A 56706-nucleotide genomic window follows, 5' to 3' on the forward strand; every position below is an offset into this window, starting at 1 on the left:
AGCGTAGCGCGAGGCGTTGTGCATCGTCCAAATGCTCATATTCGATGAATCGAAGGCATATCGGATGTTGACGGGGTCATAGAGAAGCAGGGCGCCGCAGTCCCATTCGCGCATCTTCCGGCGCAGGCGCTCCAGACGATAGCGGCGAGCCCGATTGAGCGTCGTGGCCGGCACAGGACTGATAAGAGGCCGGTCGGCTCCTTCAGGATTGAGGTATGCCTGCTTTCGCTCATCCTTGAAGACCGTCGAGCCGGTCAGCTCGGCGGAATCGCTTTCCTCTCGCAGCATCTCAGTCAGTCCCTGTTGTCGGTGAGTGACGGATGTTCAGCGCTCGATGACCAGATCGCTGAGCGGCTTGGAGCAGCAGGGCAGGAAGAAGCCGGCGTCGATTTCCCGCTGACGAATTCCGCCATTGTGGTTCATGTCGACCATGCCTGACGTAAGCTTCGACTTGCAGGTGCCGCAGACGCCATTTGCGCAGGACGACGGGATCCTGACGCCTGACTTTTTCGCACAAGAGAGCACGCTCTGGTCGCCGGAGACGTCGATGCTGCGCGCCTGCTTCGAGAAGGTGACCTGAAAGACCCTCGCCGCTGCCTCCTGAACCGCAGGAATTTCGGGTTCGTCGATGACCGCTGCGTCGAAGCTTTCCTCCAGGTAGTTCGAGCCGGGCACGCCGAGTTCGGCGGCAATGCCGCGCGCGGCGGCCATGAACGGGGCGGGGCCGCAGCACATCACGGTTCGCTCGGCGATATCGGGAACCGCAAGCCGCATATAGTCTTTCGAAATGCGACCGGTCAGACCGGGCCAGGACGGCTCGCCGGCCGCGGTCTCCGGGAGGAAATGCAGGCGAAGGCCTTTCAGCCTGCGGGCGATGCAGGCCAGTTCGTCGCGAAAGATCAGATCCTGCGGCGTCCGTCCCGCGTGCATGAAGACGACATCGGCAGGTTCGCAACTGTCGGCGAGTTCCCGCAGAATGGACATGACGGGGGTAATGCCGGAGCCGCCCGACAGCAGCAGAAGCTTGCGTCCCGACCTCTCGGGCCTGACGAAGTGGCCGAGCGGCCCATTCGCCTTGACGGTCGTGCCGGGAACCAGGGTGTCGTGAAGCCAGTTGGAGATCTTTCCACCGGGGACGCGCTTCACCGTCACGGAGAAGGCGTTCGTCCGATGCGGCGAAGAGGAGATGCTGTAGCACCTGTTTTCAGCCTCTCCATTGTGCTCCAGGTCGAACAGAAAATACTGCCCGGCCTTGAACGCAAACCGCTTGCCCTGATGGGAGGCGAAGGTGAATGTCTTGACGTCGTGGGTCTCCTGCTGGACGTCGAGGCAGACGAGCGCGTCGTCTTCTTCCGGGTTCCAGACGTCGTGAAGGGCGGCCCTGGCTACGGGCATCTGCGGGCTCCTAGTATCCATGAGCGCGCATCCGATCGATGTACCAGCTGGCGAACTTGTCGAGGTTCGTCTCGGAAAAGCGGGAGTAGGGGCCTGGCTGATATGCCGGGTCGAGAGTGCCTGCATGGGAGCGCGCGACGAGATCGGCGTCCTGGTCCGTCGTCGCGACCCAGACATCCGTCAGCTTGTCGAGATCGTAATCCACGCCTTCGACGGCGTCCTTGTGGACCAGCCACTTGGTTCTGACCAGCGTCTTGCCCGCCGAGAGCGGGATGACGGTTGCCACTACGGCATGGTCGCCCATGAAGTGGTTCCAGCTGTTGTGGCCCCAAAGATGCGTGTCGCCGAGATCCTTGCGGGTCATATGCCCAAGAAGCTTGGAGGATGCGGCGGTGGCGTCGTGGGTCTGGGATTCGCCGGCACCCGCGATGATCAGCCTCTGGGTGCGGAAGTTGGTGGCGCAGTCGGCGAGCTGCTCGACCGCAGCCGAGGGAAAGCCGTCAGACTCCCACGCCTTCGTCTGCTCTTCATACAGCCTGAAATGTTCCTCGGCCTGTTCGCGATCCTCCGGGCTCAGCGTCTCGGGGTCGAAGCCGAAGTCGAGATCGACGAAGGAGACGCAGAGCTCCGGGTGGTTCGCGGAGCAATGGTAGCATTCACGATTGTTTTCCATCGTGAGCTTCCAGTTGCCATCCTCGATGACATCGGTTTGGAAGGCAACCTTTGCGTTTCGGATGTCGTAGGGGGCGAGGCGCTCGGTCATGGCCTGTTCGAGGATAGCAATGTCCTCGGGCGGATTGTCGGAGAGACAGACATAAATCAGTCCGCCGATCGACTTGAAAGTGACGGGCTTGAGGCTCCGACACTCCTTGTCGAAGTCCTTGCCCATGTGAGGCGCGTAGCTGAGCTCACCCGTCAGTTCGTATGTCCAGGTGTGGTAGGGACAGACGAGCTTTGAAACGATCGTCTTGCCCGGATCGAGAAGGCGGGAGCCGCGATGGCGGCAGACATTGTGCAGGACGCGAATTTCTCCGTCGTCGTCACGCAGAAGGATCAGGCTCGTCTTGCCGATATCGATGACCGTGGCGTCACCGGGTTCGGGAACATCGCAATCGAGACCGACACAGATCCAGTGATTGTGGAAGAAGACGTCGATGTCTGCTTCGAACACATCTTGCCTGACGTAAAGGCCGGACGGCAGAGAGTGACCGTTGGCACGAGCGTCGAGAAGGGCGGAAATGGAAGATGGGAGCTTGTTTAGCATCAGAACCTCTTATGCGAGAGTTTCCCCAGATTGCCCTTGCAGTTCCGTTGTTTCAACGGCATAAAAAATTAAGTTCGCATAAGTTTTTATCATGCGATGAGGGTTCTGTGATGCACTTTAGAAGACGGATCCCGTCGCTGACGGCACTGGTGACCCTGGAGGCGGTGCTCAGAAAGAGGAGCTTCACCACGGCTGCGATCGAATTGGGTGTCACCCAGGCGGCGGTCAGCAGGCAGATTGCATTGCTGGAGGAGGAATTCGATCAGCCTCTATTCGTGCGCAAGCATCGAGCGATCGAGCCGACGGCGGCATGCATCAACCTCGGAGCAACACTGGCCAAGAGCTTTGCCGATATTGCCGAGAGCGTGGAAGCGCTCCAGTCGCGCAGCCAAGACGTGTTGACGATAGGGGCGACCGTTGCATTCTCCTCTTTCTGGCTGCTGCCGCGGCTGGCCGAGTTTCGCCGTGCGAACCCAGGCATCCTGGTGCGGGTGATATCCCAGGATAGCCCGATCGCTCTCGACGACGGAGAAGTCGATGTGGCAATTCGATATGGTGTGCCTCCCTTCAGCGACAGCACCGTCATCGCCTCGCACGGCGACGTCATCTGCCCGGTCTGCTCTCCCGACTATCTCAAGCGTCGCGGCGATGGCGCGCTCGGCTCCGCCGACGAATTCATCGAAACGGATGTTCTCGATCGGTCCTGGTACAGCTGGGAACAGTGGTTTTCGCTGACCGGCGCCAACCTCGAGGTAAAGCCGTCACTTCGGTTCAACCACTATACCGAAACCATCGCAGCCGCGCGCGCAGGCCAAGGGATTGCCTTGGGATGGCGTATGCTGGTGGGCACCTTTCTCGACGATGGAACCCTGGTGCAGGTCGACGGCGGTGAGCTCGGGGCGGAAGATCGTTACAACGTGATCGTGCCCGTCAAAGCCAAGCGAAGCAACGCGCGGGACCTTGCCGCCGCCTGGCTGACGGCATCACTGCACGGGTGATCGAAGCGTAGTCACAAACCCAGCCCCACGGCTGCAGTCCGATGAACGCCTTTCGGGACGAATGCGAAGCGATCTGCCAGGCCCAGAAAATCGGCCGCCAGGTGAATGACGGAAAGCCACATTTCCGTTCCCTGCAGGCTCGGTTCATCACCGTCGGCAAACGGGAATCCCTCGCCATCTCGCCATCTCTCCAGTGCCCTCGATATGACTTTGCGGGCGATCGCCTCGCTGTCGGCCCGCCTGTAGTCTGTCTGCCGGGCAATCAGCAGCAGAGGATGAATCGTATCGAGCAGGTTGCACGCATTGTATTTTGCGGCAATGAAGCCCTTGTGGTTGCGATAGTTGAGGTGAACCGTCTCGAGCGAGGCGTGCGGGTGGGGAAGGGCCACGCCGAACTGGGCGTAGGTGCCGCGCGTCAGGCGATAAAAGCCGTTCACCGGTTGCAGCCATCCTTCCGCCGCGGTCGGTTCACCCCACAGCCCCGAAACGCTGTTGGCATTACGGCCCAGCCACTCGAAAAGCGCCTGCCGTGAATGCCTGATGCCGAAATACTTCGCATTGAAGTACATGGCAGTTCCGATCGCATCGACCACGCTTCCGGAGTGCCATGCCCGAGTCGACCAAGGCAGGGCGCTCAGCCATTCATCCAGCTCCCCGGCGCCGAGCTCGACCGCATGGACCGGTTGGCGTGGACCGGAACCGAGCAGTTCAAGCGCATAACCAACCGCAAGGACGTTATAGAGCGCCTTTGAATCATCCCTGAGGGCCTTGCCATGCATTCGCGAATGCTCTTCCGGGAAAAGGCCGGTCTCTCGGTCCTGAAGACTTTGGAGACGCTCGATGGTCTCCGCCGCATCGAGGTCGGGCGGCAGGTGGCCGAACCCGGCTGCGATCTCGACTGCATCGCAGAGATGCCGGATCGCTGGTCGCCGGATGCCGTCTGCCTCCAGTGATTCATAGGCTCCGTCCGTTTTCCAGCGCGCAAGAATATCAGGCCATTGGCCCTTCGCCTTCTGACCGAGCCTGGCCAATTGATCTTCGATGTCGCCAGTCTCGGATTTTTTGGGCGCCGAGCCTCGGCTCCGCAGCACCCGGGCGGGCACGCCACCGGCAATCGCCATGGCGGGAATGTCGCCTGTGACCACCGCTCCGGCGGCGATCACAGCGCCGTTTCCAATCGTGGCGCCATCGAGGATCACGCAATTGGCGCCGATCCAGACATCGTCACCGATCGTGATGCCGACGCTGACGACACCCTGGCGGTGTATAGGAATGGTCGCATCGTCGAAGCCATGATTGAAGCCGACGATCGAGGCATGCGAAGCAATCCGCACGCCATGACCGCACGTCACCGTGCCGGAAACACAGGCATAGGGATTGATGGTGCAATCGTCGCCGAGGATCACATGGCCACGGACGAGCGCGTGCCCGGCGATCCACGACCGCTCGCCCATCGTCAGGCTTTCGGTGAAGATTGCGGCATTCTCGGCGATGTAGGACGTCTCGGCCAGCTCCGCACTGCATGATCGCCTGAGTTCCGCCTTGCGGGCGAGGTGAGCCGGATGACCGAGGTCAGACGCAATGTGTTCCCACGTCAGATATTGAAGCCTGAGCGCTTCGCTCTCTTCGCTTGCCGATGTTTGCTGGCTGTTGGCCTGATCCATCCTGCCCCTCATTTTCAGGTTCAACCGCCGAATATTCACCTGATTCAGCGATCCGTTGTCTCGCTGCATCAGACGGCCGGATCCGTCCAAAAGCAAGACTTCCGGCAATGGCGGCCTTCTTCAAGGTTGGCCGGCGTGATCACAAGCTGATCTTTCGTGACATGGAATTTCCGCTCCATCTTGCGCGGCCGATGTGGCCTCCGAATTCGTGATTTGCAGAGACGTCATGCGCCAACGCACCGATCATCGGCAACGTGCTCAGCCATCTGGAAACCTTGAGCTCGAGCTATGCCGCGTTCAGAAGTTCAGCGCTAACCGGCATTCCCATGTGAAAGCCCTGGACGCGGTCGATGCGAAGATCCTTGAGAAGGGAAAACTGTGCTGCCGTTTCGACGCCTTCCACCAGAATCGTATTCCCGCGATTGCGGATGAGAGCAATCATGTCCTGAAGCATCGTCAGACCGCGTGGGTTCGAGCAGTCGTGCAGGAAGGTTCTATCGACCTTGACCGTCTGAAACTCGATTGCCCTCAGCCAAGAGAGGCCCGCGAAGCCGCAGCCGAAGTCGTCGAGCCAGATTTCGACGCCGAGTGCCCGCAGATCGGCAATGCATTTCAGCACCTCCGCCTGCATATCCATGTCCAGGCCTTCGGTGACTTCCAAGGCTAGTCGCGAGCCGCAGACCCCGCAGCGATCAAGGATTTCAGCGACACTGGCAGCAAAGCCGGGGGAACGCAGTTGTATCGGCGACACGTTGACGCTGACGGTCGCCATGCGATCGGTCATCAGTATATCCCGGCAGGCCGTCTCGATCGCCCACCTGCCCAATTCGAGGATAGCGCCACTTCGTTCTGCAACTGGAATGAATGTCTTCGGGGAAACCGCGGTGCCATCCGGCATTCTGAGGCGCATCAAAGCCTCGACAGCTCTTGCTTTCCCGTTGGTCACGTCGAAGATCGGTTGGTACACGAGCGAGACCAGTTTGCGATCGATGGCGGCCGCCAGCAGCGGGACGAGTTTGCCAGCGTGGTCATCGGGACGGGGTAAAAACGGATCAAAACTGCGAATGCAGTTTCGGCCACTTGCTTTGGCATTGTAGAGAGCAAGGTCGGCTTCACGGACTATTCGTTCGACTTTCTCGCCAACTTTCTCGCGGGTGAAGGCGACGCCGATGCTGACGGTTACGGTCGACATATCATCTGGTCGCTCTTCGTGAGCAATCGCAAGTGACTCGACCTCCATTCTGATCTTGTTGGCGAGGGCCATCGCAACCTTGGGAAGGGCAGCCGGCATGACCACGATAAACTCCTCGCCACCATACCTGCCGATCATGCCATCGGACGATTCTACAACCGCCTTCAGTGCATTGGCGATGACAGTCAGGCATCGGTCTCCTTCCTGATGTCCGTAGCGATCATTGAAGCGTTTGAAAAAGTCGACGTCGATGAGGAACACGGAGAAGTCCCGGCGCTCATCTTTCCAGGCGGCCCAGCATTCGTCGAGCCGCCGATCCAGCGCGCGTCTGTTGCTTATACCCGTCAGGTAGTCGGTATGCGAAAGCTCGAGCAGTGACCTTCCACGTTCGGACGCTTCCCAGTGCTGGTGGCGAGCCTCCGCCGCGTTCAGCAACACGTTTCGACGCTCCACGTTCAATCGCCAATTGACGAACGATGTGAAGGCAAAGCACGAAATATAGAACAACCCGAAGGCAAGTTTATAGGTTTGGCTTGAAGGGAAGAATTCCTCGATCGCGATGAAAAATGCGCATAGAACGAGGCCCGAAGTGATCACCGAAAGCCGAAATGGGAAACTGAAAAAGAGGTTGGCGCCCATCATGAAGATGGCACCGAATATCATGTAGTATGACATGGCGGTGACGTCGCGGGTGGCAATCGCCGGGTAAAGCCAGCCTACATAGCCCACAAGCAGAGCAGCGGCGCAGGTGATGTCAAGCCAGACGGTTTTCGCATTTGCCAGTCGCAAGATTTCGAACGCCAGCAGTGCGATCGTTGCAACGACGAATCGCGCGGCGATCGTCATGGGGGCAACATCGGGGATCAGCCATCGGTCGGGAAGTGCGAAGGCCACATATACGGCAACTGCCATCCAAAGACCATGCCGTGAGCTCCGCCTTCGGACAGCATCATTTTCAGTTTTCAGAGACTTGAGGGCCTCGGCGAATGAAAAGCTGGCGGTTAATTGGTCGTTCTGGACATTAGCGCAAGCCGCGATCATGCAATAACACCGGCCTGACAACCATCTAAAGTATGTTGAAAAGTAAGCCATACTTCGGCGCCCTCCAAAATCGCGTTCGGCAATCTGCAACCGGTTTGTCTTATTGCTGAGCTTTGTTAGAGGGGTAGCATCGGACCCGCAAGAGTAGAATTACCCTTATCCCGTGTAGATTCTAGTCGCATCCTATTTCGAGGTTGATTATGCTTAACGCTATGTCAAGAGGATCTCGAAATGGAACAAAGCCTGGTCTTGGACGGTGAGAGTCTTGTTGCGCCCGGCGAGATTCGTCGGGTAGCAAGGAGGGTTGCTGCTCCAGATCCCGGCCACCTGATCGTTGCCCGGGCCGAGCTTGCCCTCAGCCTTGAGGTGTCGACCCGTCAGTTCAAATCCGGAGTCGAGCCTAGTGCGATCATCGAGCGACTTACCGACGCCTTGCATCAGATACGGCGGCGCTTTCATCCGGAGGTGTGGGACGTCCTCGTTCCGATCGCGCAATCCCATTCCGTTGCTCACTATCTCCATCAAGATCCGTTGACCCGCTGGTCGTTCGAAAAGCCGCGCGGCTATTCTGGCGACGCACGCCTTCTCGACTTCATCTACGGCAGACCTGAGATTGAGGACGATGTCGCATCAGCGAGCGACTTGGGACGTTCGATCTACGCCTACACTCGAATTGCTTCGTCATCCGTCGCGGTAAGGGAGCGTCGAGACATTCTAGCTCGCCGCGTTGACGAAATCGCTTCGGCCCGGCCTGGTTCGACCGAAGTCCTCGCCATCGCCGCCGGGCATCTCCGTGAGGGACCTTTATCGCGCGCGCTCAGCGCCGGCGCGATCAAACGCTGGGTGGCTTTGGATCAAGACCCGATGAGCGTTGGAACCGTCGCCCGCGATTTCGCCGGCACGTCCGTCGAGGCGGTGAACGGGTCGGTCAAATCCCTGCTCGGTGGAAGGCATGCGCTGGGAATGTTCGATTTCGTTTATGCCGCGGGCCTCTATGACTATTTGCCGGACGCGGTAGCCGTAAGGCTGACCAGAAAGTGCATCAGCATGCTGAAGCCTGGCGGTACATTCCTATTCGCAAACTTCTCCCCGGAAACGAACGTCGATGGCTATATGGAGACATTCATGAACTGGGCGCTGCTGTTGCGATCAGAACGAGAGATGGGCTTGATCGCCAGTGAAAGCGTGACCGGGGCGGATGTAAAGGTGTCTGTTTGGCCCGGCTCAAACCGCAACATTGTCTACTGTGAAATTCAAAAGCCGCAGTAGGCCGCACGCTGGCCGACATATAATGGCGTTTGAGCCAGTACCTGGGCGCTGCCGTCCGTTCCGGTAGTCTTCGGGGCAATTCCTCAGTTCAAATCCTGGGTCGACCCTATCAGAGGCTGCATGAGAAAGGTCGTGGCTGCTCTCCTCCACGGCCTTTAAGCTGTTTATCGGCCGGCGCTAATCAGGCGGCTTATGGCTGTGTCCAGCGTGGTCGTGCCCTTCACCGGGTCGCCGTCGAACCGGATCCAGCCGTCGTTGAAACCATCGATCATGCGCATCCGCGGGAGGGGGTTTTGCATGCCTTGGTCGGTGAAAATCTGCTCCCAGGTGTCGCGGGCGACCGGCTCTGCCCGGACGGGTTTTCCGAGGATGGACGAGAGGACAGCGGCGATTTCGTTGGGCGTGACGCCCTCTGGCCCCGTCAACTCGATGACCTGCTTGCCCACCCAGTCGTGCTGCAGCAATTCTGCCGCCTTGGCTCCGACGTCGAAGACAGAAACCATCGGATAGGGCTGATCGAGCGGCTGGAGGAAACTTGAGAGGACACATGTCTCGCGCGCCGGCGCGATATCCCAAGCCGTGTTTTCCATGAACCAGCCGGCACGCAGAAAGGCGATCGGCATTGGCAAGGCAGATAACTTCTGTTCAACGAGACCGAGCTGGCTCAAGAGGTTAGGTTCTCTGGCCTGCGCGCCGATGGTCGAGAGGCAAACGACCTTGGCGGGATCAGCAGAAAGAAGCGCGGTCTCCAGCGCCGCAATGACCGCGCGCACTTCCGTAAAGCCGGGGGTTGGATCGGAGGTGGGCGGGATCAGCAGAAAGACGCCGTCGGCGCCGGCGAAAGCCTTGGTGAGCGCATCGGCGTCGGTCATCTCGGCCAAGGCTAGGTCCGCGCCTTTGTCCTTCCATTCTGCTGCTTTCTCCGCATTGCGCGCGACGGCGCGTATCGGCACCCCCGCCTCCAGCAGACGCGCGGCGACGATGCCTCCGACTTGGCCAGTTACTCCGGTGATCACAAACATGGCTAGACTCCTTTGCTGCTCCGCCGCCAGCAGGTTGGCGGTTTGTTATGCCGATCATGTCCTTCGGAAGCCTTTGACTGAAGCGCGCTTCTGTCACATGATTGGTGACTAAAAATCACGGATACGCGATGTTTGACGGACGATTATTGAATGGCGTGAGCGTATTGGCCGCCGTTATCGAGAGCGGAAGCTTTGCGCGGGCAGCGGAGCTAATGGGATTATCGGCGTCGGGTGTCAGCCGCGCCATTTCGCGGCTGGAGGGGCGGATCGGTCTGCGGCTGCTCGATCGGACAACACGCACGATGCGGCTGACCGATGACGGCGCGCGATTCTACGAACAGGTGGCCCCACTCTTGAGCGGCATCGAAGAGGCTGCGCAGACTGCTGTTGGCGCCAGACAGGCGGTGCGTGGGCGACTGCGAGTCAATGTCGACCCATATTTTTCACGCCTTGTGCTCGGCCCGCGGCTCGGCGCCTTCCTCGATCGTTACCCGGATATTCAGATCGAGATCTTCACCCGCAACGAGATCGGTGATCTTGTTGCTGATGGCATGGACGTCGCGGTGCGCTTTGGCGAGCCTGCACAGAGGTCGCTTATTTCGCGCCTGTTGATGCAGACGCCCGTGATCACGATTGCGGCTCCCGCTTATATCGAGCGGCATGGTTGGCCGAGCCGTCCACAGGATTTGAGCGAGCATACCTGTATCCAGTTCCAGGATCCGCTGACCGCAAGGCCTTTCGAATGGGAGCTTCGGTCGGGTGACGAGGTCGTCTCGATCGAGACCCGCAGCCGCATTTTAGTCAACGATGCCGGCACGACCTTGGCGACCTGCCTTGCGGGGATCGGCATCGCGCAAGTCTTCACACTCGGGATGGCGGATTATCTGAACAATGGGCAGCTCGTGAACCTCTTTCCCGACTGGTCGGACGAGACATTCCCGCTCTACGCCTTCTATCCCTCGCGTCAGCATGTTCCGGCTAAGGTCAGGGCCTTTATAGATTTCTGCGTCGAGATCATCGAATAGACGGAGGCACCCCGTCGAGCGCCTCTGCTGGCTTGAGCCGGCCGCGGCTTTCTAGTTTCCGGAAGTTTATCGTCTGTTGGGTTCTTTCATGCTTGGGAGGAAGGCGTTCACATCTCCGGCCATAAAGCACCGTGTCAGATGCGTTCTATGCGGACCGGATACTCGCCGCGCACCAGCAACGGCTCGAAGCCATTGTCGAAGCGGCCGAGCCGGATCAGCCCGTCCCAGCAGCGGTAATCCGCGTAGAACAGGGCCAGGTTACCCCACGGTTTGAAGTAACAAAGGTCGCCCGGTTGCTCGTTTCCGAAAGCACCGCTGCCTTCTTCGGTCAGCTTGCGCGGCAGATGGACGATCTTTTCGTTCCTGCCGTAGTCTTCGATCTTGAGGTTCAGGGGCAGCATGGAAATGAGATCGCGCGCCGTCGGATTGTCGAAGAGTGTCGCGGTCAGGATCAGATTGTTGAAGCCAATCCTGATCCTGAGGTCTGTCGCCCCGTGACCCGTCGAGTTGTGCTCGTCCTGCCCGTGCGCCACAAGAGGGAGAGCGGCGGCGGCCAAGGTTCCGCCCAGCACCGCGCGACGGCTCATGAACTTGGATGTCATCGACATAGCGCGCCTCGCGTCAGACAGGTTGAGCCGTGGGCCGGAACAGGATTTCGTTGATGTCGACATCGTCCGGCTCGTTCACCGCGAAGGCGACCGTTCGGGCGAACGTGTCCGCGCCGATGGCGATGTTGCTGACGAACTCCTTGGTGCCTGCCTGGATGTCCTTCTCACTGATGTGCTCGAGCAGTTCGGTGCTCACCGCGCCGGGTGAAATGATCGTGGTGCGGATGTTGTACGGCTTCACTTCCTTCCGCAGCCCTTCGGAGAGGGCGCGCACGGCGAATTTCGTCGCGCAGTAGACGGTGGCACCCGGATCGACAACATGACCGTAGACGGAGGACACGTTGATGATGTGCCCCGACTTCTGCGCTTTCATGTGCGGAAGCGCTGCTGCGATGCCGTAGAGCACCCCTTTGATATTCACGTCGATCATGCGATCCCACTCGTCAACTTTGAGCCGTTCGAGCGGCGCAAGTGGCATCAGGCCGGCATTGTTCAGCATCACGTCGATGCGACCGAACGCGTTGACGGCCGTGTCGACGAGCTTCTTGACTTGATGTTGATCCGTGACGTCGGTTTGGACTGCTTTGGCCTTGTAGCCCCTGGCGCAAAGCTCCTCGGCCAGCTTGGCGATGCGGTCGCTACGCCGCGCGCCGAGGACGACGGAAGCGCCGCGCTCAGCAAGGTGACGCGCGGTGGCTTCGCCAAGCCCGCTGCTTGCTCCGGTGATGACGACCACTTTGTTTTGGATTCCTTGGGACATGATGATTTCCTGTTTTGAGGTTTCTAAAGGTTCAGGAACGGCGGCCGGCGAGCGCGGCGAGGACAGCCGAACCGGCGAGAAGGCAGGCGGCCAGAAGGAAGGTGCTCCACCATCCCGCGGTGTCGAACAGCATGCCGCCAGCGAAAGCGCCGCCTGCAATGGCGAGTTGGATCAGCGCCACCTGCAGTCCACCTGCCGCTTCCAATTCACCGGGAACGATAGCGGCCATCCAGGTATTCCAGGCGACCGGAATCGGCGTCGAGAAAAATCCCCACATGACGAGCAGGAATGCCGTAACCGCCGCGAACGGCCCGAGAGCGATCAGCAGCAGGGCTAGGAATGCAAGAGCGGCCGGCAGGCCTACGAGAACGCGGAGGAGGTGGCGTCGGGCGACGAAGCCGATCACGGAGGTTCCAGCTAGCCCGCCGACGCCGAGGCCGAGAAGCACCATGGACAGGACATTCAATTCCAGCCCCGTGACGCCTTCGAGGAACGGGCGAAGATAAATAGACAGTGCGTTCTGGCCAATGAAGGCCAAGCCGGTCGCCGCCATTCCTATCGCGAATGTGCGATTGCGTAGCAGCCCGAATATTCTGGCCACCGAGACGGTTGATGTCGCCGGCATCCTCGGCAGAACGACCAGTTGCCAGACGAGTGCGGCAATTCCGATCGGCACGGTAATGAAGAAGGTTCCGCGCCATCCGATCAACCCGCCAAGAAAACTGCCGAGCGGTGCGGCAAGGACGAGGGCGAATGCGGTGCCACCTTGAAGAAGCGCAATGGCCTTGGGCAGGTCGCGATCCGAAGTCAGGCGTGCCAGAATAGCCGTCGACAGCGACCAGAAGCCGCCGATCGAAACGCCGACCAGGGATCGTCCGAAGAGAAAGACAAGGAAGTTGGGTGCGAGGGCAACCGCCAAGCTCGATGCGACAAGGACCGCCGTATAGAGCAGGACGACAGACTTCCGGTCGATCTTCGCCAGGAAGGCATTGCCGAAAAGGCTGGTGATAACCGCAAAGACACCCGACACGGTGATCGCCAATCCGGCTTGCCCCTCTGAAATAGAGAGGTCCCTGGCGATTGGGGTCAGAAGGCTCACAGGGAGAAATTCCAGACCCACCAGAAGGAAAGTGAGAAGTGAGAGACAGGTCACAGCAGACCATGAGGTCGCCGTGTCGTCCGTCAGTGAGGTCTCATTCAATGTCAACTCGACGGTCATTCACGTTCTCCTGTCCGTTGCCAGATAGATAGCCGCACTGGTTTTGCGCGACTAGAAGCTATAATCTGAACGTCGTGATGAAGGAGATTCAACAATGCGGCGCGACGAGTTCACGGAAATGCGTGCGTTTCTGGAGGTGGCTCAGGAGCGGAGCTTCACGCGCGCTGCATCAAAGCTGGGAGTCACGCGCTCGGCGCTGAGCCATACGATCAGCGCGCTCGAAGCCCGGCTCGGCGTCCGGCTTCTCTCCCGCACGACGCGTGACGTCGCCCCGACGGCGGCCGGTACGCGCCTCGTGGAAACTATCCAGCCGCATTTCGAGAGCATCGCCGCCGGGATCAGTGCCCTCGGCGCGTTGCGCGACAAGCCTTCGGGCACAGTCCGCCTCGTATGTCCCGATGATGCCGTGGAGCTGGTCTTCCGTTCGAGGCTGCCGGCATTTTTACGGGATTACCCCGATATCACCGTGGAACTCATCGTCGACAATGGTTTCACAAATATCGTGGAGCGCCAATTCGATGCCGGCGTGCGGCTCGGCGAAGCGATTGCGCGCGACATGGTGGCCGTTCGCATCGGGCCCGATATCTCTTACGCCGTGGTTGGATCACCCGAATATTTTGCTGTCCACACTGTGCCTTCGACCCCGCATGGCTTGACGGACCACAATTGCGTCAACCTGCGTCTTCCGACGTCAGGCGCTCTCTATGCCTGGGAGTTTGAAAAGGATGGCCGCGAGTTCAGCGTTCGTGTGGAAGGCCAGCTCGTGATGAGCAACATAGGGCCGGCGATCAATGCCGCTCTCGATGGGGCGGGGCTGTCTTATGTGCCGAGGGACCTCATCAGGCAATATTGTGACAGCGGTCAACTGCACGAAGTGCTCGCGGACTGGGCGCCTACATTCCAGGGGTATCATCTCTATTACCCCAGCCGGCGCCATCCATCCCCTGCTTTCTCCGCTTTCGTTGAAGCCTTCCGCTACCGGTATCGGTAACCAACACTCATGTCGAGAGGCTCTGCCGGACAACGGGGCGCAACACGTTGCGGCCCTTGCTCATCGACGATTGCCGAGGGCTTTACCGGGCGCTGTCAATGATTGCGCCGCCGGCGTGGTGGAAAGAGTACGGCAAAAGCGTGCCGGTGAAACCGAACGCATGCGGTCGGAAAGCGAAAGCATGATGTCGAAAGGTGTGCGCAGCTGCTTTGGGCCGATCGCCGACAACAAGTTCACGAAAAACTCGAACCGGACTTGTCCCAGCCTTCCTTGACGGTTTCCATCGCGACATTCGTCGATGTGCTGGCAACGTGAGGCAGTGTCGAAATACGCTCGCCGAGAACGCGACGGTAGCGGCCGATATCGCGGGTGCGGATCTTCAGGAGATAGTCGAACCTGCCGGCGATCATATGGCACTCTTCGACTTCGCTGATCTTCTTGATGGCATCGTTGAAGCTCTTCAGCGCATGCTCCCGGGTATCGGAAAGCTTCACCTCGACGAAAGCAATATGGTCGAGTTGCATTTTCGACGGATTGAGGATGGCCTTGAAGCCTTCGATATATCCTTCGCTGATCAGCCTTTTGAAGCGGATCTGGCACGGCGTCTTCGACAATCCGACACGCGCCGCCAGATCGGTGATCGACAGCCTGCCGTCCTGGGCGAGTGCCGTGAGGATCTTTCTGTCGAACTGGTCCAATTCACTAAAGATGTCGGTTTCAGTAGCCATTTGAACTCTCGTGGGCGGATTAATAAGTTCATACAGCCTGGAAACTGTTGAAATCAAGTGAGATTGCGATTTGCGGATATGATAGATTATCTGCCGGGCAGAAGAGCGCTGAAATCGGTATCGGCGCCGCGCTCAACACGGGGATCATACATGCATAACAAAGAAGCGGATGACGATCGGACGCCGGACCTGCTCGCTCACTACCGGCCGCTGGCGATCAGGGCAGTGGCCGCGGCGCTCAGCCTCAAGCGCGACAGACCGGAAGCGCGCCCGCTGCGAGAGACGGAATATTCCGGCCCCGCCTTCACGGAGGATGCACAGTGGGACGACGAGCCCGGCATCTCATTCATCCGTTAAACCAGACATCGATTGATAGGTACTTTCATGTTGAACGCAGCGATCGACACCACGCCACCCAATGACCCTAGCAATGGCGCTCCGTTTTCCGGCTTTGCGCCGCCGATCCGACCGCAATCCGAACTTCGCCAGGCCATCACGGCAGCCTATCGCCGGCCGGAAACCGAATGCTTGCCGCCGCTCGTTGCAGCCGCGCGTGTCTCCGAGGCAAAACGCTATGACATTCGCAGCACGGCCCGCAGCCTGATCGAGGCGTTGCGCGCCAAGCACAAGGGGACCGGAGTCGAAGGGCTGGTGCAGGAATATTCGCTTTCCAGCCAGGAAGGCGTGGCGCTGATGTGCCTCGCCGAAGCGCTGCTGCGCATTCCCGACACCGAAACCCGGGACGCGCTGATCCGCGACAAGATCGCCGAGGGCAACTGGACCTCCCATATCGGCGGCGGAAAATCCATGTTCGTCAACGCCGCCACCTGGGGCCTCGTCGTCACTGGTAAGCTGACGTCGACGGTCAACGACCGGAGCCTGTCGGCAGCGCTGACGCGGCTGATCGCGCGCGCCGGCGAGCCTGTCATTCGTCGCGGCGTCGATATGGCGATGCGGATGATGGGTGAGCAGTTCGTCACCGGCGAAACGATTGCGGAGGCGCTGAAACGCGCCCGGCCGCTGGAAGCACGCGGCTTCCGCTATTCCTACGACATGCTGGGCGAGGCCGCGACGACGGGCGCCGACGCCGAGCGTTATTACCGGGATTACGAAAAGGCGATCCACGCCATCGGCAAGGCGTCGGACGGGCGCGGCATCTACGACGGCCCGGGCATTTCGATCAAGCTTTCGGCCCTGCATCCCCGTTACGTGAGGTCGCAGGCCGGCCGCGTGATGAGCGAGCTGCTGCCGAAGGTCAAGGCGCTGGCCGTTCTCGCCAAGACTTATGATATCGGCCTCAATATCGACGCCGAGGAGGCCGATCGGCTGGAGCTTTCGCTCGACCTCCTCGAGGAGCTTTGCTTTGCCCCTGATCTCGCCGGATGGAGCGGGCTGGGCTTCGTCGTGCAGGCCTATGGCAAGCGCTGCCCATTCGTCCTCGACTATATCATCGATCTCGCACGCCGCTCCGGGCGCCGGGTCATGGTCCGTCTCGTCAAGGGCGCCTATTGGGATGCGGAGATCAAGCGTGCCCAGTTGGACGGGCTCGACGACTATCCGGTCTATACCCGCAAGATCTACACGGATGTCGCCTACGTCGCCTGCGCGCGCAAGCTGCTCGATGCTCCGGATGCGGTCTTCCCGCAATTTGCCACCCATAATGCGCAGACGCTCGCCACGATCTATCGTCTGGCGGGTGCTGATTTCATCGTCGGCAAATATGAGTTCCAATGCCTGCACGGCATGGGCGAACCGCTCTACGACGAGGTCGTCGGAAAGGAAAAACTCGACCGGCCCTGCCGCATTTATGCGCCTGTGGGAACGCATGAGACGCTGCTCGCCTATCTGGTTCGACGCCTTCTGGAAAACGGCGCCAATTCCTCCTTCGTGCACCGCATCTCCGATCCGAATGTCTCGGTCGAGGCGCTGATCGCCGATCCCGCCGAAATCGTCGCGGCCATGCCCGTTATGGGCGCGCCCCACACGCAGATCGCCTCACCAAAGGCTCTTTACGGCAACGCCCGGGCCAATTCCGAAGGTCTCGATCTCTCGAACGAGGCCACCCTTTCGGATTTGGCTGAGGCGCTCATCTCCACGGCTGCTGCCCCGTGGCATGCGCTTCCCCTCCTTGCCGACGGCTCTACGGAGGGGGTGACGCGCGATGTTCTCAATCCTGCCGATCACCGGGATGTCGTCGGCACAGTGACCGAGGTGAAGGTCGAGGAGGCTGCGCGCATCGTTCGCATGGCGGCCGAGCATGCGCCGCAATGGGCCGCCGTGCCGCCGGCCGAGCGTGCCGCCTGCCTGGAGCGGGCCGCCGACATCATGCAGGCCCGCATCAAGGTGCTGATGGGCATCGTCATGCGCGAGGCCGGCAAATCCGCGGCCAATGCCGTCGGCGAGGTGCGTGAGGCGATCGATTTCCTGCGCTACTATGCCGAACAGGCTCGCAAGACGCTCGGCCCCTCGCATGCGCCCCTCGGCCCGATCGTCTGCATCAGCCCGTGGAATTTTCCGCTGGCGATTTTCACCGGGCAGGTCGCCGCAGCCTTGGTGGCAGGCAATCCCGTGCTTGCCAAACCGGCCGGCGTCACGCCGATCATCGCTTCGGAGAGTGTGAAGATCCTTCACGAGGCGGGCGTGCCTGTCGGTGCCCTGCAGTTCGTGCCCGGCAGCGGCCGTCTCGGCGCCGGCATGGTCGGGGCTGAGGAGACGGCAGGCGTCATGTTTACCGGGTCGACCGAAGTTGCGCGGATGATCCAGGCACAGCTGGCGGAACGGTTGTCGGCGAGCGGCAGGCCGATTCCGCTGATTGCCGAAACCGGCGGCCAGAACGGCATGATCGTCGACTCCTCGGCTTTGGCCGAGCAGGTGGTGGCCGACGTCATTGCGTCTGCCTTCGACAGCGCCGGTCAGCGCTGCTCGGCGCTCCGGGTTCTCTGCCTCCAGGACGATGTCGCCGACAGGACCCTCGCCATGCTGAAGGGCGCCTTCCGCGAGCTGACGATCGGCCGTACCGATCGGCTGAGCATCGATGTCGGCCCTGTCATCAACGACAGCGCAAAGACGGAGATCGACCAGCATATCGAGCATATGCGCGGCTTAGGCCGCAAGGTGGATCAACTGCCGCTGCCCGAAGGCGCTGCGGCGGGGACCTTCGTTCCGCCGACGATCATTGAGATCAAATCCCTGGCAGACCTGACGAGGGAGATCTTCGGCCCGGTCCTGCACGTCATCCGCTTCAAGCGAAACGGGCTCGACCGTTTGATCGACGACATCAACGCATCGGGTTATGGTCTGACATTCGGGCTTCACACCCGGCTTGACGAAACGATCGCGCATGTGACCAGCCGCATCAAGGCCGGAAACCTCTATGTCAACCGGAACATCATCGGCGCCGTCGTCGGCGTGCAGCCTTTCGGCGGCCGTGGCCTGTCGGGAACCGGTCCGAAGGCCGGCGGTCCACTTTATATCGGCCGGCTGGTGCAGCGTGCGCCCGTGCCGCCGCAGCAGGATTCCGTTCATACGGACCTTGCCCTTCGTGACTACATCGTCTGGCTCGACAAGCAGGGCTTATCGGGCGAGGGCGAAGCGGCGCGTGGATATGCCAGCCGCTCGGCGCTCGGTCTCGAACGCGAACTCACCGGTCCGGTCGGGGAGCTCAATCTCTACGCGCTCCATCCCCGCGGCCGTATTCTCGTCGTGCCGCAGACGGAAGGCGGGCTTCATCGCCAGGTCGCCGCAGCCCTTTCAACCGGCAACCACATCGTCGTGGACGCGGGTTCCCTATCGAAATCAGTCCTGGCGGATCTTCCGGCGGCTGTCGCCGGCCGGATTTCCTGGACCTCGGATTGGGAGAAGGACGGGCCGTTCTCAGGCGCGCTCGTCGAAGGGGATCGCGACAGGGTTCTGGCCGTCAATCGGAAGATCGCTCACCTGCCCGGTCCGCTTCTGCTGGTCCAGGCCGCGACGGTCGAGGATTTGGCGAGCGATCCCGAAGCCTATTGCCTGAATTGGTTGCTGGAGGAAGTGTCGACCTCGATCAACACCGCGGCTGCCGGCGGCAACGCAAGCCTGATGGCCATCGGCTGAGTGACAAGACGAGGGCGCAGAAAAACGCCTTCGTCTGAAGAAGCCCGTTCCAAGGATGTTCATAGGGCAAAGGCGTGTTCCGGCGTGCGGTGCGCGTAAAAGCCGCTTGACAAAACGCGTCTGCCGCGACTATTGGGTAATCGATAACCCAAGGAGGATGGTGCGGATCGTGACAGTATCTCTTTCTGACATCGCGGAACGTGCGGGGGTCTCGGTAAAGACGGTTTCCGGCGCATTGCACGGCGGCTCGGCCCGCATGTCGGACGATACGCGCCAGAAGGTCAAGGCCATTGCGGAAGAGCTCGGCTACGTGACCAACCTTGCGGCGCGTGGCGTGCGACAGGGCTGGCTGCCGCTGGTCGGCGTCGTCTCCGACGGCCTCATCACGTCGCCCTTCGCTACCGAGATCGTACGTGGCCTCGATGGGGCAGCCCGCAGCGCCGGCATGGCGGTCTTTGCGGTCAACCACCGCAGCGGCCAGTCTATAGGCTCGGTGCTCGACGAGGTGCAGCAGTTCCGGCCGCGCGCCGTTGCTTATGCCGCCATGTACCACAAGGATGTCGCCCTGCCGGACAGGTTGGCGGGAGCCGTCGGCGTGATGATCAACTGCCGAGAGGCTGCCGGCCGCGTCACCGCGTTGGTCCCGGACGAAGAGGGCGGTGCGCGGGAGATCGTGCATTATCTCCTCGTCGCCGGCCGCCGGCGCATCGCCTTCATCAATCTGCCGGGCATTCTCGCCGGCACGCTACGCGAGATGGGGTTTCGTGCGGCGCTTGAGGAGGCGGGCATCGACCCCGTCGGCGTGTTGCCGGCGGTGCGCCGCAGCGTCTACAGCGACCGCGCGCCCAGCCTTGTTGCCTCTCATGTGGAGGCGCTTCTGAAATCCGGTCAACGGCCTGACGCCATCTTGTGCGGCAATGACCGCGTGGCGATGGAAGTCTATGCGGCGCTTGCCCGCGCCGGCCTTCGCATTCCGGATGATATCGCGGTGGCAAGCTTCGACAACCAGGTCGAGATTGCCTCGCGGCTGGACCCGCCATTGACGACGATGGCCCTGCCGCACCGCGCCATGGGCCGCCTTGCCATGGAGATCCTCCTGGCCGAGCAGCCCGAACCGCCGCATCTGCATAAACTGCCGTTCCATCTGGTCGAACGGGCATCCGTCTGAACATCGAGTGTCTAACAGGAGGAGAATATCAATGAGCACTTCAATGGGTAATCGTTTACTTTCCGCAATCCTAGCGTCCGCCGCGCTGGTCGCGACCGCCGGTTTCGCCGAGGCGAAGACCGTCATCCACGTCATGCACCAGGGCGATCCTGGCTGGGTGAAGGCCTATGGCGACGTTGCCGCCCGCTTTGAGGCCGCCAATCCCAATGTCGACATCGAGATGATCTACGCGCCGCACGATGCCTATAACGAAAAGTTCAGCGCCGCCGTCATGGCCAAGCAACTGCCCGATATCATGGAACTCGATGCTCCGTTCCTCGCCAATTATGTCTGGTCCGGCTATCTGCAGCCCGTCAAGCCGCTCATTGACAAGGACCTGCTCGATGACATGACGGATTCGAATATCGCCCAGGGCACCTATCCGATCGACAAGGACCTCTATGCGATCGGCCTCACCGACTCCTCGGTCGTGCTCTACGGCAACAAGAAGTATCTTGAAGCCATTGGCGCCCGCATTCCGAAATCGGTCGACGATGCCTGGACCCGCGAGGAATTCGAAGGCTATCTCGAAAAGCTTTCCAAGCTCGAAGGCGTGAAGTGGCCGATCGACACCTTCCGAGGTTACGGCATCAAGACCGAGTGGATCACCTATGCCTACGGCCCCCTGCTCGAAAGCGCCGGCTGCGACCTGATTGACCGCAAGACTTGGAAGGCCAGCGGCACGCTCGATGGCGAGGCCTGCGTCAAGGCGCTGACGATGATGCAGGACTGGGTGAAGAAGGGCTGGGTCGTACCGACTTCGTCGGGCACCAACCAGTTCTACGCCGAGGGACAGCCGGCCGCGCTCGCCATGGGCGGCCACTGGTTCTACGCGGAGGCATCGGCAGCGATGAAGGACAATATCGTCGTCATGCCACTGCCGAAGATCGGCGACAAGGGCGTGAGCCCGAACGGAACCTGGATCTGGGGCGTTTCCGCGACCTCGGAGAACCCTGAGATCGCCGGCAAGTTCCTGAGCTTCCTGCTGAAGGACAAGGAGTATCGGGAGTACGCCAAGACCCAGTCCGCCTATCCGGGCCTGAAGAGCTTCGCCGCCGGTTCCCCGCTCTATGCGGAAGGCGGTCCGCTCGCCGTCGCCTTTGAGCAGGCTTCCAAGACCGCGATCGCCCGTCCGCCGCACCCGGCATATCCGACGATCACTTCGGCCTTCATGCAAGCCGTCGACAAGATCTTCAACAGTGGTGACGCGCAGGAAGCGCTGACGGCCGCTGCCAAGAAGATCGACGAGGATATCGAGGACAACGCCGGCTACCCGCCCTTCGACGAGCAGCAGTAAGGGGTTTTGACGGGGCCGGTTCGTCCTGCCGGCCCTGGACCATCTCGGGAAGGACGACCGATGAGGAGGAAACAATGACTTTGCAACAGACCTCCACGCCCGCTTTGCGGCGTCCGGCAAAACGCCGCGACAGGCAGCGCCTGTGGCAGGAAATGGCGATGATCGCGCCTGCCTTTCTGCTTCTGGCGATATTTCTGATCACGCCGTTCCTCTTGTCCTTCTGGACGGCGATGACCAACCAGCCGCTCGTGCCGCGCCCGACGCCGGTGCGCTTCGTCGGTCTGCTGAATTTCGAGCGCGTCTTCACCGATCCGCTGTTCTGGACCTCGCTGTGGAACGTCACGCGCTTCACCGTCTGGGTGCTGCCGCTGCAGTGCGGCCTCGCCTTCCTGACCGCGCTACTCCTGCATCAGAAGCTGCCGATGCAAAACCTGCTGCGCGGCCTGTTCTTCCTGCCGGCGATCACCTCCATGGTGGTGGTCTGCGTCATCTGGGGCACGCTGTTCCAGTATCCGAACGGCCCGCTCAACCAGATCGTCGGTTTCCTTTCCGGCGGCACGATCCAGCCGATCGACTGGCTCGGCGACCCCAACTGGGCGATGTTTTCCATCGTGTTGCTTTCAGCCTGGCAGGCCTATGGCTTTCAGATGATCATCTATCTCGCCGGCCTGCAGGGCATTCCCGAAGAACTATACGATGCCGCCCGCATCGACGGGGCAAGTGCGCTGCGCCGCTTCTGGCACGTCACCATGCCCGGCCTTCGCCCGACCCATGTCTTCGTGCTTGTTATCACGACCATCCAGGCCTTCAAGCTTTATACGCAGGTGGCGATCCTCACCCAGGGCGGCCCGAACGAAAGCACCGAAACCGTTGTCCACTACATGGTGCGCGCCGGCTTCGAGGAGCAGAAACTCGGCTACGCATCGGCCGTTTCCGTCATCCTCTTCGTCATCGTTCTTCTGATCGCGCTCCTGCAACGCAAACTCCTGAGGCGCTTCGATGTCTGATCTCGCTTTGAGCCAGCCCGTCCCGCTGGCAATCGCAAGGGGCAACGGCAAGAGAAACCTGCGCATCGTGCAGAGCCTCTGCATCCTGGTCATCGCGCTGGTGATGATCTCGCCGCTGTTCATGCTGCTGATCGCCAGCCTGAAGGACGACCGCTTCCGCATCCTCGCCGACATGGGCAGCTTCCGCGCCTTCTGGGTCAGCGACCCGACTCTGTCGAATTACAAGGAGATCGCCCATTTCTCCGGCGAGCTGGCATACGGCCGATATCTCTTCAATTCGCTGGTGATCCTCGCCGCCACAGTCGTCTCGGGTCTGGTCGTCAACTCTATGGCGGGCTTCGTTCTCGCCTGGGGTTCGCTGCGCGGCAAGGCGGCGCTCTTGGCGCTGGTCGTCGCGCTCTATGTCATCCCGCAGGAAAGCATCATCATGCCGCTCGTCGTCATGATGTCGCGGGCGGGGCTGACGGATACATTCGCGGTGCAGATCCTGCCCTGGGTGGCAAGCCCGCTTTATGTCTTCCTCTTCTACCAGTTCTTCGCGCAGCTGCCGAAAGAACTCTATGAAGCGGCGGAAATGGACGGCGCATCGGCCTTCCGCATCTACCGGTCGATCTACATGCCGCTCAGCCTGCCGGCGCTCGCCACGGTCTCGATCCTCATGGGCATCGAAAGCTGGAACCAGTATCTCTGGCCGACGCTGGTCACCCAGACCGACTATGCTCGGCCGATTGCCGTCGCCATCGCCACCTTCTTCGGACAGGACAGCATCTACTGGGACCGCGCCATGGCCGCCTCGGTGCTGATGATGATCCCCGTCCTCATTCTCTATCTGGCTTTCCAGCGCTGGTTCGTCAGTTCATTCGTCGGCTCCGCCGTGAAAGGTTGATCATGTCTCTGCAGGCAAAATCCGAAACGTCAGCACCTGAAACCATTGAAGCGGAACTGCCCGAAGGCACGGTGCTGCATCTCTGGCTGAAGGCGCGCCATGCCGGCGGCGAGGCGAAGCTCTTCGTCGCCGTTGATGGCAACGACATCGGCGAGCCCTCGACCCGCCGCACGGGGGAATTTGAGTTCTTCGCTGTGACACTCGCGAAGGGCGGTCGTGCCACGCTGTCTTATGATGCGACAACCACCGCGCTCTCCGTCGTTTATGCCTTCCGACCAGAAGCCGTAATGAAGGAGGGCATCCGCGTGCTGCACAGCGATGCCCGCACCGCCGCCCCCGACGTGCCCAACAGCTACCACTTCCGCCCGCCCTTCGGCTGGATGAACGATCCGAACGGTTTTGGACGGTTCGGCGGAAACGTTCACCTCTTCTACCAGCATTATCCTCATGAGCCGCGCTGGAACACGATGCACTGGGGCCATGCCGTCTCGAGGGATTTCGTCCGCTGGAGGCATCTGCCTATGTTCCTCTTTCCGGCGGCGCATCTATCGGAAAAGGACGATGGCCGCGGCGGCGCCTTCTCCGGCTCGGCGATCCCCGGTGCCGACCCAGAGGAAATCCGCGTCTTTTACACCGAGCATGTGCGTGACCGGCAACCGGAAGAGCAAATCCAGCTTTCCGCCGTCAGCCGCGACGGCATCGTCGCCGACCCTTCGGAAATCGTGATGCCGCTGCGCCCGGAAGACTTGAACCTCACAACCGATTTCCGCGACCCCTATGTGTTCAAAGGCCCGGACGGCCGCTGGAAGATGCTGCTCGGCAGCCGCGACAGGCAGGGCGGCGTCGTACTGCTCTATGAAACCGCAGACGCGCTAGGCGCCGATGGCTGGACCTTCCTCGGCATCATCCATCGCGAGGACGGTTTCGGCATGACAGCGGCGGAATGCCCCTGCATGGTGCCGCTTTCCGGCAAAAACGCGGAAACCCGCTGGGCGCTGATCTTCGGTCTGCTCACCAGCCGCGACCCGGCCACCGGCCGCCGCAACCTCACCTCCGTCACCGTCGGCGGTTTCGATGGCCGCACCTTCACTGCGGAGTTCGAGCAGGAGTTGGATTTCGGTTCGGATGCCTATGCCTTTCAGGCCTTCGTTGATGGCGACGAGCCGGTCGGCATCGCCTGGCTCGCCAACTGGACGGATTTTTCCAAGAAGGACGATTTGCCGACGGCCATGACCCTTCCGCGCCGGATGCTCCTCGCTGGCAACACCGTGCTGACCCCGCCGGTCGCAGCCGTCGAAAGCCTGCGCCATCAGTTGCTGGACGACACCGCGCTTGCCGCCGGCAAGACCGTGCCGCTCGGCACCGGCGCCGTCGAGATCGTACTTGATCTCACCGAGCCGGGCGCCGCCTTCGATCTCACCTTCGATCATCCGGACGTCGATCTAGGAGTGAAAGTCGATGCCGATGGTCTGGCGATTGTCTTCGACGCCCGCACCGGTATGACGCCGCCACGTTACGTCGCCACCGGCGCGAAACCGTCGAGCCTGCGCATCTTCCTCGATGCCGGCTCCATCGAGGTCTTCGCTGACAACGGCCGCTGGACGGGATCCAAACGGATTCCGGGCTTTGCCGCCGCACGTTCGGCAACGCTCACCGGCGCCGTCGCCGGGGCCGGCGTCTGGCAACTGAAACTGTGAGGAGGGACAGATAATGGCATCAGTAGTAATCGACCGGGTTCTGAAGCAATACGGCGCGGCCTCCGTTATCCACGGGGTTTCCGCGGATATCGAGGACGGTGAGTTCGTCACGCTCGTCGGTCCGTCCGGCTGCGGCAAGTCCACGCTTCTGCGCATGCTGGCGGGGCTAGAGGATATCAGCGGCGGTGAAATACGCATCGACGGTCGCGTCATGAACGACGTCGCGCCGAAGGAGCGCGATATCGCCATGGTGTTCCAGTCCTACGCGCTCTATCCGCACATGACGGTGCGCGAAAATATGGGCTTTGCCTTGAAGCTGCAGGGGCGCGATAAGGCGACAATCAACAAGCTGGTGAGCGAAGCCGCCGCCATCCTCGCACTTGAACCGCTGCTGGAGCGCCTGCCGAAACAGCTTTCCGGCGGCCAGCGCCAGCGCGTCGCCATGGGCCGCGCCATCGTACGCCATCCGAAAGTGTTCCTCTTTGACGAACCGCTGTCCAACCTCGACGCCAAGCTGCGGGTGACAATGCGCAGTGAAATCAAGGAGCTGCATCAGCGCCTTGGCACGACCATCGTTTACGTCACCCATGACCAGATCGAGGCGATGACCATGGCCGACAAGATCGTCGTCATGCGCGCCGGCCGCATCGAGCAGATCGGCAAGCCGCTCGATCTCTACGACCGCCCGGATAACACCTTCGTTGCCGCCTTCATCGGCTCGCCGTCGATGAACCTCTTCGAGGGTGGCGTCAGCGACGGCGGCTTCCGTATTGAAGGCGGTGTTTCCCTGCCGCTTCCGCCGCAATTGAGCCACTGCGCGGCACGCACCTACGGCATCCGCCCGGAAGACCTCGACATTGCGGAGACGGGCATTCCGGCCACCGTACTGACTGTCGAGCCGACCGGTGCGGAGACCCATCTTTCGGTGCGCGTCGGCACGCAGACGGCAACCATCGTGCTGCACCGACGGGTGGATTTAAAACCTGACCAGCAAATCCACCTCGCGCCCAAATCCGAGAAAATCCACCTCTTCTCCGCCGAAGGCAATCGGCTAGGCTGATCCCCCGGCGCCTCCCGCTGAGCCGCGTCCGTCATTTGACGCGCGTGGTTCGGTGCCGGTGCCATCCAGCCTTGCGACATCTTAGTTTTGGGTGTTCGGCCCTTCAGTTGATCGAATTAGCCAATTGCGCGGCGATCTGTTGCCACGCGCCTGCCAAACGTGCTCCGCGGGCGGTGCAGGCAGCAGCGACCGGACCGTCCCGCCCATCACCAGACGTTCAAGAACCGTCCGCTTTTCGTGGATACTCATTTCCGTGTCGTCCACCTCGACGCCGTCGGTCACAAAGAAGGATTACGGCTCGATGGAGGTGGAGATCGCCTGGATATTACCTCTTACGATTTGTTGACTTACCTGCGGTTGAACAATAACTTGCTAATTTTGTCATTAGGCTTGTCCTCACATGACGGACCAATCTATTCAGCGTCGCCTTGCCGCCATCGTCGTTGCCGATGTGGTGGGTTATACACGCCTGATGGAGGCTGATGAAGTCGCAACGCTGGCGAACCTCAGGGAACTCCGTTCTGGCGTTATCGAGCCGGCTGTAAAGCGCCACAAGGGTCGCATCTTCAAGGTCATGGGCGACGGATTCTTAATCGAATTTGGTAGCGCGGTCGACGCGGTCGCAGCAGCATTGGAAATGCAACGGGCCACCACTGCTGTTGAGGCTTCCGGAGAACGGCGCCTGCTTTTGCGTATAGGCGTCAATCTGGGAGATGTCATTGACGACGGTTCAGACATCCTCGGCGACGGCGTCAATGTCGCGGCGCGACTGGAGACGCAGGCCGCACCGGGAGGTATATGCATTTCAGCCAAAGTTCACGGCGAGATCGTCGGCAAGATCGGCGACCGGTTCTTTGATGCAGGCGAACGCTACCTAAAGAACCTGACTCGCCCGGTCCGCGTGTGGCATTGGCCGGATGCGCTGCAGAGCACATTGCCGCTGCCCGAATGTCCCTCGATCGCTGTATTGCCGTTCACGAATATGAGTGGGGATGAAGCGGACGCGCCTTTCGTCGACGGCTTGACCGAAGACCTGATCACCGACCTTTCCCGTACGGCTGGCCTGTTCGTCATCGCGCGCAATTCCGTGTATTGCTACAAGGGCAAGCCGGTCGACGTGCGGCTGGTCGCCCAGGAACTCGGCGTCCGCTACGTCCTAGAGGGGAGCGCCAGACGCACAATGGGCCGTGTCCGCATCAATGCCCAATTGATCGACGCGCTTGGCGGCCAGCACTTGTGGGCCGACCGGTTTGACAGGACGGTGGAAGATGTTTTCGAATTACAGGATGAAGTTAACGCCAAGATTGTTGAAGCCCTCGTCGGCCGGTTGACCATCCCGAAGCAGCGCAATCGGCCGAAGAACCTTGAGGCGTACGATCTGTGTGTGCGCGCGCGCCTCCTGACGGAAGAGTCGCCGCAAACTGAACGTGAGGCCTATATGCTGCTCCAACGCGCGGTCAAGCTCGAGCCATCATATGCCGAGGCGCTCGGTCTGCTCGCCTATAACCGTTGGCTTGCCTGGACTCATTTCGGCGAGCCCGAAGATCCTAACCGTCGGATGGCGGTGACGTTCGCGCAGAAGGCGGTCGACCTAGATCCCAACGATGCCGGCTGCCGTTACGTTCTGGGGACCATTTTGGCTTATGAGCGGCGATGGGAGGAATCGGAGGCCGCCTTCGCCAAGGCCCTGGAGCTGGACCCCAACCACGCCGACACCTGGGCCGCCATGTCGGACATGTCCGTGCTGGACGGCAGGGTTGCCGACGGACTAGCGCAAATCGAAAAAGCTCTGCGGCTCAATCCCCATCCAACCTGCTGGTATCTTTGTCATCTTGGGCAGGCGCAGTACGCCGCGCGTGACTATGAGGCGGCAGCCGCGACACTCCGCAGGGAAGACACGTATCGTACCAACTCACGCAAATTCCTGGCTGCTACGCTTGCGCAGTTGGGCCACCTTGAGGAGGCGCGGCGAGAAGCAGAATTGTTCCTGATCGCCCACCCTCATTTCACGATCGGCCACTGGCTCAGCTCCCAGCCGCTGCGCGATGCATCTGTACGAGATCACTTTGTCGACGGCTTTCGAAAGGCCGGCCTGCCGGAGATGTGACAGCGGGTGGGAACAATCGCGACGCGTTCGAGGACTTTATCAACGGATATGCGCTGCGCGAGAACGGTGGTCTGGATCGCAGTGCCAAGCTTCGTCAGACGCTCCACAAAACGCGTCAACCAGCCCGAGTCTCGCATGATTTTTCCGCTGGACCGCTTGCATCATGGTGGCGACGAGCCCGTAGCCGCGAATTCATCATACCGTAAGGTTGTCGTTACCATCGAGGGCCTCAGGCCTACTGAGCGAATCCGAGGCTCGCGATCCCAATTCCCCCCACCAGGATCAGGCTCGCGGCCCACACGATATCGAGATTGAACCAGCTTTGTGAGATGAACTTGGGTCCGAGCCATCGATAGACGGCAATGGCGATAACGCCGCCACTTACAATCATAGCGGCCGCGTGGACCACGGAGACGGCGGTGGCGGTGATCAGATTACCGGTCATGAGCGTGGCAGCCGCTCGGTGTCCGACATCCGGTTGCGCGGCCAAGCATAGGCCTAGATAAATCGGCACCAGCATCAGCCCGGCGCCATGCGCGGTGGCAGCCGCGAAGGACCACAACGCCAGTTGCGCCGGCGGGATACGGGCAAGAACACGCGGGTGGCGCCGGTTGATCAAGAGATAGATTCCGGCTGCGATCACGATCAACCCGGCTGCGATGCGGATCTGTCGTTCCCAGACAATTAGCGTCAGCATCGCGCCGAAGGGCAGCAGGATGCCAATCATCGCCACAAAGTGGCCCATTGCCAAAAGGCCGAGCGCCCGGAACAATTCGCTGGCACGTCTGTCCAACAGTCCGGCCGAGACGGCCAACGGCCAGCCCATGCCGGGGTTGACGCCATGATAAATGCCGCTGGCGATGACGGCCAACCAGAGAGACCCGGCAGTCGTCCACTCGCTCATCGCTTCATTGATCCGAGCAGTCCGTTACACCGATGGATAGCAAAATGAATCCGTTGAGCAATCGCCGCCTTCCAAACGAATCTGGTGCGAGCGATACCCCTCGGGGAACTTGACAAAAAAGTCCTTGTCCAGGGTGATCCCACCGTTCTCGCCGACACTGCCCTTGACCATGGCTGCCGGGATGCCATCGGGATAGAATTGGTCATCCCAGGTCGAATACAGGGAGTTGGTCCAGTAAACGCGTTTGCCGTCGCGGCTGATCTCGACCATCTGCGGTCCGCCCCTGTAGTCGCCGCCGCCGGGATGCTTGGTCTTGCGCGTGATGCCGCCAATATGGACGGACCCTGCAAGCTTAGGCTTCATAGGATCGGTGACGTCATATTGGCGCATCTCACCGGTCCCCCAGCAGGATACGTAGAGGAAGCGGTCATCGAGCGATAGGTCTATGTCGGTTACCAGCGGCGGGACCGCCTCGAAGCCCTGCAAAAGCGGGGGAAGGTCATCTTTCGCGGCTGCCTCGGGCGGGATAGTCGCCGTCTTTTCGCAATGAAATTTGCCGTCCTCGCGCCACCATGTCCAGATCGATCCCTCAAGGTTTGTCGTGTCAACGACCACTCCAAGGAAACCGTATTCTTTTACCGGGTCATGGGCGGGGCGGACTTCCAGTGCCATCTGGTGATTGGCTCCCAGATCAATGGTCTGCACGTTCCTGCGTTCGCGCAAATCCCAGAAATGCACCCGGTGTCCATATTTGTTCGACAGGAGATCTTCCGGGATGATGCCCTTCTCGAACTGCGGCGGAAGTGCCCACTCGCTCGATACCATGTAGTCGCGTGGCAGGTTCCACCAGAAATCATACTGCTTGTCCTGTGGCCCACGATCGATCTCATAGCGCCCGATGACATCGAACGTCTCGCAATCCATGACAAAGATGCCGGGAGGTCCGTCGGTGCCCTCAGGGCCACCGCCCCCAAGCGTCGAGACATAAATACCTTCCGGACCGCAGTGAATCGTATGAGGCCTAGAATAGCCCGTCTTGGCAAACACTTCTTCTGGCTCGATGACCTTGTGGATTTTGGCTTTGGTCGGTCCGCCCTTGGTGTCTATTACGTAGATGCGCGAAGATCGAATACCGGGAATGATCAGAAACCGGCGCTCGAGAAACGGGTGACCGTTCAGCGGCGAAAGGGCCGAAGAGCACGCGTTCCAGCCGAAGTGGTGAAACTCGTCGCCCTTGTTTGGCATTATCACGCTATGGACGACCTTGCCGTAGTCCTTTGACTTCGGGTCTACGTCAACTATTGCTAATCCATCAGGCCGAGAGAAGTCGGGACTCAACATCAAAGTGTACGCAAAATTTTCGACTGGCGCCTGCATTGCGAGCTTGGCAGTCGCGTGGAAAGTCCGGTCTGGCCGTACAGTCATCGTCGTCCTCCCTTGGCGGGTTAAGCAGCCCGTCAGACAATCAGGGCACGACCTGCGTTTGGACGCCCGCCGAAAACGTCGAGACGCTTTGTTGTTCGCACGCTATTTTCATCCGACTTTGAAGAATCTCACGGATTCTAGAGAACTACAATCTCGATTTGCACCGGAAGAGGAATCAATGACATGGACTACAGATTCTACGAGGAGCTTGGTTGGCTTCAAAAAATCGATGCCCGGCGGCCGTGCGAAGCCATCGTTACGAGTGATACTGTTATCCCAACATTGAGCGGCCGGCGAATTCAGCATTGCCAACATGCGCACACAAGGGTGGCGAGATCATCGAGGTGACTGGCCGCTAGGTCCTGTCGGTCAATGACGCTCGGAAGTATGTGGCGGCGGCGCTTCGCCCGCCGATGTCCCTGATCTCCTGAGGGGATGTCTCCTGAGTGGACGCCTTCGGAAATCCCTCCGATATGCAAGGGAACCTGGTGCTCAATGAGAGCAGGCAGAAGTGATTGCTCAGGCGTAAGGCGTGGCCTGCCAGTGCAGCGTTCAGGCGGCGGGTTCCCTTATCGACCGCGGCGAGAATCGGTTGGTATTCATGCCGCCGCGTGCCATCCATCGCGGATATGGCGGTAGCCTTCGCGATAGACCGCTTCAGGTGTCTCGGAAAAGTCGCGCCAGACCTTTGTCGCGGCGGCGAGTTCCTTGAGCGCCCGACCGAAGGCCTCGATTGTCAGCCACCCGTCGTAGCCGCTCGCGCGAAGTGCCTTGAACGTCTCGGCCCAGGGAATGTTGCCACGCCCTGGTACGCCGCGGTCGTTCTCAGAAATGTGGACATGCACGATGCGGTCACTGTTTCGCGTGAAGGCGCCGATGGGATCGGCCTCTTCAATATTGCTGTGGAAGGTGTCGTACATGGCGCGGATATTCGGATGTCCGACCGCGTCGATATGGGTCGCAAGGTCGTCCATCGTGTTGAACAGATAACATTCGAAGCGGTTGAGCGCCTCAAGTCCGATCGTGACGCCGTGCTTTGCTGCATGATCGCCGATCGCGCGTTGCGAGGAAACCGAGCGCTTGAGTTCCGCCGCGCTCGGCCCGCTTCCGGAAAATTTGCCGAGCGTCGAATGCAGCGGCCCGCTCAGCATCGTCGCCCCAAGCGCATCGCTGCAGTCGATTGCCCATTTCACGAAGTCGATGCCGCGCTTGCGGGTCGCGGCGTCGGGGGCGATCAGGTTCATCTGCGGGTCGCCCATGGCGGAAACGGCGGTCCGTTCTAGGCCGATCCGGTCGAGCAAGGCCCCCAGCCGCCGGTAGTCGTCGGGTGCGCCCGAAAAGATCGGGATCTCGACACCATCAAACCCCGTGGCCTTGATATCGCGCAACAATGCCTCGTGTTTGCTGCCGACAGCTGTCGTCCAGAGGAACATGCACATCCCGATCTTCATCTCTCCCCCCTTCGCCTTGCGGCCATTGCGCGGCGGCTTAAGCCGATCAACATCCTCAGATCTGGTCATACCAAATTTGCGCATCAGGTCAAGCTGCGGTGCTCGCCGCTTGGAGCTAGGATTCCGTGCGTAAGTGGTGAAATGTCGTAATAAACAGCCGAATGCGCCAGATGTATTGGTGTTTCAAGGCCGTCTTGCAGAGGCTCTGGAATTGGGTTAGATCTTTCAGACAACAAGAATTGGCCAAACCAGATTGTAGCAGCAACGGGATTGGCCAGCGATAAGGTGACGTTTCGATGCCAAGCGGCTGTCGAGCGTGGCCGCAACAGCCTAGGAGGAACCTCATGCATCTTTCCACACACAACTGGATGCGGGCGGAACCGCTCGCCGTCACGCTGAAGCGCATCAAGAAATATGGCTACGAGAGCATCGAGATATCCGGCGAACCGGCACAGTACGACGTCAACGAGACGCGTGCGCTGCTGAAGGAGCATGGCATCCGCTGCTGGGGCGCCGTTACGCTGACGCTCGGCGAGCGCAATCTTGCTGCCAGGGATGAAGGCCAGCGCGCCAGGTCGGTGGACTATGTCAAGAGCGTCATCACCATGGTCAGCGAACTCGATGGCGAGATCGTCACCCTGGTGCCGGCCACCGTCGGCAAGGTGGTGCCGGATGGGACCGAGGAGGAAGAGTGGACATGGGTGGTGGACGCTACCAAGGAGTGTTTTGCCCATGCGCAGAAGAGGGGTGTGCGCATTGCCGTCGAGCCGCTCAACCGTTTCGAGACCTATTTCTTCAACCGTGCCGCCCAAGCGCTGGCGCTCGCCGATGCCGTCAGCCCCGTATGCGGGGTGTGCCTGGATGCCTTCCACCTGAACATCGAGGAGGAAGACATGTATGAAGCGATCCGGCTCGCTGGAAAGCGCCTGTTCGATTTCCACGTCGCCGATAACAATCGTTTTGCCGCCGGCCTCGGCCATCTCGACTGGCCAAAGATCATCGGCACGCTGAAGGAGATTGGTTACGACGGCGCCGTCACCAACGAATTCGTCGCTCCGGTCGACCGGACGCCGGCCGCCAAATATCCGGACATGGTCGAGAGAAACCCTGTCGACATACCCCCGGAGCAGCTGAAATTCATCCAGGATCACGGCTCGAGCCTTCTCACTGAGAAGTTCTACGACGATCAGATGCGGATCACTGCCGAGACGATCCTGCCGCTGATCAAGTAACGAACGGAAAGACATATGCCATGCGGCTCGCGGGCCGTGAGGGGCAGGGGATCCGAGACATGCGCATCAAGACCGTAGAGGCCTGGTGGATCAAAATTCCCATCGAGGCCAGCCGCCAACACCGCAGCGACTTCGGCCGACTGACGACCTTCGATAGCGCTATCCTGCGGATCGAAACGGACGACGGCATCGTGGGCTGGGGAGAGGGTAAGAATGCCGCGGGCAGTGCGGGCACCTACGGCACGCTGGTCCACATGATCAACCACGAGGTGGGGCCGAAGCTCATCGGCCGCGATCCTGCCGACATCTCCACCATATGGGAGATGCTTTACAACGGCGTACGCCACGAGACGGCGGCGCGTTCGGGCCACGCCATGCCCGAGATCGCGCGGCGCGGCCTTTCCGTCGCGGCGATCAGCGCGGTCGACATAGCGCTCTGGGACATTCTCGGCAAGTCGCTCGGCGTCCCGGTCTGGAAGCTGCTGGGTGGCCGTAAGGCCGACAGGTTGCCCGCCTATGCCTCGGGTGGTTGGGAGAGTGCTGAGCGGATCGGTGATCAACTCCGGTCCTATATCGCGGCCGGCGGCTTCAAGTCAGTCAAGATGCGTGTCGGCGCGATGGATCGTGCGCCGCATGTCTCGGCATCGCGCGTGCGGGCGGCTCGCAAAGCGGTCGGGCCCAACGTCGACCTGATGGTCGATGCGCACGGGACGTATACTGTTGCCGATGCCAAGCGCTTCATCCAGATGGTTGCCGATTGCGACCTCGCCTGGTTCGAGGAGCCGGTGATAGCGGATGACAAGCCGGGCATGGCGGAGGTGCGCGCGGCTGGGAACGTGCCGATCGCTGCCGGCGAGAGCGAGGCGACGCGTTTTGCCTTCCGAGATCTTGCCATGCTTCGGGCCGCCGACATATTCCAGCCGGATCCCGCCTTCTGCGGCGGCATTACCGAGGCGATGCGCATCAGTTCGCTCGCCAGCGCCTTTAATCTCCGTTTCGCGCCGCATCTTTGGGCCGGTGCGCCCTGCTTCTTTTCCGGCCTGCACTTGTGCGCGGCTTCCCCGGCAAGCTTCATCATCGAATATTCGCTTGGCGCAAATCCGATGATCCATGATCTTGTCGAGGACACTGTGTCGGTGAAGGACGGTATGATAGAGATCCCGGACCGGCCTGGCCTGGGCTTCACGATCAATCAGCGGGTCCTGGAGACTTACGCGCAAAGACAGTGACGATGAAAGAAAACTCCCTCCTCTCCGATCTCGCGGCCCATCTTTTCTCGAACTCGAGCGGCAACGGCCGTACGCCTTCGGAGCGAGAGCTTGCGGAGCATTTCGGCGTCAGCCGGGGCCAGGTTCGAGAGGCACTGGCCATTCTGGAGGCAATGCGCATCGTCGAGCGCCGGGCCAAGTCGGGGATCTATCTGACGACCACAGAGGCGAGCGTGGAGGCAATGGCGCTTTTTGCCCGCGCCGGCGTGCCGCTTGATCCCATCCTGATCTACGAGACCGTGGAGCTTCGCAAGATCCATGAGATCAAGGCCGCGGAGCTCGCCTGCGACCGGGCGACGGAGGAGAATTACCAGCACTTGCGCGATATCCTCGCCGCGTCGGAGGCGAAGCTTGCCGCCGGCGAGGGGCTGGCGCGTGAGGACCGGGATTTCCATTTGGAGATCGTCCGGGCCACCAAGAATAGCGTCTTCCATCGGGTGTGCAGCGTCTATTACGTCATGGGCGAGCACCGTCTGCCGATCTATTTTGCCGATCCCGCCCGCAGCCGGCGCTCGCATGAGGAACATATCCGCATCTACGAGGCGTTGCTTGCCCGAGACGGCAATCTTGCCCAGGCGCTGATGAGCGCGCATCTTCAAGGTGCGGAAAGCTATTGGAAGGGTCTCATCGGCGGTCCAGCTACGGCAGCCGAATAGGCGCAACCGGCGGGAGGGCCGATGAGCTTCATCTTTTCCACACATCCCCTGCACCCCGCGGCCAGGTCCATGCTTGAGGCTGCGGGTGATCTGCGCGTCGCTTCCGCGCCCGATCCCGAAACGTTGCTTAGAGAAGGCCGCGGCGCGGGCATCGTCGTCGTACGCGCGCCGATCCCGCCGGCCTTCTTCGAGGATGCGCCGGCGCTTCGCGCGGCGATCCGCCATGGCGCCGGGCTCGACATGGTGCCGATGGATGCGGCAACCCGCGCCGGCGTGCTTGTCGCCAACGTCCCGGGCGCCAATGCTTCGACTGTCGCCGAGCACGTCTTCCTCGTGACAATGGCCCTGCTTCGGCGCTTCCGGCTGATGGACCGCGAACTGCGTCAGAACGGCTGGGCGGTGGGCCGCGCCCAATCGGACACGGCCGTCGACCTCGCCGGTCGCACCATGGGCATCGTCGGTATGGGCAATGTCGGCAAGGCGATTTTCAAGATCGCGAAGTTCGGCTTCGGTCTGGAGGTGGTCGCCACGAGCCGGTCGCCGGAAAACGTGCCGGACGGCGTGCGTTTCCTGGCGATCGATGAGCTTGTTGCCACGGCCGACATCGTGGTGCTCTGCTGCCCGCTGACGCCGGAGACGACCGGCTTGCTCAATGCCGGTCGCATCGGGCGCATGAAGCCCGCGGCCATTCTGGTCAACGTCTCTCGCGGCCCGGTGATCGATGACGCGGCGTTGATCGATGCGCTACGAGATGGCCGCATCGGCGGAGCCGCGCTCGACGTCTTCGCAACGCAGCCGCTGCCGCTCGATCATCCCTATTTCGGCTTTGACAACGTCATCGTCACGCCGCATCTGGCTGGTCTGACCGAAGAGAGCATGATGCGCATGGGAACAGGCGCGGCGAGCGAAGCCCTGCGCGTCATCAAGGGCGACTTGCCCGTTAATTTGCGCAATCCCGAAGTGGTAGAACACTACCGCCGGCGCTTTCCCGCATAGCGCCCCGTCGCGACAACTTGAAACGCTGGCTGCCCCTGCCGTGCCGCCGAGACCGCTGGCATCTTTCGGACAGTTGAGGTCAGCCCGCGTGCCGCAGGCTGACACCGCTTCCGGCGTCAAACAGCACGACCTTTTCCGGATTCCATGAAAAGCGAACCTCATCCTCGATCCGAAGCGCCGTCTGTGTCGGCACGGTCGCGTGGATGAACTTCTCGCCGGTGCGCAGCGTCACGATCTTTTCGACACCATGGTTTTCCACGTCGTGGACCCGTGCTTCGCCGGGCGCGCCACTATCGAGAAAAATGTCCTCGGGACGGATGCCGAAGGTGAGCGGGCGACCATCTGTCGCGATCCCGTGTCCGTTGCCGAGGGGCAGCCGGTAGCCCTCGCTGGCCACTGCCTCGCCGTCGGCAAGCGTGCCGGCAATCAGGTTCATCGGCGGCGAACCGACCGCGCGCGCGACGAAGGTGTTGACCGGGTTTTGGTAGATCTCCTGCGGCGTACCCGTCTGCACCAGTTGACCATTGTTCAGGACACCGATCTTGTCGCCCATCGACATGGCCTCTATCTGGTCGTGAGTGACGAAGAGGAAGGTCGCGCCGAGGTTCATCTGCAGGTTTTTCAGCTCGGTGCGAAGTGCTTCGCGAAGCTTGGCGTCGAGCGCCGAAAGGGGTTCGTCCATCAGGAAGACCCGCGGCTTGCGCACGATGGCCCGGCCGATCGATACGCGCTGCATCTCGCCTCCCGACAGCCGGTCCGTCTTGCGGTCGAGCAGATGCTCGATGCGCAGGGTCTTCGCAACGCGGTCGACGCGCTCTTTGATTTCTCCGGGCTCAACGCGGCGGATACGGGATTTCAATGGAAATTCCAGGTTCTCCCGCACCGTATAGCGCGGGTAAAGCGAGTATTGCTGGAGCACCAGGGCCACATCGCGCTCGGCGGCACCCCAGTCGGCGACGTCCTGCCCGTCGATGAAGATCTGGCCAGCGGTCGGCTTCTCGAGACCGGCGATCAGGCGCAGCGTCGTCGTCTTGCCGGCGCCGGTCTGCCCGAGCAGCACGAAGAACTCGCCGTCAGCAATGTCGATGTTCAAGTTTTTCAGCGCCGTGTGGCTGCCGAAGGTCTTGGTGATGCCCTTGAGTTCGATATGCGCCATCAGAGTCGGATCCCCAGCGACGAGCCGGTCGCGGTGTTGAAGAAATGTGCCTGGGCGGGGTCGATGCGTGCCCAGACGGCTTCGCCGGGACCAGGCACGAAACCGCTCTTTGTGCGTGCCCTGATCATCTGGTGACCAACCTTCAGGTCCACGATGTCGTGCGAGCCGAGAGGCTCGATGATATGCGCTTCGACCGGCATGAAGCCATCGCGAGCCTCCCGTGAAACAAGCACGCCCTCGGGCCGGACCCCGAGTGTCAGCTTGCCGTTCTCGGCCCTTGCGTCGGAGAGGCGGTTCGCCAGCACGGCGGGGAATTCAAAGCCCGTCGTCCCGTCGCCGACCTGCACGCTGGTATGGCTGCCCGTTGCGCTGATGATCGCCGGCGCCATGTTCATGACCGGGCTTCCGACGAACTGAGCGACGAACGTGTTGGCGGGTTGCGCGTAAACCTCTTCCGGCGTGCCGATCTGCTGGAGGATGCCCTCGTGCATGATGACGATGCGGTCGGCGAGCGACATGGCCTCCACCTGGTCATGCGTCACGTAGATGGTGGTTGAACCCTGCTTGATATGCAGGCGCTTGATTTCCGCCCGCATCTCCTCGCGCAGCTTCGCGTCGAGCGCACCGATCGGCTCATCCATCAGCATGGCCTTTGGCCGTCGCACCAGCGCGCGGCCGATCGCGACCCGCTGCATGTCGCCGCCTGACAGCGCCGACGGCTTGCGGGCCAGCAGACCGGTGATGCGCAGCACAGCGGCGATCTCGCGGACCGACGCATCGACATCGGCACGGCTCATCCGGGTGGCGCGGAGCGGGAAGGCGATGTTCTCGTAGACCGTCATGTGCGGATAGAGCGAGAAGGATTGGAATACCATGGCGATATCTCTGTCGGATGCCTTGATATGCTGCACCGGCTGCCCGTCGATCAGAATGTCGCCTTCGTCGATCGTCTCCAGCCCCGCGACGGCGCGCAATGTCGTCGTCTTTCCGCAGCCCGATTGTCCAAGCAGCACGATGAATTCATTGTCGGCGATGGCGAGATTAAGGTCCTTGATGACCTGGACGGCACCGAAATATTTCTGAATCCCGCGAAGTTCGATCTGCGTCATGAATGGTTGCCTTCGTCTGGTTGCGCGTCGCGGGGGATTTTGGTCGCCACCATGAAGGCGATCAGTCCGACGAGCGTCATCGTCATGCCGTAGCGGTGCAGAAACAGGTTCCAGGGCTGGCAGAGCGCGACGATGCCGAGGATCATCAGATACTGTGAAGCGGGTTCGAGATATTTCTGGTTGAAGGCGCGGAAGGTCATTTGCGGATCGCTCCGAAGCTCATGCCGCGCAGGAGATGGTTCCTGAGCAGGAAGGTGAAGATGGCGACCGGTAGCAGGAACAGGAACGTGCCGGAGGCGATTACCGTCCAGTCCGGCAGGCCTGAGCCGACCTGGCTCGGAATGAAGGGTGGAGCCGTTTGCGCGCGCCGGTTCGTCATGATCAGCGCAAAGGCATATTCGTTCCAGGCCGTGATGAAGCAGAAGACCGCAGTCGCGGCGATGCCGGTGGCCGCTTCCGGGATGACGATCTTGAAAAAGGCCTCCATCCGCGTATAGCCGTCGACGAGTGCGGCCTCCTCGTATTCCTTCGGGATCTCGTCGATAAAGCCCTTCATCAGCCAAACGGAGAAGGAAAGGTTGAAGGCAGTGTAGAGGATGATGAGGCCCCAATGCGTGTCGTTGAGGCCGACGACGCGGTACATGAGGAACATCGGGATCGCCACGACGACAGGCGGCAGCATGCGCGTCGACAGGATGAAGAAGAGAAGGTCTGCCTCCCCCTTCACTTTGAAGCGCGAGAAGCCGTAGGCAGTGAAGGTTCCCATGCCGACGGCCAGCACCGTGGACGTGATGGCGACGATCAGCGAGTTCATAAAGCGGTTCGGATAGCCGGAGGGCTGCACCTCGCCGCGCCCGGACCGGACGATCTTCTCGCCGCCGTCGAACACCATCCGCTCCCACCAGGGGGCGGCGGCATATTCTTCAGCAGTTGGCGCCCCACGCAGTTGCGAGCGCTTGGTGAAGAGCTTCACGAAGGGCGAGAGTTCCGGCTCGAAGAGCACCGTCGGTGGAATGGTGGTAGCGAGATTGCGCGGCTTGAAGGCCGTCGAGGTGATCCAGTAGATCGGCGCCAGGAAGATCAACGTGATGACCAATACGGCGGCGATCGCCACCCGGTTCAGCGCGCGTTCGGAGCGGGTTTGGACGGCAGCCATCTCAGCGCTCCTTCACTTTGTTGAGGTACTTGACGTAGATGTTGGTGATCGCAAGAACCATGATGAGCACGATGTAGGCGAGTGCGCAGGAGCGCCCCGTCTGCCATTCCTGGAAGGCCATCTTGTAGAGCCGGATGGAGATCACCTCGGTCGTCGGTTGGCTGGTCAGGATGTAGGCGAGGTCGAAGGTCTTGAAGGCCTCCATCGTACGGAAGATGATTGCGATCATCAGGATCGGCGCCACCAGCGGCAGCGTGATGCGGAAGAAGGTATAGAACGGTCCCGCCCGGTCGATCGCCGCTGCCTCGTAAAGATGCTTTGGCACGGCCGAAAGGCCGGCAAGCGACAGCAGCATCACGAAGGGCGACCACATCCAGATGTCCGTGATTGCGACCGCATAGAGCGCCATGTCCGGATTCGACAGCCACTCGAAGGAGCCGAGGCCGAGCGCGTAGTTGATGATGCCGAAGGACGGGTCGTAGAGCAGCTTCCAGAAGAGGCCGACGACGGCCATCGACAGCATCATCGGCAGCAGCAGCAGCGTCGTCAGAAGACCCTTCAGCGGAATGTCACGGTTGAGCAGCATCGCGGTGCCGAAGCCGACGATCACCTGCCCCGTCACAGAGACGATCACATATTTCGCGGTGATGGCGAAATTCGACCAGATGAAAGGATCGTTCAGCAATTCGCGATAGTTCTGCAGGCCGACAAAGTTGGCCGGCGCGTTCGTCGAGGCGCGAAAATCCGTGAAGGAATAGCCGAGCGAATAGATCAGCGGAAAGATGTTGAAGATGATCAGAAACAGGATCGTCGGGATAATGAAGAGATTGCGAATGCGGATGTCGCTCATGCCGCGGGATGCGGCACGCGATTTCGTGTCCAGCGATGTCATGACTGCGGTTGCCAATCCTCTCCTCCTCCGAGAGTCGGCGCCGGATGCCGGAAAAGGCATCACGATGCGCGAAGTGAATTCCGGGCGCCGCGCCCTCTCGAACCGCGCCTTTGGGCGCGAGATGCAGAATGCAAACGGAGGGGCGACGGAGCCCCTCCGCTGATCGCGTTTGCTATTTATTGCGTCCGTATTTCTTGAACGTCGCGTTCCAGTCCGCTGCCAGAGAGTCGAGCACTTCCTTCGCCGTGCCTTGCCCGGCGGTGACGAAGGGGTAGATGCGCTGGTTCATCTGGATCAGCAGTTCGGCATATTCAGGCGTTGCCCAGAAGTCCTTCACCTTGAACATGGTCTCGTAGAAGGCCTTGTTATAAGGTGTCGCGTTCTGAAATTCCGGCGATTCAAGCACCTTGGCGCTTGCCGTGTAGCCACCGAGTTCGGCCCAGCGCTTCTGGGTCTCGTCCTTGATGAACCATTCGAGGAATTTCATCGCTTCTTCCTGGTTTTTTGAGTAGGAGACGACCGATATGCCTTGGCCGCCGAGCGCTGCGAATTGCTCGCCGTTCGGCCCCGCCGGATTGGCAAAGAAGCCGGTAACCTTGGCGTTCGGGTTGGACGCCTCGTTCACCAGGGCCGGGAAGAAGGCGAAGTAGTTCATGCTCATCGCCGCCAGGTTCTCGGTGATCGCCTGGTTGTTCTCGACGAAGAAGGACTTGGCCCAGCCCGGAGGCGTAAAGCCGTAGAGCTCGCGATACAATTCGAGCGCCTTGACGTTCTTGTCAGAGTTGATGATGCCGTCGACCTTGTAGCTCTGGTAGTCGCCGAGTTCGCCTCCAAAGGAGAAGATCGCGTTCTCGACACCCATGACGAGACCGTCATAAGAATTGTCGGTGTAGATGGCGATTCCGTAGCGCTTCTGGTCGGGACGGTGGAAGAACTCGGCGATGTCGCGCATCTCGGCCCATGTCTTCGGCGGGGCGAGGTCGTAGCCGTATTTGGCCTTGAACGCCTCCATCTCCTTGGGATCTTCGAACCAGTCCTTGCGGTAGGACCAGCCGACGGCGTCGCCTTCGGCCGGAACTGACCAATACTTTTTCGAGTTCGACGGATATTCGGCGTAGTATTTCACCGTTGCCGGAGCCATCACCTGGGTCAGATTGTGCTTGGTGAAGAAGTCGGTCAGATCGACGTAATGGCCGGCTTCTGACGCCGCCCCGATCCACTGACTGTCGCCGACGACCATGTCATAGGCTGAACCCTTGGCGTTGAACTCGGTGAATGCCTTGGTCTGGAAGTCGGCCCACGGTGTGGTCTCGACCGTGACCTTGACGCCGGTTTCAGCCTCATATTCGTTCGCCAGTTCCTGAAGGTAATTTGCCGGGTCCCATTCGGCCCAGAAAATCGTCAGTTCCTGGGCCTGTGCGGATGTTCCGCAGGCCCACATCAATCCGACACCGGCAAAGAGACCGGTCATAGTTTTGCGCATAACATTTCCTCCCATTTATGCACGCTTCCCGCGTCATCGCGGGCCTCCCGATCCGGCTTCCCGATCCTCCTGGGTGATTTTCGTGCTGGGGTCCTCCCCGACCCTGGCGCGTTTCAGATCTCAAGCCTGAATATTATTCCCTAATCTGGTAGTACCAAACGCCATTATCGTCAAGAGTGAGCCTCGGAGAGCATTTAGCAAAGGTTCATCTTCCAGACTTCTGGATACCTTCCCACAATTGCGGCTCCGCTCATGCGGTCCTGTCAGGCAAACTCACGTTCCTGCTCGCCAATCCCGACCACATTTGCTTCATCTGGTCCAACCAATTGTTGGGTTAATTTGAAGGTTCCCCACGTCATGCTTTGCTCTCCGCCTGCCGTAACGCCGTATCAACAAGCGCCCTGGCGGCCCACTCGGCAACAGACTGCGCGCTTTCGGAGGTCAGGCCCCAGATATCCTTCAACACGATCAGCACCTCGACGCCGAAGACAAGCGAAAGCGCCTGTGCAAGGCGTTCCCGGGATTCGGGCGGCACGGTGCCCTGCAGGGGGGCCGTCACGCACTTGAGCAGGTCGACCCGGTGGCCGCGCGTGAACAGCGGCTCGTTGCCGAGCGTGCCGGCCTGGCGCTGCGCCCACTGGTCCAGCGAAAGTTTCAGCGCCGCCTTGAAGGTGGCTTCGAACTCATCGATGCGCGGCATTGCGGTCGCCAAGAGGTCGGCAACGCGGATGCGTGCATCCGGACTGTCCGACGACCAGCTGAGTATCGGTCCCAGAGCCTCATCCACCACGGCATGCACGAGCGCGGCCTGGCTCGGAAAGTAACGGTAGGCCGTCGCGCGCGAGACTTCGGCAGCCTCGGCGACTTCACTTACCGACGGAGTGATGCCGGACTGCATGAGCCGCGTTGCCGTTTCAAGCATCAGTTTTCGCGTACGGGCACGCGGGCCTCGCTCGGTCCTGGCTGTTTCGTTCTGTTGACGTGAGACATCCATATCTTTATGATACGCGCGTCTCACAAATTTGCAAGGGCCCATCGCTTTGCCCGGACGTGGGATATGCTGGGAGGAAACCCAACCGGTCTCGGAGGGGAAATGAAGCAGATCTACGTGGTCGGCACGGCCGACACGAAGGGCGAGGAGCTTGCTTATCTGGCCGCCTGCATCGAAGCGGCGGGCGGGGCTGTCGTCCGTGTCGACGTCGGCATCCGCGAGCCTCAAACCTCCGTCGATGTGAGGGCCGACGCAGTGGCGGCGAGCCATCCGGACGGGGCTGGAGCCGTTCTTGCCAGCGGCGACCGCGGAACGGCGGTCGAGGCGATGGGCATTGCCTTCGCGCGCTTCCTCATGGAGCGCCAGGACATCGCTGGCGTCATCGGTATCGGTGGAGGCGGGGGCACTTCGATCATTACCGCAGGCATGCGCCAATTGCCGCTCGGTCTGCCAAAGATCATGGTCTCGACGCTCGCATCCGGCGATGTGGCTCCCTATATCGATGTTTCAGACATCGTAATGATGCCCTCGGTCACGGATATGGCAGGCCTGAACCGGCTGAGCCGCGTCATCCTTCACAACGCCGCCCAGGCGATCACCGCCATGGCCCGCCGGCCGGCTGAGGTGACTGCATCCAAACCAGCCCTCGGGCTTACCATGTTCGGCGTTACGACACCTGCCGTGTCCGCCATGGTCGAGCGCCTCCGAGCGGACTATGACTGCCTGGTCTTCCACGCGACAGGCACGGGCGGGCGGGCGATGGAGAAGCTTGCCGACAGCGAACTCATCTCTGGCGTGCTCGACATCACGACGACCGAGGTCTGCGACCTGCTGTTTGGCGGCGTCTTGCCCGCCACCTCGGACCGTTTCGGCGCCATTGCTCGCAAAGGCCTGCCCTATGTCGGCTCGGTCGGTGCGCTCGATATGGTGAACTTCTGGGCGCCGGAGACTGTCCCGGAGCGTTATACCGGCCGGCTGTTTTACCGGCACAACCCGAACGTCACCTTGATGCGCACGACGTCGGCCGAATGCGCGCAGATCGGCCGCTGGATCGGCGACAAGCTCAATCTCTGCCACGGCCCCGTACGCCTTCTCATTCCCGAAAAGGGCGTTTCGGCCCTCGACATCGAAGACGGTCCGTTCTTCGATCCGCAAGCCGACGCCGCGCTTTTCGCCGCGCTCGAGGCGACGGTAAAGCCGACGGCGTCGCGGTGTATTATTCGCCTGCCGCTCCATATCAACGATCCAGATTTCGCCGAGGCCGCCGTCGCGGCCTATCGTGACATCGCCAACCCCTGAGAGACAAATCGATGCCAGTCATACCGCGCAGCACCATCCTCGAAAAATTTCACGGCATGATCGCAGCCGGCGTGCCGATCGTCGGCGGCGGTGCCGGCACCGGCATCTCCGCCAAGGCCGAGGAGGCAGGCGGTATCGACCTCATCATTATCTACAATTCCGGGCGATACCGCATGGCGGGCCGCGGTTCGGCGGCCGGACTGCTCGCCTATGGCAATGCCAACGAGATCGTCAAGGACATGGCGCTTGAGGTGTTGCCGGTCGTGAAAAAAACGCCGGTGCTTGCCGGTGTCAATGGCACGGACCCCTTTGTGCTGATGCCGCGCTTCCTCGCCGACCTCAAGGCAATGGGCTTTTCCGGCGTACAGAACTTCCCCACAATAGGCCTCTTCGACGGGCGGATGCGGCAGAGTTTCGAGGAGACAGGCATGAGCTACAATCTGGAGGTCGAGATGATCGCCACCGCCCACGGGCTCGACCTGCTGACGACGCCCTATGTCTTCAACGAGAGCGAGGCTATCGCCATGACGACCGCCGGCGCCGACATCGTCGTGGCGCATATGGGAGTGACGACCGGCGGCACGATCGGCGCCACATCCGGCAAGTCCCTCGATGACTGCGTCGACGAGATCGCTGCGATCGCCAAGGCGGCACGTTCGGTGCGTGACAACGTCATCGTGCTCTGCCACGGCGGCCCGATCTCAATGCCGGCGGATGCGCGCTACATTCTCGAGCGTTGCCCTGGCTGCCACGGCTTTTATGGCGCAAGCTCGATGGAGCGTCTGCCGGCAGAGGCGGCAATCCGCAAGCAGACGGAAGATTTCAAGGCGCTCGCCATCGGCGCGGTCGTCTGAGGAAGGGCATGGAGGAGGCCGTTTCATGGTAAAGAACAAGTACTTCATCTATCCTGAGGATGTGAGCGCCTTCGGTTTCGATTGGGGCAAGCTGTCGCTGACTGTGGCGCCCGAGGTCAACGGTGCCAGCCGCTTTTCCGGTGGCGTCGTCGAGCTGCCAAGCGGCGAGGGCCATTCCCGCCACAATCACCCTGGCGCGGAAGAAATCATATTTGTGATTTCCGGCGAAGGCGAGCAGATGGTCGAGGACGAGAATGGTAATCCGATCACGCAGAAGGTCGCCAGCGGCTGCACGATCTATATTCCGGAAAGTCGCTTTCATTCGACGAAGAACACTGGCGGCGGGAAGATGCTCCTTTTCGTGGTCTACTCACCGGCCGGGCCGGAGCTTGCGCTTCGCGATTTACCGGACTTCCGCCTGCTGCCGCAGGGCTTCTGAGGCGGCGCATCCATTTTCTGGGAGGAAAGACGATGAACGACAATGCAGGGCAAACAAGGCAGGCCGCCGTGACGCCGTTCGATACGGCCAAGCTCGACCGTCTCATGGAGGAAGTCGGTATCGACGTCATCGTCGCCACCTCCAAACACAACACGCAATATCTCATGGGCGGCTATAAGTTCATCTTCTTCGCCGCCATGGATGCGATCGGGCATAGCCGCTACCTGCCGATGGTGATTTATGAGAAAGGCGCGCCTGATCACTCCGCCTATGTGGGGAACCGCATGGAGGGCGCAGAGCACCAGAACAATCCATTCTGGACGTCCGCCGTGCATACGGCGAGCTGGGGCACGCAGGATGCCGCAGGGCTCGCCGTCGAGCACCTGAAGAAGATCGGCAAGGCCGGTGGGCGCATCGGCATCGAGCCGGCCTTCCTGCCATCCGACGCCCGCGACCTGTTTGCCTCTCGGCTGGATGGCGCTCGATTTGTCGATGCCACGCATGTGTTGGAGCGGCTGAGGGCCGTCAAGACGCCGGATGAACTGGCCAAGCTGAGACGTGCTTCCGAACTGATCACCGACTCGATGCTGGCGACGATCGCGGCGGCCCGCGCCGGCTCGACCAAGATGGAGATCATCGAGCAGCTGCGCCGGGAGGAAACGAACCGCGGCCTGCACTTCGAATATTGCCTGCTGACGCTCGGCTCCAGCCACAATCGCGCGGGCTCACCGCAGGCCTGGGCCGAGGGCGAGATCCTGTCGATCGATTCCGGCGGCAACTATCACGGATATATCGGTGACCTCTGCCGCATGGGTGTGCTCGGCGAGCCGGATGCGGAGTTGGAAGACCTTCTGGCCGAAGTCGAATGCATCCAGCAAGCGGCCTTCGCCAAGGTCAGGGCAGGGGCTGCGGGCAGGGAGATGATCGTGGCAGCGGAGGCCGAGCTCAAGGCCTCGCCGTCGGCGGCCTTCACCGACTTTTTCTGCCATGGCATGGGCCTCATCGCCCACGAAGCGCCATTCCTCATGACGAACCACCCTGTCACCTATGATGGCATCGATGCCGACAAGCCGCTGGAAACCGGGAGCGTGATCTCGGTCGAGACGACGATGCTTCACCCAAAGCGCGGATTCATCAAGTTGGAGGATACGCTTGCCATCATCGATGGCGGCTATGAAATGTTCGGCGACCGTGGCCGCGGCTGGAACCGCGGCGGAGCGTGATTGCAGGCCCAACCGCAAAGAAGGCCCGGCAGATGTCACCTGCCGGGCCTTTGTTCCTTGGTACCGTCGTCTCAGCTGTGGTGGATCTCTGTTCCCAGCACCTTCAGGCATTCGCGCATAAAGGCGGCGAGCGCCGTCCAGCCCTTGGCCGAAACCATCGTGCCATCGACATAGGCTTCGGTTGGCGACAGGTCGATATAGGTTCCACCCGCCAGGGTGACCTCCGGTTCACAGGCCCCAAGTGCACCAACCTTCTTGCCGCGAACGACACCGTCGACTGCGATCAGGATCTGGACTCCGTGGCAGATGGTGAAGATCGGCTTCTCCTGCTCGTGGAAATGACGCACCATCGCCTGCACCCGCTTGTCGGTGCGGATATATTCCGGTCCACGCCCGCCGGCGCAGTAGACAGCATGATACTGATCGAGCTGGTTCTCGGCCTCGGAAAACGTCTTGTTGATGGTGACGTTGTGCCCGAGTTTTTCGGTGTAGGTCTGGTCTCCCTCGAAATCGTGCAGCGACGTCCTGAGGATGTCGCCGGCCTTCTTATCCGGGCACACGATATGCACCGTGTGCCCGACCGCCTCCATCGCCTGGTGAAAGACGAAGATTTCGTACTCCTCGGTGAAATCGCCGGTGAGCATCAGGATTTTCTTGCCTGGCATGGGTTCTCCTCCTCATTGTCAGATCGGGCAGGCACGACCTTGCCTGCCCGGGGTTGCTCAGATTTCGTCGAAGGCCGGCAATAGCCGGTCGCGCGAATGTTCGATATGGATGCGCATTGCCTTCGCAGCCGCGCCGGGGTCGCGCGCCGCGAATGCATCAAGCAGCGTCTGATGCTCGCCGAGTGCCTCCTCGGTGACGCGGCGATGGAACATCAGGCGGAAGATGTGGAAGTGTGTATGCTGGAATGTCAGCATCTCGCGGATCAACTCGTTGCCGGCAAATTCCATGATCCGGTCATGGAAAATAGCGTCCTGGCGCGCGAAGGCCGAATAGTTCGCTCGTTCGTCCCTGTTGTCGCTGCGTGTCATCACGCCCGCGGCCTCGGTGAGAATGGCCAGCTTTTCGTCGTTCATCGCCTCTGCCGCCTTCGCAGCGCCGGCAGGTTCCAGCAGCAGGCGCAGTTCATAGAGCTCGTCGAAGCGGTGGCGCGTGATTTGCGGCGCGGCACGATAGCCGACCAAATGCTGCTTGACGACGAGGCCTTCGCCTTCAAGCCGGCCGAGGGCTTCGCGGATAGGGGTGTGTGAGACGTTGAATTCCCTGACCAGGTTGTCGACCGTAATCCGAGCCCCCGGCGCGATCTTCAACGACATGAGCTGGTTGAAGATTGCCTCGTAGACGTCGCCCGCCAGGCTGTTGGCGCGCGGTATCTGGGTTGTGCCCGTCGAGGGTTCCTTCGGTCTCGTCGAAATCATCTGCTGCCTTGCCTCTTGACAGGTTCAATCGCTAGCACGATGCTGCGGCCAAGGCAATCCTATATCCTATACGATTTAATATAGGGAGGAAAAATTATGCGCATATCTGAAGCAGCAGCGCTTGCACTTGCCACCCGCCTGCTGGAAGAGCATGGCGCACCGCGTGACCATGCGGCCCTGCAGGCTCGCATCCTGGTCACGGCCGATATGAAGGGGCACCCTTCGCATGGCCTGTACCGGCTTCCGCGGCTGGTCGAGCGCATCGAGCGCGGTGTCATTGACCCGCAGACGAAGGGCACGCAGCGCTGGCGCGCGGATGCGGTGCTGGAGGTGGAGGGATCGTCGGGATTTGGCCCCGTCGTCGCCATGGCCGCGATCGAGCGGCTGGCGCCTCACATTCCGGATCTTGGTATCGGTCTTGTCGCCGTGCGCAATGCCAACCATCTCGGCATGCTCGCGCATTATGTGGAGGCCATCGCCGCACTGGGTTTCGTCGGCATCGCGCTCTCGTCGAGCGAGGCGCTGGTCCATCCCTTCGGCGGCACCCGGGCGATGCTCGGCACCAACCCCATCGCCATCGCCGTGCCAACGGCCGAGGAACCGCTCGTGCTCGACCTTGCCACCAGCCTAGTGCCGATGGGCAGGATCCATCATCACGCGGCGACCGGCAGGCCCATTCCCGAGGGATGGGCGCGCGATGCGGCTGGCAAGCCGACGACCGATCCGGGGCGTGCGAAGGCCGGCGCGATTGCGCCCTTCGGCGACGCGAAGGGCTACGGCCTCGGCATTGCTTTGGAGCTGCTGGTGGCAGCCCTTGCCGGCTCGGCGCTCGCGCCGGATGCGCGCGGCACGCTCGACAGCCAGTCGCCGTGCAACAAGGGCGACGTCTTCATCTTGATCGAGCCCAGTTTGGCGCCGGGACTGCCGGAGCGGCTGTCGACCTATCTCGATGCCGTGCGCGCTTCACCGCCCGCCAGCGCCGGCGAACCGGTTCTCGTCCCAGGCGATCGTGCCCGCGGGCGGCGAGCGGCGGCAAGCCGCAACGGGTTCGAGATCGACCAGCGCCTCTGGGAAGACCTCAACGCGCTTTCGCGCCCGCGCATTCTGGCCTTCGAGGGACAAAGATCATGAGCCTGTTTGCCGCCTTGAGGTTGCCGCGGGAAATCCTGTTTGGAGTCGGCCAGCGCCACGCGCTCGCGAGCGTCGCCAGCAGGACCGGCCGGCGCGCACTCGTCTGCACGGATGCGCGTTTTGCCGCAACACCCGTCTTCGCGGAAATGATCGGCGCGCTTGAAGCGGCCGGCATCGTCGTCCTAGTGCATGACCGTACGCTGCCGGACGTGCCGCAAGATACGGTCGCGGTTTGCGTTGAAGCCTCGCGCGGCTTTGAGCCCGATATGGTGATCGGCATCGGTGGAGGCAGCTGTCTCGACATGGCCAAATGCGCTTCGCTCCTGCTCGCTCACGGAGGCGCGCTCGCGGATTATTACGGTGAGTTCAAGGTGCCGGCGCCCGTCCTGCCGGTCATCGCCGTGCCGACGACGGCAGGGACCGGGTCCGAGGTGACGCCGGTTGCGGTTGTTTCCGATCCCGACCGTATCCTGAAGGTTGGCATTTCCAGCCCATATCTCATCGCCACGGCGGCGATCTGCGACCCGGAACTCACCTTATCCTGCCCGCCTGGGCTCACGGCGATTGCCGGTGCAGATGCGTTGACGCATGCCATCGAAGCCTTCACGGCCATGCGCCGCCCTGGCGACCCGGAACTTGCGCAGCAACATGTCTTCATCGGCAAGAGCGATCTCTCCGACCAGTTCGCGCTGCATGCCATCCGGCTCCTCGGCCGGGGCCTGGAAAAGGCCTTCGTCGACGGCGCCGACATCGATGCGCGCGCCGATGTGATGATGGGCGCGCTCGCAGCCGGCTGCGCCTTCGGAACGGCGGGCACCGCTGCAGCCCATGCCGTGCAATATCCGGTTGGTGCCTTGACCCATACGCCGCACGGCCTCGGGGTTGCGACCATGCTGCCCTATGTCATGACTTATAATCGCCGCGTCGCTACGGCGGAAATCGCCATCGTCGGCAGGGCGCTCGGCCTCGATCCCACCGGAGTGGAGGACGACGAGACGGTTGCCGATGCCGCGATCGCAGAGGTGAGCCGCCTCTTTGCCGCGATTGGCATCGCTCCGACGCTCGCCAGCCTCGGCCTGCCGGAAGACCGGATCGACTGGGCCGCAGAGCAGGCGCTCGGCATCGGCCGGTTGATCAAGAACAATCCCCGCTCCTTCGATGCCGCCGCCATGCGCGGCCTGGTGCGCGCCGCCTATGAAGGCGACCTGGCCGCTTCCGCCCTCTGACCTGGGAAATCATCATGAACGTCAACCAGCATTCCCCGCATTCAGACCATGATCCCTTCGGGCTCAGCGCGTTCTCCCGTGGCCTCTATATCGGCGGCGCCTGGAGGCCGGCGGCTGGCGAGGGCCGGATCGAGGTGATCGACCCCTCGACAGAGGCGGTCATTGCCTCTGTGCCCGACGCCACGGCCAAGGATGCTGCGGCGGCCGTTGAGGCTGCCGCAAGCGCCGCGGAAAGCTGGCGCGAGATGCCGCCGAGAAAGCGCTCCGAGATCCTGCGCCGCTGCTTCGAACTTATGGTGGAGCGCTCCGAAACGCTTGCCAGGCTCATTTCGCTCGAGAACGGGAAGGCGTTGCGCGACGCGCGCGGCGAGGTCGCCTATGCGGCAGAGTTCTTTCGGTGGAATGCCGAGGAGGCGGTGCGCATCTCCGGGGAGTTCGGCATTGCGCCGGCCGGTGGAAACCGCATCGTCGTCGATTATCAGCCTATCGGCGTCTGCGTTCTCATCACACCGTGGAATTTCCCGGCCGCGATGGCGACCCGCAAGATCGCGCCTGCCCTTGCCGCAGGCTGCACCGTCATCCTGAAGCCGGCGAGCGAGACGCCGCTGACGGCCTATGCGCTTGCGGCTCTCTACGAGGAGGCCGGCGTGCCGCCGGGCGTCGTGAACGTGATGACAACATCGACGCCAGGCCCCGTCATCGCCGCCATGCTGGGCGACCCGCGCGTGCGAAAACTTTCCTTCACCGGCTCGACGGGCGTCGGCCGCACGCTTCTGGCGGAAGCGGCGAAAAATGTCATCTCGTGTTCCATGGAACTCGGCGGCAACGCGCCATTCATCGTTTTCGACGATGCGGACATTGACGCGGCGATCGAAGGTCTGATGGTCGCGAAAATGCGCAATGCGGGTGAGGCCTGCACGGCTGCAAACCGCATTTATGTCCAGTCCGGTATCCATGATGCCTTCGCGGAAAAATTCACCCGACGCATGGCCGCCCTCAGGGTCGGCCCGGGTGTGGATCCGGATACCGAATGCGGTCCGATGATCACACGCAAGGCCGTGGAGAAGATCGAGCGCCTGGTTGCGGATGCCGTTTCGCGCGGCGCGCACGTCCTCTGTGGCGGACGAACACTAGCGGGACGCGGCTTTTTTTATCCACCGACGGTGCTTGTCGATGTTCCCCCGGCCTCCGATATGGGCTGCGAGGAGATTTTCGGTCCCGTCGCGCCGCTCTACCGTTTCGAGACCGAGGCAGAGGTCATCGCTGCCGCCAACGATACGGAATATGGTCTCGCCGCCTACATCTATACCCGCGACATTGGCCGTGGCATGCGGGTCGCCTCCAAGGTCGAGGCCGGCATGATTGCGCTTAATCGTGGACTGGTCTCCGATCCCGCCGCCCCCTTTGGCGGTGTGAAACAGAGCGGCCTTGGACGTGAAGGAGGGCAGCATCACGGTATCGCGGAGTTCATGGAAGCCAAGTACATTGCGACAAGTTTCTGAGGGAGGAACCTGTGGCCGCCGATCCGTTCCGCATTCGTGACCATGTCGCAGATTTTGACGCGATCGTTGGCGATATCCGTGCCCGCAGCCTTGCGACGCGGCACACTGTTGCCATGGAGGCCAACATCGCCTACGGGACTGGGCCGGGCGAGACCGTCGATATCTTCCTGCCAGATAGCGCCGGCTCGGACATGCCGATCCACATGTTCATCCATGGTGGCTATTGGCGGATGTTTTCCAAGGAGGACTACTCCTGCATCGCTGAGACCATTACCGGCGCCGGCGCGGTCGCAGCCATCGTCGATTATTCCTTGATGCCCGGGGCGAGAATGGACGTCCTGGTTGGTCAGGTCCTGAAGGCCAAGGCATTCCTGCTGGCGTATGCCGATCGTTTTGGCGCCACACCGAAGCAATTCTCCGTCAGCGGTCACTCCGCCGGTGCACATCTTGCAACCTTTCTCTTCCACCGCTCGCCGGCGCCTTCGGGCGTAGTTGCTGCTTTCCTGCTCGGCGGCCTGTACGATCTCGAACCCCTGCAGGCGTCTTTCCTGCGTGAAGAGATTGCCTTGAGCGACGAGGAGGTGCGACGGTTTACGCCCATGCGTCACGAGCACGATCCTGCAACGCGTGTCGCTATCATGACCGGCGAACTGGAAACTGATCCGTTCAAAATTCAGGCAAATGCTTTCAGGGACATTCTTGCCGCCCAAGGGCTTGACGTGCGGGCATCGCAGGTCGCAGACGGCAATCACATGAGCACGGTACGCGATCTCGCCGTCGCTGGCACGCCTGTGGCGGCAGCATTGCGCACCTTGATTGCCAATAATGCCAATGAGGAACCGAAGCGATACACCTTCCCTTGACCTCCGGGTTTTCGTGATCGTGGCAATCGAAGCGTGATGCATCGGCTCCTATGGCCGGTACCAAGTCGTGCCGATCCGCGTCGTCGAACGTCGCGCAAAGGCCAACTGCGCCCTAAAAATCGGCAACTTTGCCCCAAGCGGATGTCCCGAAGCGGTCGGGGTGGTAGGGCCTGGGATCAACGATCGGCTCATCGCCCGTGACGATATCGGCAATCAGATGACCGGCGCCCGGCCCGATACCGAAGCCGTGGCCGCTGAAGCCGGCAGCGAGGATGAAACCCGGGAGGGTAGGGATCTCGCCGATCCCCGGCACGCCGTCGGGTGTGCTGTCGATATAGCCTGCCCAGGCCGCGCTGATGTCGGTTTTCTTCAAGGCGGGAAGAAGTTCCAGCGCCCGCGAATGCGTGAGGGCAATGGTGGCCTTGTTTACCGCCGGGTCGAGGATGCGCATGCGCTCCATCGGTGTCGGCCTGTCGAGCCGCCAGCGTGCCAGAGATTCATGACCTGAGCGAAAACCTTCCAACCCGCCGGGTGCGAGACTGCGCCAGCGCCGGGCAAACATCGGCAGGAACTGTGGCGCGAAGCGAAGCTGCTGCGGCGTCGGATCGACGCGGCCGCGGCCGCTGATCGCCAGCGTGTAGCCGCCATCGCGACGTCGCGTCACCGACACGGCGGATGTATGCAATGCATCCGGCAGGCCGCCGGCCCCGGCGGAAACCGAGAGGATCGAGGAGCGGATCGAGGCTTGCGGAAATCGAATGCCGAGTTGGTGGCAGAAGGAGGAGGCCCAGGCGCCGCCGGCGAGGATGGCGATCTTTGTCCGGATCGTGCCATGCTCGGTGACGACGCCGGAGAGCCTTCCGCCTTCGACCTCGAGGCCGCGGGCTGCACAGGATTGATGCACCGTGCCGCCGAGCTTCAGGATCGCACGCGCGACGGCCGGCGCAGCGCTTGCCGGATCGGCGGTGCCGTCGGTCGGCGAAAAGACCCCGCCTTTCCAAGAGGTGCCGGTGGCATGCCCGCGTTCGGTTGCCTCCGTGCTGCTCAGCATATGCGTCGTGACGCCGACCGAGCGGGCGAAATCGCGCCAGCGCGCCCAGCCGGACAGTTCGGCGTCGCTATTGCTGAGATAGAAAAGACCGCAACGACGGAACCCGGTGTCCTCACCGGTCTCAGTGGCGAAACGCTCCCACAGATCGAGGCTCTTCGTCGACATCGGCAGTTCACGGGCATCGCGATTCTGCTGGCGGCACCAGCCCCAGTTGCGGCTCGATTGCTCGGCGCCGATCAGGCCCTTCTCGACCAGGGCCACCTTCAATCCGCGCCGAGTGAGATAATAGGCCGCAAAAACGCCGACGATGCCGCCGCCGATGACCACGACATCAGCGGTGGAAGGCAGTTCCGGCGTGGTGTCGACGCGATTGAGCGGTGCGGGCATGGGAGAGTCTCCGTTTTAACCACAATGTAGCGGATCCGACGCCACGGCTTTGCCGGAGATCGGTTCGTGGCAGCAGAAGATTCCGTGTTGGGAGGATGCCAGCAGCGGTTTGTGCTTCGGCCTTTCTCGCAACGCGATCGACAGGCCAACGTCATGTGCTAAGGTTGATCTGGGAAACAAGCAGCATAATCTGCTGCGTCATTGAGGGCGTGTGCGATGAAACTCGACCGGATCGACGTAAAAATTCTCTACGAACTGCAGAAGAATGGCCGCGTCACGAATGTGGAACTCGCCGAACTGGTCAATCTGTCGCCAAGCCCCTGCCTGATGCGGGTGAAGAAGCTGCAGTCGGAGGGCTATATCGAAGGCTATTCGGCCCAGATCAACGTCAGCAAACTGGGGCAGACGCTGACGGTGTTCACCGAGATCACCCTGAAAAACCACCGGCAGATCGACTTCGCCCGCTTCCTGGCGGCGATCGAAAAAGTCGACCAGGTGATCGAATGCCATCTGGTTTCGGGTGGCTACGATTATATGCTGAAATTCGTCACCGCCGGGATCGACGAATACCAGACGATCATGGAGCGGCTGACTGACCTGGATGTCGGCATCGACAAATATTTCAGCTTCGTCGTCCTGAAATCGCCGATCATCAAAGCCCACATGCCGCTGACCACCTTATTTCCGCATTAGAACTACTCCAGCAAGTGCGTAGAGGTTTTTGAGTCTCTCACCAGTCCTGCGCGGATACGGGTGCTCTCTGTTGCAGGTTGTTCTCCCTATAACTATAAGCTTCTACTGGTTGGAAGGACTTGCGACAAAATTCCGGCCTTACCTTCCAAAGCCATGTTCGCTGCCACTTGCTGGGCTCTTGCTGCGGAGTCGAGGCTTTCCAGCACGACCTGACCCGGTGCGCGCTTGATCTTGTAAGCGCCCCAACTCTCGAAATTTCGCGGTGGAATCGGCGCTCAGTGCCGGCAATAAGCCCGCACCAGTTCCGGATCCTGCTGGAGCCCGTCGAGCCAGGCCGGATCGAGCGTTGGCACAGACGAGAAGAGCAGTTGCGAATAGGGATGTTGCGGCGCCTTCACCGTCGATGAGGTGATCTCCTCGACCTTCCGGCCTCCATACATCACGACGATCTCATCGCAGATCGCCTCCACCACCGAGAGGTCGTGGCTGATGAAGATATAGGAGAGGCCGAGTTCGCGCTGCAATTCCTTGAGCAGGTCGATGACCGCTGCGGCGACAACCGTGTCGAGCGCCGAGGTAATCTCGTCACAAAGGATCAGCTTCGGATCGGCGGCGAGGGCCCTGGCGAAGTTGACTCGCTGCTTTTGGCCGCCCGAGAGTTCGCCCGGCCGGCGATGGCGCAGGTTGCGGGGCAGGCGTACCATGTCGAGCAGTTGATCGATCCGGGCGTTCCGCGCCTTTCGATCCATTGCGTGGTAAAAGACCAAAGGTCTGTCGAGGATGTCCTCGACCGATTTTGCCGGATTGAGTGCGGTATCGGCATATTGGAAGACGATCTGCATCTCGCGCAACTCATCACGCGAACGCTTGCGCGCGTTGCGATGCAGTTCCGTGCCGTCGAAGGTGATCTTGCCGACCGCGGCCGGCAGGATGCCGGCGATGGTGCGGGCGAGCGTCGACTTGCCGCAACCGGATTCGCCGATGATGCCGAGATTGCGGCCTTTTTCCACCTTCAGGCTGACGTGCTCGACCGCGCGAACGAGCGGCAGGCCGTCAGCTTGGCGCTGTCCATAGCCCGCGACGAGATCCTCGATGCTCAGCAGGGGAGCGGTCGCGGGTTCGGCCGGGCCTGCCGCGCCGCGCGGCTTCGGCTCGAAGGCAGCGAGCAGCTCCCTGGTATAGGGATGCTTGGCATTGTTGAGGATTTCGTCGGTGGTGCCGGTTTCCTGGGTTTCTCCGCCTTTCAAGACCACGATGCGGTCGGCGATCTGGGCGACGACGGCAAGGTCGTGCGAGACATAAACGCCTGCTATGCCGCCCTTCTTCATGACCGATTTGAAAGCCCGGAGCACTTCGATCTGGGTCGTGA

At 61.3% G+C, this 56706-nt stretch carries 50 protein-coding genes (2 of these 50 running past the window's edge); 26 read left to right on the forward strand and 24 right to left on the reverse strand.

All coding sequences use genetic code 11. The features are described 5' to 3' along the window. The 3 genes in view from RWJ89_RS01560 to RWJ89_RS01570 are tightly spaced (at most 36 nt apart) and all read right to left on the reverse strand, a layout consistent with a single transcriptional unit that may run on beyond the window. Positions 1-288: the 5' portion of a M24 family metallopeptidase gene (locus tag RWJ89_RS01560; RefSeq protein WP_168281119.1), read on the reverse strand. It extends 993 nt beyond the left edge of the window; only the first 288 of its 1281 coding nucleotides appear in the window; the start codon lies at positions 286-288; its stop codon lies off the left edge, out of view. Positions 289-324: 36 nt separating this feature from the next. After that, on the reverse strand, positions 325-1395 hold the full coding sequence (locus tag RWJ89_RS01565) for a hybrid-cluster NAD(P)-dependent oxidoreductase (RefSeq protein WP_206116512.1): 1071 nt from the start codon (positions 1393-1395) through the stop codon (positions 325-327). Positions 1396-1405: 10 nt separating this feature from the next. After that, positions 1406-2659 carry an aromatic ring-hydroxylating oxygenase subunit alpha gene (locus tag RWJ89_RS01570; protein WP_168281115.1) on the reverse strand — a complete coding sequence of 418 codons (1254 nt, stop codon included), beginning with the start codon at positions 2657-2659 and terminating at the stop codon, positions 1406-1408. A 110-nt stretch (positions 2660-2769) separates the two neighbouring features. Between RWJ89_RS01570 and RWJ89_RS01575 the strand changes: the two genes are divergently transcribed. Then, a complete protein-coding gene (locus tag RWJ89_RS01575; RefSeq protein WP_222060821.1) occupies positions 2770-3657 on the forward strand; it encodes a LysR substrate-binding domain-containing protein in 888 nt (295 codons plus the stop codon). An 11-nt stretch (positions 3658-3668) separates the two neighbouring features. Here the strand turns inward: RWJ89_RS01575 and RWJ89_RS01580 are convergent, their stop codons facing one another. Then, entirely contained in the window at positions 3669-5321 is a 1653-nt protein-coding gene (locus RWJ89_RS01580) for an acyltransferase (protein WP_131662615.1), read from the reverse strand. Between the two features lie 286 nt (positions 5322-5607). Further along, complete coding sequence (locus RWJ89_RS01585; RefSeq protein ID WP_316030454.1) at positions 5608-7605, reverse strand: putative bifunctional diguanylate cyclase/phosphodiesterase; 1998 nt, start codon at positions 7603-7605, stop codon at positions 5608-5610. A gap of 180 nt (positions 7606-7785) precedes the next feature. Between RWJ89_RS01585 and RWJ89_RS01590 the strand changes: the two genes are divergently transcribed. Next, complete coding sequence (locus RWJ89_RS01590; protein ID WP_168281111.1) at positions 7786-8823, forward strand: class I SAM-dependent methyltransferase; 1038 nt, start codon at positions 7786-7788, stop codon at positions 8821-8823. 164 nt (positions 8824-8987) lie between these two features. Here the strand turns inward: RWJ89_RS01590 and RWJ89_RS01595 are convergent, their stop codons facing one another. Then, on the reverse strand, positions 8988-9845 hold the full coding sequence (locus RWJ89_RS01595; RefSeq protein WP_316030455.1) for an NmrA family NAD(P)-binding protein: 858 nt from the start codon (positions 9843-9845) through the stop codon (positions 8988-8990). 128 nt (positions 9846-9973) lie between these two features. On the opposite strand from RWJ89_RS01595, the gene RWJ89_RS01600 reads away from it, so the two are divergent. Then, positions 9974-10870, forward strand: a complete 897-nt coding sequence (locus tag RWJ89_RS01600) for a LysR family transcriptional regulator (RefSeq protein ID WP_168255784.1) — start codon at positions 9974-9976, stop codon at positions 10868-10870. A 134-nt stretch (positions 10871-11004) separates the two neighbouring features. On the opposite strand, the gene RWJ89_RS01605 is transcribed toward RWJ89_RS01600, so the two are convergent. The 3 genes from RWJ89_RS01605 to RWJ89_RS01615 are packed head-to-tail and all read right to left on the reverse strand — an operon-like array spanning position 11005 to position 13457. Then, positions 11005-11478, reverse strand: a complete 474-nt coding sequence (locus RWJ89_RS01605; RefSeq protein ID WP_168281107.1) for a cyclophilin-like fold protein — start codon at positions 11476-11478, stop codon at positions 11005-11007. A gap of 13 nt (positions 11479-11491) precedes the next feature. Beyond that, positions 11492-12238 carry an SDR family oxidoreductase gene (locus tag RWJ89_RS01610; protein WP_077976801.1) on the reverse strand — a complete coding sequence of 249 codons (747 nt, stop codon included), beginning with the start codon at positions 12236-12238 and terminating at the stop codon, positions 11492-11494. A 31-nt stretch (positions 12239-12269) separates the two neighbouring features. Next, on the reverse strand, positions 12270-13457 hold the full coding sequence (locus tag RWJ89_RS01615) for an MFS transporter (RefSeq protein WP_131662619.1): 1188 nt from the start codon (positions 13455-13457) through the stop codon (positions 12270-12272). A 94-nt stretch (positions 13458-13551) separates the two neighbouring features. On the opposite strand from RWJ89_RS01615, the gene RWJ89_RS01620 reads away from it, so the two are divergent. Further along, on the forward strand, positions 13552-14448 hold the full coding sequence (locus tag RWJ89_RS01620) for a LysR family transcriptional regulator (protein WP_168281103.1): 897 nt from the start codon (positions 13552-13554) through the stop codon (positions 14446-14448). Positions 14449-14681: 233 nt separating this feature from the next. On the opposite strand, the gene RWJ89_RS01625 is transcribed toward RWJ89_RS01620, so the two are convergent. Further along, positions 14682-15176, reverse strand: a complete 495-nt coding sequence (locus RWJ89_RS01625) for an Lrp/AsnC family transcriptional regulator (protein WP_316030456.1) — start codon at positions 15174-15176, stop codon at positions 14682-14684. A gap of 150 nt (positions 15177-15326) precedes the next feature. Between RWJ89_RS01625 and RWJ89_RS01630 the strand changes: the two genes are divergently transcribed. From RWJ89_RS01630 to RWJ89_RS01670, 9 genes are all read left to right on the forward strand, one after another. Further along, positions 15327-15533 (forward strand): hypothetical protein, encoded by a 207-nt coding sequence (locus RWJ89_RS01630; protein WP_222010364.1) that lies wholly within the window; start codon positions 15327-15329, stop codon positions 15531-15533. 27 nt (positions 15534-15560) lie between these two features. Next, the gene (gene putA, locus RWJ89_RS01635; RefSeq protein WP_316030457.1) at positions 15561-19268 is read left to right on the forward strand and encodes a trifunctional transcriptional regulator/proline dehydrogenase/L-glutamate gamma-semialdehyde dehydrogenase; all 3708 of its coding nucleotides are present in this window, start codon (positions 15561-15563) and stop codon (positions 19266-19268) included. Positions 19269-19425: 157 nt separating this feature from the next. Beyond that, positions 19426-20436, forward strand: a complete 1011-nt coding sequence (locus RWJ89_RS01640; protein ID WP_168281567.1) for a LacI family DNA-binding transcriptional regulator — start codon at positions 19426-19428, stop codon at positions 20434-20436. Between the two features lie 43 nt (positions 20437-20479). Then, positions 20480-21772: an ABC transporter substrate-binding protein gene (locus RWJ89_RS01645; RefSeq protein WP_316030546.1), complete on the forward strand. Its 1293-nt coding sequence runs from the start codon at positions 20480-20482 to the stop codon at positions 21770-21772. A 74-nt stretch (positions 21773-21846) separates the two neighbouring features. Next, positions 21847-22779 carry a carbohydrate ABC transporter permease gene (locus tag RWJ89_RS01650; RefSeq protein ID WP_316030458.1) on the forward strand — a complete coding sequence of 311 codons (933 nt, stop codon included), beginning with the start codon at positions 21847-21849 and terminating at the stop codon, positions 22777-22779. Continuing rightward, positions 22772-23665, forward strand: coding sequence for a carbohydrate ABC transporter permease (locus RWJ89_RS01655; protein WP_131662624.1), 894 nt, complete (start codon positions 22772-22774; stop codon positions 23663-23665). The genes RWJ89_RS01650 and RWJ89_RS01655 overlap by 8 nt, the downstream gene beginning before the upstream one ends. Positions 23666-23667: 2 nt before the next feature. Continuing rightward, positions 23668-25362, forward strand: coding sequence for a glycoside hydrolase family 32 protein (locus RWJ89_RS01660; RefSeq protein ID WP_316030459.1), 1695 nt, complete (start codon positions 23668-23670; stop codon positions 25360-25362). A 13-nt stretch (positions 25363-25375) separates the two neighbouring features. Beyond that, positions 25376-26422, forward strand: a complete 1047-nt coding sequence (locus RWJ89_RS01665) for an ABC transporter ATP-binding protein (protein WP_168281095.1) — start codon at positions 25376-25378, stop codon at positions 26420-26422. 400 nt (positions 26423-26822) lie between these two features. Further along, positions 26823-28529: an adenylate/guanylate cyclase domain-containing protein gene (locus RWJ89_RS01670; protein WP_222060814.1), complete on the forward strand. Its 1707-nt coding sequence runs from the start codon at positions 26823-26825 to the stop codon at positions 28527-28529. A gap of 235 nt (positions 28530-28764) precedes the next feature. On the opposite strand, the gene RWJ89_RS01675 is transcribed toward RWJ89_RS01670, so the two are convergent. The 3 genes from RWJ89_RS01675 to RWJ89_RS01685 form a co-directional block, all read right to left on the reverse strand. Continuing rightward, positions 28765-29433: a hypothetical protein gene (locus RWJ89_RS01675; RefSeq protein WP_221946496.1), complete on the reverse strand. Its 669-nt coding sequence runs from the start codon at positions 29431-29433 to the stop codon at positions 28765-28767. A 24-nt stretch (positions 29434-29457) separates the two neighbouring features. Next, positions 29458-30858: a selenium-binding protein SBP56-related protein gene (locus tag RWJ89_RS01680; protein WP_316028235.1), complete on the reverse strand. Its 1401-nt coding sequence runs from the start codon at positions 30856-30858 to the stop codon at positions 29458-29460. A gap of 599 nt (positions 30859-31457) precedes the next feature. Beyond that, positions 31458-32309 (reverse strand): sugar phosphate isomerase/epimerase family protein, encoded by an 852-nt coding sequence (locus RWJ89_RS01685; protein ID WP_316030460.1) that lies wholly within the window; start codon positions 32307-32309, stop codon positions 31458-31460. Positions 32310-32653: 344 nt separating this feature from the next. Between RWJ89_RS01685 and RWJ89_RS01690 the strand changes: the two genes are divergently transcribed. Genes RWJ89_RS01690 through RWJ89_RS01705 form a run of 4 tightly spaced genes read left to right on the forward strand, consistent with a single transcriptional unit; the run spans position 32654 to position 36461 of the window. Then, positions 32654-33541, forward strand: coding sequence for a sugar phosphate isomerase/epimerase family protein (locus tag RWJ89_RS01690; RefSeq protein ID WP_316030461.1), 888 nt, complete (start codon positions 32654-32656; stop codon positions 33539-33541). A gap of 59 nt (positions 33542-33600) precedes the next feature. Continuing rightward, positions 33601-34770, forward strand: coding sequence for a mandelate racemase/muconate lactonizing enzyme family protein (locus RWJ89_RS01695; RefSeq protein ID WP_316030462.1), 1170 nt, complete (start codon positions 33601-33603; stop codon positions 34768-34770). A 2-nt stretch (positions 34771-34772) separates the two neighbouring features. Beyond that, positions 34773-35465, forward strand: coding sequence for a FadR/GntR family transcriptional regulator (locus RWJ89_RS01700; RefSeq protein ID WP_026264551.1), 693 nt, complete (start codon positions 34773-34775; stop codon positions 35463-35465). A gap of 21 nt (positions 35466-35486) precedes the next feature. After that, positions 35487-36461, forward strand: coding sequence for a hydroxyacid dehydrogenase (locus tag RWJ89_RS01705; RefSeq protein ID WP_168281082.1), 975 nt, complete (start codon positions 35487-35489; stop codon positions 36459-36461). Positions 36462-36540: 79 nt separating this feature from the next. Here RWJ89_RS01705 and RWJ89_RS01710 read toward each other — a convergent pair whose 3' ends face one another. The 7 genes from RWJ89_RS01710 to RWJ89_RS01740 form a co-directional block, all read right to left on the reverse strand. Beyond that, on the reverse strand, positions 36541-37617 hold the full coding sequence (locus RWJ89_RS01710; protein ID WP_316030463.1) for an ABC transporter ATP-binding protein: 1077 nt from the start codon (positions 37615-37617) through the stop codon (positions 36541-36543). Continuing rightward, positions 37617-38726 (reverse strand): ABC transporter ATP-binding protein, encoded by a 1110-nt coding sequence (locus tag RWJ89_RS01715; RefSeq protein WP_316030464.1) that lies wholly within the window; start codon positions 38724-38726, stop codon positions 37617-37619. Before RWJ89_RS01715 ends, RWJ89_RS01710 begins: the two co-directional genes overlap by 1 nt. Beyond that, positions 38723-38926 carry a hypothetical protein gene (locus tag RWJ89_RS01720; RefSeq protein ID WP_168281077.1) on the reverse strand — a complete coding sequence of 68 codons (204 nt, stop codon included), beginning with the start codon at positions 38924-38926 and terminating at the stop codon, positions 38723-38725. The genes RWJ89_RS01715 and RWJ89_RS01720 overlap by 4 nt, the downstream gene beginning before the upstream one ends. Next, positions 38923-39882 (reverse strand): carbohydrate ABC transporter permease, encoded by a 960-nt coding sequence (locus RWJ89_RS01725; RefSeq protein ID WP_168281075.1) that lies wholly within the window; start codon positions 39880-39882, stop codon positions 38923-38925. Before RWJ89_RS01725 ends, RWJ89_RS01720 begins: the two co-directional genes overlap by 4 nt. Position 39883: 1 nt before the next feature. Next, positions 39884-40789, reverse strand: a complete 906-nt coding sequence (locus RWJ89_RS01730) for a carbohydrate ABC transporter permease (protein ID WP_017956807.1) — start codon at positions 40787-40789, stop codon at positions 39884-39886. 157 nt (positions 40790-40946) lie between these two features. After that, entirely contained in the window at positions 40947-42257 is a 1311-nt protein-coding gene (locus RWJ89_RS01735; protein WP_168281073.1) for an ABC transporter substrate-binding protein, read from the reverse strand. Between the two features lie 355 nt (positions 42258-42612). Then, positions 42613-43251 carry a TetR/AcrR family transcriptional regulator gene (locus RWJ89_RS01740; protein ID WP_168281063.1) on the reverse strand — a complete coding sequence of 213 codons (639 nt, stop codon included), beginning with the start codon at positions 43249-43251 and terminating at the stop codon, positions 42613-42615. Positions 43252-43350: 99 nt separating this feature from the next. Here RWJ89_RS01740 and RWJ89_RS01745 point away from each other — a divergent pair, with 99 nt between their 5' ends. From RWJ89_RS01745 to RWJ89_RS01760, 4 genes are read left to right on the forward strand one after another with little or no spacing between them, the layout of a single operon-like run. After that, positions 43351-44547 (forward strand): Tm-1-like ATP-binding domain-containing protein, encoded by a 1197-nt coding sequence (locus RWJ89_RS01745; protein ID WP_168281061.1) that lies wholly within the window; start codon positions 43351-43353, stop codon positions 44545-44547. Between the two features lie 11 nt (positions 44548-44558). Continuing rightward, positions 44559-45401, forward strand: a complete 843-nt coding sequence (locus RWJ89_RS01750) for a phosphoenolpyruvate hydrolase family protein (RefSeq protein ID WP_168281059.1) — start codon at positions 44559-44561, stop codon at positions 45399-45401. A 25-nt stretch (positions 45402-45426) separates the two neighbouring features. After that, positions 45427-45840: a cupin domain-containing protein gene (locus RWJ89_RS01755; RefSeq protein ID WP_168281056.1), complete on the forward strand. Its 414-nt coding sequence runs from the start codon at positions 45427-45429 to the stop codon at positions 45838-45840. 32 nt (positions 45841-45872) lie between these two features. Continuing rightward, complete coding sequence (locus tag RWJ89_RS01760; RefSeq protein ID WP_316030465.1) at positions 45873-47063, forward strand: Xaa-Pro peptidase family protein; 1191 nt, start codon at positions 45873-45875, stop codon at positions 47061-47063. Positions 47064-47134: 71 nt separating this feature from the next. Here the strand turns inward: RWJ89_RS01760 and RWJ89_RS01765 are convergent, their stop codons facing one another. Both RWJ89_RS01765 and RWJ89_RS01770 read right to left on the reverse strand, forming a co-directional pair. Then, positions 47135-47728, reverse strand: coding sequence for a DJ-1/PfpI family protein (locus RWJ89_RS01765; RefSeq protein ID WP_316028241.1), 594 nt, complete (start codon positions 47726-47728; stop codon positions 47135-47137). A 57-nt stretch (positions 47729-47785) separates the two neighbouring features. Then, complete coding sequence (locus RWJ89_RS01770) at positions 47786-48484, reverse strand: GntR family transcriptional regulator (RefSeq protein ID WP_316028242.1); 699 nt, start codon at positions 48482-48484, stop codon at positions 47786-47788. A gap of 96 nt (positions 48485-48580) precedes the next feature. Here RWJ89_RS01770 and RWJ89_RS01775 point away from each other — a divergent pair, with 96 nt between their 5' ends. The 4 genes from RWJ89_RS01775 to RWJ89_RS01790 are packed head-to-tail and all read left to right on the forward strand — an operon-like array spanning position 48581 to position 53206. After that, positions 48581-49615 (forward strand): Ldh family oxidoreductase, encoded by a 1035-nt coding sequence (locus RWJ89_RS01775; RefSeq protein ID WP_316030466.1) that lies wholly within the window; start codon positions 48581-48583, stop codon positions 49613-49615. Then, on the forward strand, positions 49612-50841 hold the full coding sequence (locus RWJ89_RS01780; protein ID WP_316030467.1) for an iron-containing alcohol dehydrogenase: 1230 nt from the start codon (positions 49612-49614) through the stop codon (positions 50839-50841). The genes RWJ89_RS01775 and RWJ89_RS01780 overlap by 4 nt, the downstream gene beginning before the upstream one ends. Positions 50842-50855: 14 nt before the next feature. Beyond that, on the forward strand, positions 50856-52343 hold the full coding sequence (locus RWJ89_RS01785) for an NAD-dependent succinate-semialdehyde dehydrogenase (protein WP_316030468.1): 1488 nt from the start codon (positions 50856-50858) through the stop codon (positions 52341-52343). 11 nt (positions 52344-52354) lie between these two features. Further along, positions 52355-53206, forward strand: a complete 852-nt coding sequence (locus RWJ89_RS01790; protein WP_316030469.1) for an alpha/beta hydrolase — start codon at positions 52355-52357, stop codon at positions 53204-53206. Between the two features lie 112 nt (positions 53207-53318). Here the strand turns inward: RWJ89_RS01790 and RWJ89_RS01795 are convergent, their stop codons facing one another. Continuing rightward, complete coding sequence (locus RWJ89_RS01795) at positions 53319-54644, reverse strand: NAD(P)/FAD-dependent oxidoreductase (RefSeq protein ID WP_316030470.1); 1326 nt, start codon at positions 54642-54644, stop codon at positions 53319-53321. 216 nt (positions 54645-54860) lie between these two features. Here RWJ89_RS01795 and RWJ89_RS01800 point away from each other — a divergent pair, with 216 nt between their 5' ends. Next, positions 54861-55337, forward strand: a complete 477-nt coding sequence (locus tag RWJ89_RS01800) for an Lrp/AsnC family transcriptional regulator (protein ID WP_003562931.1) — start codon at positions 54861-54863, stop codon at positions 55335-55337. 275 nt (positions 55338-55612) lie between these two features. Here RWJ89_RS01800 and RWJ89_RS01805 read toward each other — a convergent pair whose 3' ends face one another. Then, positions 55613-56706: the 3' portion of an ABC transporter ATP-binding protein gene (locus tag RWJ89_RS01805; protein ID WP_316030471.1), read on the reverse strand. Its footprint extends 562 nt past the window's final position; 1094 of the gene's 1656 nt are visible here — the last part of the coding sequence; the start codon falls outside the window, past its right edge; the stop codon is at positions 55613-55615.

Origin of the sequence: Rhizobium sp. 10PS4, from assembly GCF_032464805.1 — a bacterium.
Classification (GTDB): domain Bacteria; phylum Pseudomonadota; class Alphaproteobacteria; order Rhizobiales; family Rhizobiaceae; genus Rhizobium; species Rhizobium laguerreae.

Excerpts from the sequence above, each read along its gene's own strand:
- RWJ89_RS01575 (WP_222060821.1), top strand. The coding sequence starts at position 2,770 with ATGCACTTTAGAAGACGGATCCCGTCGCTGACGGCACTGGTGACCCTG.
- RWJ89_RS01770 (WP_316028242.1), bottom strand. The coding sequence starts at position 48,484 with ATGATTTCGACGAGACCGAAGGAACCCTCGACGGGCACAACCCAGATA.
- RWJ89_RS01610 (WP_077976801.1), bottom strand. The coding sequence starts at position 12,238 with ATGTCCCAAGGAATCCAAAACAAAGTGGTCGTCATCACCGGAGCAAGC.
- RWJ89_RS01605 (WP_168281107.1), bottom strand. The coding sequence starts at position 11,478 with ATGTCGATGACATCCAAGTTCATGAGCCGTCGCGCGGTGCTGGGCGGA.
- RWJ89_RS01570 (WP_168281115.1), bottom strand. The coding sequence starts at position 2,659 with ATGCTAAACAAGCTCCCATCTTCCATTTCCGCCCTTCTCGACGCTCGT.
- RWJ89_RS01695 (WP_316030462.1), top strand. The coding sequence starts at position 33,601 with ATGCGCATCAAGACCGTAGAGGCCTGGTGGATCAAAATTCCCATCGAG.
- RWJ89_RS01690 (WP_316030461.1), top strand. The coding sequence starts at position 32,654 with ATGCATCTTTCCACACACAACTGGATGCGGGCGGAACCGCTCGCCGTC.
- RWJ89_RS01740 (WP_168281063.1), bottom strand. The coding sequence starts at position 43,251 with ATGGATGTCTCACGTCAACAGAACGAAACAGCCAGGACCGAGCGAGGC.
- RWJ89_RS01645 (WP_316030546.1), top strand. The coding sequence starts at position 20,480 with ATGGGTAATCGTTTACTTTCCGCAATCCTAGCGTCCGCCGCGCTGGTC.
- RWJ89_RS01775 (WP_316030466.1), top strand. The coding sequence starts at position 48,581 with ATGCGCATATCTGAAGCAGCAGCGCTTGCACTTGCCACCCGCCTGCTG.
- RWJ89_RS01710 (WP_316030463.1), bottom strand. The coding sequence starts at position 37,617 with ATGGCGCATATCGAACTCAAGGGCATCACCAAGACCTTCGGCAGCCAC.
- RWJ89_RS01785 (WP_316030468.1), top strand. The coding sequence starts at position 50,856 with ATGAACGTCAACCAGCATTCCCCGCATTCAGACCATGATCCCTTCGGG.
- RWJ89_RS01795 (WP_316030470.1), bottom strand. The coding sequence starts at position 54,644 with ATGCCCGCACCGCTCAATCGCGTCGACACCACGCCGGAACTGCCTTCC.
- RWJ89_RS01750 (WP_168281059.1), top strand. The coding sequence starts at position 44,559 with ATGCCAGTCATACCGCGCAGCACCATCCTCGAAAAATTTCACGGCATG.
- RWJ89_RS01615 (WP_131662619.1), bottom strand. The coding sequence starts at position 13,457 with ATGACCGTCGAGTTGACATTGAATGAGACCTCACTGACGGACGACACG.
- RWJ89_RS01660 (WP_316030459.1), top strand. The coding sequence starts at position 23,668 with ATGTCTCTGCAGGCAAAATCCGAAACGTCAGCACCTGAAACCATTGAA.
- RWJ89_RS01640 (WP_168281567.1), top strand. The coding sequence starts at position 19,426 with ATGGTGCGGATCGTGACAGTATCTCTTTCTGACATCGCGGAACGTGCG.
- RWJ89_RS01800 (WP_003562931.1), top strand. The coding sequence starts at position 54,861 with ATGAAACTCGACCGGATCGACGTAAAAATTCTCTACGAACTGCAGAAG.
- RWJ89_RS01755 (WP_168281056.1), top strand. The coding sequence starts at position 45,427 with ATGGTAAAGAACAAGTACTTCATCTATCCTGAGGATGTGAGCGCCTTC.
- RWJ89_RS01620 (WP_168281103.1), top strand. The coding sequence starts at position 13,552 with ATGCGGCGCGACGAGTTCACGGAAATGCGTGCGTTTCTGGAGGTGGCT.
- RWJ89_RS01780 (WP_316030467.1), top strand. The coding sequence starts at position 49,612 with ATGAGCCTGTTTGCCGCCTTGAGGTTGCCGCGGGAAATCCTGTTTGGA.
- RWJ89_RS01760 (WP_316030465.1), top strand. The coding sequence starts at position 45,873 with ATGAACGACAATGCAGGGCAAACAAGGCAGGCCGCCGTGACGCCGTTC.
- RWJ89_RS01705 (WP_168281082.1), top strand. The coding sequence starts at position 35,487 with ATGAGCTTCATCTTTTCCACACATCCCCTGCACCCCGCGGCCAGGTCC.
- RWJ89_RS01680 (WP_316028235.1), bottom strand. The coding sequence starts at position 30,858 with ATGACTGTACGGCCAGACCGGACTTTCCACGCGACTGCCAAGCTCGCA.
- RWJ89_RS01665 (WP_168281095.1), top strand. The coding sequence starts at position 25,376 with ATGGCATCAGTAGTAATCGACCGGGTTCTGAAGCAATACGGCGCGGCC.
- RWJ89_RS01585 (WP_316030454.1), bottom strand. The coding sequence starts at position 7,605 with ATGGCTTACTTTTCAACATACTTTAGATGGTTGTCAGGCCGGTGTTAT.
- RWJ89_RS01700 (WP_026264551.1), top strand. The coding sequence starts at position 34,773 with ATGAAAGAAAACTCCCTCCTCTCCGATCTCGCGGCCCATCTTTTCTCG.
- RWJ89_RS01650 (WP_316030458.1), top strand. The coding sequence starts at position 21,847 with ATGACTTTGCAACAGACCTCCACGCCCGCTTTGCGGCGTCCGGCAAAA.
- RWJ89_RS01630 (WP_222010364.1), top strand. The coding sequence starts at position 15,327 with ATGCATAACAAAGAAGCGGATGACGATCGGACGCCGGACCTGCTCGCT.
- RWJ89_RS01655 (WP_131662624.1), top strand. The coding sequence starts at position 22,772 with ATGTCTGATCTCGCTTTGAGCCAGCCCGTCCCGCTGGCAATCGCAAGG.
- RWJ89_RS01595 (WP_316030455.1), bottom strand. The coding sequence starts at position 9,845 with ATGTTTGTGATCACCGGAGTAACTGGCCAAGTCGGAGGCATCGTCGCC.
- RWJ89_RS01625 (WP_316030456.1), bottom strand. The coding sequence starts at position 15,176 with ATGGCTACTGAAACCGACATCTTTAGTGAATTGGACCAGTTCGACAGA.
- RWJ89_RS01745 (WP_168281061.1), top strand. The coding sequence starts at position 43,351 with ATGAAGCAGATCTACGTGGTCGGCACGGCCGACACGAAGGGCGAGGAG.
- RWJ89_RS01565 (WP_206116512.1), bottom strand. The coding sequence starts at position 1,395 with ATGCCCGTAGCCAGGGCCGCCCTTCACGACGTCTGGAACCCGGAAGAA.
- RWJ89_RS01670 (WP_222060814.1), top strand. The coding sequence starts at position 26,823 with ATGACGGACCAATCTATTCAGCGTCGCCTTGCCGCCATCGTCGTTGCC.
- RWJ89_RS01725 (WP_168281075.1), bottom strand. The coding sequence starts at position 39,882 with ATGGCTGCCGTCCAAACCCGCTCCGAACGCGCGCTGAACCGGGTGGCG.
- RWJ89_RS01765 (WP_316028241.1), bottom strand. The coding sequence starts at position 47,728 with ATGCCAGGCAAGAAAATCCTGATGCTCACCGGCGATTTCACCGAGGAG.
- RWJ89_RS01685 (WP_316030460.1), bottom strand. The coding sequence starts at position 32,309 with ATGAAGATCGGGATGTGCATGTTCCTCTGGACGACAGCTGTCGGCAGC.
- putA (WP_316030457.1), top strand. The coding sequence starts at position 15,561 with ATGTTGAACGCAGCGATCGACACCACGCCACCCAATGACCCTAGCAAT.
- RWJ89_RS01715 (WP_316030464.1), bottom strand. The coding sequence starts at position 38,726 with ATGACGCAGATCGAACTTCGCGGGATTCAGAAATATTTCGGTGCCGTC.
- RWJ89_RS01735 (WP_168281073.1), bottom strand. The coding sequence starts at position 42,257 with ATGCGCAAAACTATGACCGGTCTCTTTGCCGGTGTCGGATTGATGTGG.
- RWJ89_RS01590 (WP_168281111.1), top strand. The coding sequence starts at position 7,786 with ATGGAACAAAGCCTGGTCTTGGACGGTGAGAGTCTTGTTGCGCCCGGC.
- RWJ89_RS01675 (WP_221946496.1), bottom strand. The coding sequence starts at position 29,433 with ATGAGCGAGTGGACGACTGCCGGGTCTCTCTGGTTGGCCGTCATCGCC.
- RWJ89_RS01580 (WP_131662615.1), bottom strand. The coding sequence starts at position 5,321 with ATGGATCAGGCCAACAGCCAGCAAACATCGGCAAGCGAAGAGAGCGAA.
- RWJ89_RS01600 (WP_168255784.1), top strand. The coding sequence starts at position 9,974 with ATGTTTGACGGACGATTATTGAATGGCGTGAGCGTATTGGCCGCCGTT.
- RWJ89_RS01720 (WP_168281077.1), bottom strand. The coding sequence starts at position 38,926 with ATGACCTTCCGCGCCTTCAACCAGAAATATCTCGAACCCGCTTCACAG.